This window comes from Limnothrix redekei LRLZ20PSL1 (genome assembly GCF_043235035.1).
Classification (GTDB): Bacteria; Cyanobacteriota; Cyanobacteriia; order CACIAM-69d; family CACIAM-69d; genus CACIAM-69d.
Genome location: NZ_JAZAQF010000028.1, coordinates 115344 through 173014, shown reverse-complemented (window position 1 = coordinate 173014; position 57671 = coordinate 115344). Strand labels below are relative to the sequence as shown.

Annotated in this window: 40 protein-coding genes, 1 tRNA gene and 1 riboswitch (2 of these 42 cut by a window edge); of the genes, 22 read left to right on the top strand and 19 right to left on the bottom strand. The window is 55.1% G+C overall.

The features are described from left to right. A protein-coding gene (locus VPK24_RS05255; RefSeq protein WP_393011047.1) for a homocysteine biosynthesis protein crosses the window boundary here: on the top strand, nt 1-424 show its final stretch. Its footprint begins 773 nt before the window's first position; only the last 424 of its 1197 coding nucleotides appear in the window; its start codon lies beyond the left edge, outside the window; the stop codon is at nt 422-424. Between the two features lie 36 nt (nt 425-460). Here the strand turns inward: VPK24_RS05255 and VPK24_RS05250 are convergent, their stop codons facing one another. Beyond that, nucleotides 461-877 carry a response regulator gene (locus tag VPK24_RS05250; protein ID WP_242026467.1) on the bottom strand — a complete coding sequence of 139 codons (417 nt, stop codon included), beginning with the start codon at nt 875-877 and terminating at the stop codon, nt 461-463. Nucleotides 878-1406: 529 nt separating this feature from the next. Between VPK24_RS05250 and VPK24_RS05245 the strand changes: the two genes are divergently transcribed. The 6 genes from VPK24_RS05245 (at nt 1407) to VPK24_RS05220 (ending at nt 12285) form a co-directional block, all read left to right on the top strand. Further along, nucleotides 1407-1589: a hypothetical protein gene (locus VPK24_RS05245; RefSeq protein WP_393011045.1), complete on the top strand. Its 183-nt coding sequence runs from the start codon at nt 1407-1409 to the stop codon at nt 1587-1589. An 800-nt stretch (nt 1590-2389) separates the two neighbouring features. After that, entirely contained in the window at nt 2390-4633 is a 2244-nt protein-coding gene (locus VPK24_RS05240; protein WP_393011043.1) for an ATP-binding protein, read from the top strand. Nucleotides 4634-4704: 71 nt separating this feature from the next. Beyond that, nucleotides 4705-6402: a CheR family methyltransferase gene (locus tag VPK24_RS05235; RefSeq protein WP_393011042.1), complete on the top strand. Its 1698-nt coding sequence runs from the start codon at nt 4705-4707 to the stop codon at nt 6400-6402. Between the two features lie 709 nt (nt 6403-7111). After that, nucleotides 7112-8176: a chemotaxis protein CheW gene (locus tag VPK24_RS05230; RefSeq protein WP_393011040.1), complete on the top strand. Its 1065-nt coding sequence runs from the start codon at nt 7112-7114 to the stop codon at nt 8174-8176. A 74-nt stretch (nt 8177-8250) separates the two neighbouring features. Further along, entirely contained in the window at nt 8251-9717 is a 1467-nt protein-coding gene (locus VPK24_RS05225; RefSeq protein WP_393011039.1) for a HAMP domain-containing methyl-accepting chemotaxis protein, read from the top strand. A gap of 21 nt (nt 9718-9738) precedes the next feature. Beyond that, nucleotides 9739-12285 (top strand): response regulator, encoded by a 2547-nt coding sequence (locus VPK24_RS05220; RefSeq protein ID WP_393011037.1) that lies wholly within the window; start codon nt 9739-9741, stop codon nt 12283-12285. Nucleotides 12286-12823: 538 nt separating this feature from the next. On the opposite strand, the gene remA is transcribed toward VPK24_RS05220, so the two are convergent. Together remA and VPK24_RS05210 are read right to left on the bottom strand one after the other, a co-directional pair. Next, a complete protein-coding gene (remA, locus tag VPK24_RS05215; RefSeq protein ID WP_099532739.1) occupies nt 12824-13084 on the bottom strand; it encodes an extracellular matrix/biofilm regulator RemA in 261 nt (86 codons plus the stop codon). A gap of 469 nt (nt 13085-13553) precedes the next feature. Next, a complete protein-coding gene (locus VPK24_RS05210) occupies nt 13554-14291 on the bottom strand; it encodes a histidine phosphatase family protein (RefSeq protein ID WP_393011036.1) in 738 nt (245 codons plus the stop codon). A 152-nt stretch (nt 14292-14443) separates the two neighbouring features. On the opposite strand from VPK24_RS05210, the gene ndhM reads away from it, so the two are divergent. After that, nucleotides 14444-14776 (top strand): NAD(P)H-quinone oxidoreductase subunit M, encoded by a 333-nt coding sequence (ndhM, locus tag VPK24_RS05205; protein ID WP_190356055.1) that lies wholly within the window; start codon nt 14444-14446, stop codon nt 14774-14776. A 340-nt stretch (nt 14777-15116) separates the two neighbouring features. Here ndhM and menD read toward each other — a convergent pair whose 3' ends face one another. Both menD and VPK24_RS05195 read right to left on the bottom strand, forming a co-directional pair. Further along, complete coding sequence (gene menD, locus VPK24_RS05200) at nt 15117-16853, bottom strand: 2-succinyl-5-enolpyruvyl-6-hydroxy-3-cyclohexene-1-carboxylic-acid synthase (protein ID WP_393011035.1); 1737 nt, start codon at nt 16851-16853, stop codon at nt 15117-15119. 81 nt (nt 16854-16934) lie between these two features. Continuing rightward, nucleotides 16935-18125 carry an RNA-guided endonuclease InsQ/TnpB family protein gene (locus VPK24_RS05195; protein WP_393011034.1) on the bottom strand — a complete coding sequence of 397 codons (1191 nt, stop codon included), beginning with the start codon at nt 18123-18125 and terminating at the stop codon, nt 16935-16937. A 274-nt stretch (nt 18126-18399) separates the two neighbouring features. On the opposite strand from VPK24_RS05195, the gene VPK24_RS05190 reads away from it, so the two are divergent. Beyond that, complete coding sequence (locus VPK24_RS05190; RefSeq protein WP_099532700.1) at nt 18400-18930, top strand: DUF4330 domain-containing protein; 531 nt, start codon at nt 18400-18402, stop codon at nt 18928-18930. 229 nt (nt 18931-19159) lie between these two features. Next, nucleotides 19160-20788 (top strand): alpha-D-glucose phosphate-specific phosphoglucomutase, encoded by a 1629-nt coding sequence (locus VPK24_RS05185; RefSeq protein ID WP_393011033.1) that lies wholly within the window; start codon nt 19160-19162, stop codon nt 20786-20788. Nucleotides 20789-21108: 320 nt separating this feature from the next. On the opposite strand, the gene VPK24_RS05180 is transcribed toward VPK24_RS05185, so the two are convergent. After that, nucleotides 21109-22608, bottom strand: a complete 1500-nt coding sequence (locus VPK24_RS05180) for a hypothetical protein (RefSeq protein WP_393011031.1) — start codon at nt 22606-22608, stop codon at nt 21109-21111. A 283-nt stretch (nt 22609-22891) separates the two neighbouring features. On the opposite strand from VPK24_RS05180, the gene VPK24_RS05175 reads away from it, so the two are divergent. Then, nucleotides 22892-24538, top strand: coding sequence for an ArnT family glycosyltransferase (locus VPK24_RS05175; RefSeq protein ID WP_393011029.1), 1647 nt, complete (start codon nt 22892-22894; stop codon nt 24536-24538). A gap of 109 nt (nt 24539-24647) precedes the next feature. On the opposite strand, the gene VPK24_RS05170 is transcribed toward VPK24_RS05175, so the two are convergent. Then, on the bottom strand, nt 24648-25595 hold the full coding sequence (locus VPK24_RS05170) for an ion channel (protein WP_393011027.1): 948 nt from the start codon (nt 25593-25595) through the stop codon (nt 24648-24650). Between the two features lie 562 nt (nt 25596-26157). Then, nucleotides 26158-26625, bottom strand: coding sequence for a DUF4278 domain-containing protein (locus VPK24_RS05165; RefSeq protein WP_393011026.1), 468 nt, complete (start codon nt 26623-26625; stop codon nt 26158-26160). 39 nt (nt 26626-26664) lie between these two features. Beyond that, nucleotides 26665-26820: riboswitch (Glutamine riboswitch) on the bottom strand. Nucleotides 26821-27361: 541 nt separating this feature from the next. Here VPK24_RS05165 and smpB point away from each other — a divergent pair. Together smpB and VPK24_RS05155 are read left to right on the top strand one after the other, a co-directional pair. Continuing rightward, entirely contained in the window at nt 27362-27826 is a 465-nt protein-coding gene (gene smpB / locus VPK24_RS05160) for an SsrA-binding protein SmpB (RefSeq protein WP_099532473.1), read from the top strand. Between the two features lie 378 nt (nt 27827-28204). Beyond that, complete coding sequence (locus tag VPK24_RS05155; protein WP_393011024.1) at nt 28205-31108, top strand: two-partner secretion domain-containing protein; 2904 nt, start codon at nt 28205-28207, stop codon at nt 31106-31108. 61 nt (nt 31109-31169) lie between these two features. On the opposite strand, the gene VPK24_RS05150 is transcribed toward VPK24_RS05155, so the two are convergent. Then, nucleotides 31170-31976 (bottom strand): nuclear transport factor 2 family protein, encoded by an 807-nt coding sequence (locus VPK24_RS05150; RefSeq protein ID WP_393011023.1) that lies wholly within the window; start codon nt 31974-31976, stop codon nt 31170-31172. Nucleotides 31977-32108: 132 nt separating this feature from the next. Here VPK24_RS05150 and murG point away from each other — a divergent pair, with 132 nt between their 5' ends. The 3 genes from murG (at nt 32109) to VPK24_RS05135 (ending at nt 36890) form a co-directional block, all read left to right on the top strand. Beyond that, nucleotides 32109-33200, top strand: coding sequence for an undecaprenyldiphospho-muramoylpentapeptide beta-N-acetylglucosaminyltransferase (gene murG / locus VPK24_RS05145; protein WP_393011022.1), 1092 nt, complete (start codon nt 32109-32111; stop codon nt 33198-33200). Further along, the gene (locus VPK24_RS05140; protein ID WP_393011021.1) at nt 33197-35128 is read left to right on the top strand and encodes a hypothetical protein; all 1932 of its coding nucleotides are present in this window, start codon (nt 33197-33199) and stop codon (nt 35126-35128) included. The genes murG and VPK24_RS05140 overlap by 4 nt, the downstream gene beginning before the upstream one ends. An 85-nt stretch (nt 35129-35213) precedes the next feature. Further along, complete coding sequence (locus VPK24_RS05135) at nt 35214-36890, top strand: glycosyltransferase family 39 protein (RefSeq protein ID WP_393011020.1); 1677 nt, start codon at nt 35214-35216, stop codon at nt 36888-36890. A 41-nt stretch (nt 36891-36931) separates the two neighbouring features. Here VPK24_RS05135 and VPK24_RS05130 read toward each other — a convergent pair. The 7 genes from VPK24_RS05130 to VPK24_RS05100 form a co-directional block, all read right to left on the bottom strand. After that, nucleotides 36932-37004: transfer RNA gene (locus VPK24_RS05130), tRNA-Thr, on the bottom strand. Between the two features lie 178 nt (nt 37005-37182). Next, on the bottom strand, nt 37183-38154 hold the full coding sequence (locus VPK24_RS05125; RefSeq protein WP_393011019.1) for a hypothetical protein: 972 nt from the start codon (nt 38152-38154) through the stop codon (nt 37183-37185). Next, nucleotides 38151-39614: an AAA family ATPase gene (locus VPK24_RS05120; protein ID WP_393011018.1), complete on the bottom strand. Its 1464-nt coding sequence runs from the start codon at nt 39612-39614 to the stop codon at nt 38151-38153. The genes VPK24_RS05125 and VPK24_RS05120 overlap by 4 nt, the downstream gene beginning before the upstream one ends. A 313-nt stretch (nt 39615-39927) precedes the next feature. Further along, the gene (locus VPK24_RS05115) at nt 39928-40803 is read right to left on the bottom strand and encodes an aldose epimerase family protein (RefSeq protein ID WP_393011017.1); all 876 of its coding nucleotides are present in this window, start codon (nt 40801-40803) and stop codon (nt 39928-39930) included. A gap of 174 nt (nt 40804-40977) precedes the next feature. Beyond that, nucleotides 40978-42306 carry a CAP domain-containing protein gene (locus VPK24_RS05110; protein ID WP_393011016.1) on the bottom strand — a complete coding sequence of 443 codons (1329 nt, stop codon included), beginning with the start codon at nt 42304-42306 and terminating at the stop codon, nt 40978-40980. A gap of 86 nt (nt 42307-42392) precedes the next feature. Continuing rightward, nucleotides 42393-43865 carry a DUF4335 domain-containing protein gene (locus tag VPK24_RS05105; protein WP_393011015.1) on the bottom strand — a complete coding sequence of 491 codons (1473 nt, stop codon included), beginning with the start codon at nt 43863-43865 and terminating at the stop codon, nt 42393-42395. After that, nucleotides 43862-44497 carry a DUF3038 domain-containing protein gene (locus VPK24_RS05100; protein ID WP_393011014.1) on the bottom strand — a complete coding sequence of 212 codons (636 nt, stop codon included), beginning with the start codon at nt 44495-44497 and terminating at the stop codon, nt 43862-43864. The genes VPK24_RS05105 and VPK24_RS05100 overlap by 4 nt, the downstream gene beginning before the upstream one ends. Before the next feature lie 373 nt (nt 44498-44870). Between VPK24_RS05100 and VPK24_RS05095 the strand changes: the two genes are divergently transcribed. Both VPK24_RS05095 and VPK24_RS05090 read left to right on the top strand, forming a co-directional pair. Further along, entirely contained in the window at nt 44871-45407 is a 537-nt protein-coding gene (locus VPK24_RS05095) for an adenine phosphoribosyltransferase (RefSeq protein ID WP_393011013.1), read from the top strand. A 635-nt stretch (nt 45408-46042) separates the two neighbouring features. Beyond that, nucleotides 46043-46963, top strand: a complete 921-nt coding sequence (locus tag VPK24_RS05090) for an NF038130 family PEP-CTERM protein (protein ID WP_393011012.1) — start codon at nt 46043-46045, stop codon at nt 46961-46963. A 273-nt stretch (nt 46964-47236) separates the two neighbouring features. Here the strand turns inward: VPK24_RS05090 and VPK24_RS05085 are convergent, their stop codons facing one another. Next, entirely contained in the window at nt 47237-47914 is a 678-nt protein-coding gene (locus tag VPK24_RS05085; RefSeq protein WP_393011011.1) for a vWA domain-containing protein, read from the bottom strand. 291 nt (nt 47915-48205) lie between these two features. Here VPK24_RS05085 and VPK24_RS05080 point away from each other — a divergent pair, with 291 nt between their 5' ends. From VPK24_RS05080 to VPK24_RS05070, 3 genes are all read left to right on the top strand, one after another. After that, the gene (locus tag VPK24_RS05080) at nt 48206-48412 is read left to right on the top strand and encodes a hypothetical protein (protein WP_393011010.1); all 207 of its coding nucleotides are present in this window, start codon (nt 48206-48208) and stop codon (nt 48410-48412) included. A 236-nt stretch (nt 48413-48648) separates the two neighbouring features. Further along, nucleotides 48649-51237, top strand: a complete 2589-nt coding sequence (locus tag VPK24_RS05075; RefSeq protein ID WP_393011203.1) for a glycogen/starch/alpha-glucan phosphorylase — start codon at nt 48649-48651, stop codon at nt 51235-51237. A 432-nt stretch (nt 51238-51669) separates the two neighbouring features. Then, the gene (locus tag VPK24_RS05070; protein ID WP_393011009.1) at nt 51670-53109 is read left to right on the top strand and encodes a sensor histidine kinase; all 1440 of its coding nucleotides are present in this window, start codon (nt 51670-51672) and stop codon (nt 53107-53109) included. 15 nt (nt 53110-53124) lie between these two features. Here VPK24_RS05070 and VPK24_RS05065 read toward each other — a convergent pair whose 3' ends face one another. Together VPK24_RS05065 and VPK24_RS05060 are read right to left on the bottom strand one after the other, a co-directional pair. Next, nucleotides 53125-55089, bottom strand: coding sequence for an FAD-dependent oxidoreductase (locus VPK24_RS05065; protein WP_393011008.1), 1965 nt, complete (start codon nt 55087-55089; stop codon nt 53125-53127). Between the two features lie 117 nt (nt 55090-55206). Next, a complete protein-coding gene (locus tag VPK24_RS05060) occupies nt 55207-56748 on the bottom strand; it encodes a DUF2079 domain-containing protein (protein WP_393011007.1) in 1542 nt (513 codons plus the stop codon). Nucleotides 56749-56904: 156 nt separating this feature from the next. Between VPK24_RS05060 and VPK24_RS05055 the strand changes: the two genes are divergently transcribed. Further along, a protein-coding gene (locus VPK24_RS05055) for a DUF262 domain-containing protein (protein ID WP_393011006.1) crosses the window boundary here: on the top strand, nt 56905-57671 show its 5' portion. Its footprint extends 304 nt past the window's final position; the window shows 767 of its 1071 coding nt (coding positions 1-767); it begins with the start codon at nt 56905-56907; its stop codon lies beyond the right edge, outside the window.

Genomic DNA, 57671 nt, shown 5'->3' with positions numbered 1-57671 from the left:
CAAACAAATGCAGGCCCAATGGGTGCGCGGTTGCTATTTCAAAGGCTATGGGCCGTCCCTGATGTTGGGGGTGGGTGTGCCGTTGCCGGTGGTGGACGAAGCGGTGGTGGCCCGTTGCGCCGTCAAAGATGAAGAGATTGTGGCCCCGATCGTGGATTTTTCGATTCCCCGACGAGTGCGGCCCACCTTTGGCCTGGTGAACTATGCCCAACTGAAGTCCGGTCGCATTGAAATTGATGGAAAACTCGTGCGCACAGCACCGCTCACTAGCTTGGCCCTGTCGCGCCAGGTATCCGAGGCGCTGAAATTGGAAATTCAACAGGGGCGGTTTTTGCTGTCGGAGGCCGTGGCCCCGTTGCCGAGCGATCGCACCTTTATTCCGCAGGATCGCTGGGGACAAATTGGGATGGAATCGGAACCTTAGGGCGCAGGGGTCGCGATCGCCCAAGGCATCGCTCACCTAGGCGCGATCGAGCGTGTGGTGAGCCACCAAGGAGCGCAAAGCATCTTGATCGAACGGTTTGGTGATGTATTCCGTGGCTCCCGCCAGTTGCCCTTGAATGCGATCGAACGGGCGATCGTGGGAAGTCAACATAATCACCGGTAGCGCAGCAAACTGGGGCAAGCTGCGCAAAATCCGGCACAGCTCCAGCCCATTCAGATTCGGCATCGACACATCCAACAGCAGCAGATCGATCCGCTGGTGGTAGATCATCGACAGCGCCTCCACCGGATCCGCCGTCGTCACCACGTTGTACAAATCCTCTAACGTGCGGCGCACCAAGGTATGCACAATCAAGCTGTCGTCCACCGCCAGCACCGTGGGCTTTGTCATGCTCGATCGAGCCACAGAAACGACATCAGAGGAGCTGTTCATGACTGACCCCAGGATTGAGATGATCGATGCGGCAATTGATGGGGCAAATTCCCAAACGCCTTGTGCCTCACCCCTCGCAGGTTGGTTTCAGGTCGCTGGTTGAATCAGCCTGCCCAATCCTGCAAGAAATAGCACTCTCGTTTGATTAATCCATCAATTGCTACCTTAGCTGCCTTATTAGATGATTATTCCTAGATTCCTGATTTCTTTCACCCATGTGGCTAATCTCCCAAGGAGAAAGACAAGGACTTTCAAGACAATTTCAAGGCGATCGAGGGACTGAGACTAAAGCAGGGAACTAATTAAATTTTGGCATTTTCCGTTGCGCCCTGGTCAAAATTCTGTCCATAGGCATCAATTTTTGATGATTTGTCAAAGTTGATGATTGGCGCGCGGATTGCGACCCAGGCGCGATCGGTGCTGATCTTGCCCGCTGCGTCTCTCAGACCTCGACCCACGGCAACAGTAGCGCAATTTGAAAATAAGGAGTCTGGGTCTCTTACGCTTGTTGGCGGAGAGGGCAGCGGCAATGATTTGGCCCTTGTCAAAGGTCTTGCAGGGGAAATGGCGTGGTTTTGGGCTGGTTGGGGCGGAATGGGTAGCTCAGGGATTTTTTGAAGAAAAGATCAAAAAACATGAAGGGAATTTGAATATTGTCTCTATTAATAACTGTAATTTATCCAAAATTCATTCAAAATTCATTCAAGATTGATCTGATATTTGTCCAGTATTTGTCCAGCATCTATCCAGCGTTTATTGAGTGCTCCTCTGGTGTTCATAAACCATTGCTCGACTGCTGATTGATGACTCATTAACGGTTTGTCAACTATTCGTCAATTATTCGTTATTAATCCAGTAGCGATGAATGGGCGATCGGGGCGTTGGGGCATTGTTGATGGGCCATGTTGATGAGCCATTGGTGATGGAGTAGGGCCTCGATCGTTCATGGGGCATCATCAGTTTATGGGGCATCAGCAAGGCCCTATCAAGATTGAAAGTCATCAAGGCTAACGTTGGAATTTTGCGAGCACTGATGATGCCAAAGGCCAATTTGCATCCTCTCAGGATTCTCTGAGGGGATGCAAAAGCAATTGGAGTGGTCAATTGCGATCGGGAAACAATTGCCGTGGAATCAGGTTTTTGAACAATTATGAAGATCAAAAACTTAACCTGATCGGCCGAAGGAGTAATTGAGACCAGTAATGAGAATAGATTCAATTTCTGAAAGCTCTAATGGGCGATCGCCCGTGAAATCAAGACTTAGTGTCAAAATCAGCAAATTATCTAACGAGAATCAAGGGGAAGCGTGTTTATTTAAGGGTTGGAGAGTATTTACATAAATTTATGATCAAGGGTTTGCGTCCAATCCTTCGTAGATTTATCAATAAAACGCCACATTCGCAGATCTAGTGAAAGATCCTGGGCTAAAATTGATAGCAAATACAGATTTTTTTAACAGTTTTGGGGAGAGATGCCGCAACTATCCTCCAGCAGCCAATTTTGGAAATTGTAATGGTTACTCAACTACCGTCCTACGCCATGCGGCGATCGCCTCATCGATCCCAAGCTGGGCCGTTGTTAGTTCATTCCCTCGGAACCTCAGCGGCACGTCTCAGAAATAGCTCCTCTTGGTCTGACGGTGCGATCGAGTCAACGAATCATTCAGCGAATCAACCAGTGGCCAATTCGGCTTCCCTGAATCAAGAGTTGGCCTTCAGCGCGGATCCAGATTCAACGGCTCATTGGCTAGATAGCAGTTCCGAGGCGGACTGTCGATCGCTGCTGACGATGCTGAATGGGGTGGGGGCCATTTTGACCGGCACGGGGCCCCTGGAACGGCGACTGCAACGAACATTACGTTACTTAGCCCGTTACCTGGATCTAAAGGAAGCGGAACTGTGGTCTTACGATCGGGTGCAACATCGGTTCAAGTTGGCGGCCCTGTTTGTGCGGGGACAGGGGCGAAATTTGGCGGTGCATTTTGATCGCTCCGTGTCGGAAGCGGAGGTGCGCAAGTTGGGGCGGCGGGGCAGTCGCTCCATGGGCAAGCTGGAACTGTCGCAGCTTGCACCCCAAGGGTTGGAGACCGGTTCCGAGGGGGCGGCATCCTCTGCCCAGGCTTTTTACTGGGGGGCTTATCCCCTGCGCATGGAGCGGCATCCCCTGGGGATGTTGTTGCTGTGGCGCGATCGCCCCTGGTCGTTGGCCATGCAAGAGGCGGTGGAACAGGTGGCGCGGTTGGTGGCGCTGGCGCTGGGCCATGACTTGGCTAAACAGGGCGATCGACAAAAGCCAGAGGTGCGGCTGCGACCTTGGCTCGAAAAAATCCGCTCATCCCTCGATTTGGATGCGATTTTGGCGGCGGCGGTGCGAGAGTTGCGCCTGGTGTTGCGGGTCGATCGCTGTGCGTATTTGTGGGCCTTGCGGGGCCCCAACGGAGCCATGCAGCTCACCGTTAGCCACCAAGACAGCCGCCAACCGGCCTTGGACGGGGCTTTCACCCGGGCAATCGCCCAAGGCCTGCCCTCCCTGTTGATGCCAGCGGCGCTCGATCGGGCAGATTCAAGCACCACTTCCACCCTGCCCTGGACACAACTCACCCACCTGCTGCACCACCCCGATCCCCAAGTGGCCCACTGGGCCGAGTCCGCCGGGATCAATGCCCTGTTGATTGTGCCTGTGCAGACGGCTTCTGGCCATGCCGGGGCGATCGCCTGCACCACCACTAGCCAACGTCGTCAATGGTCTAGCGACGACTGCGAGGCCCTGCGCTGGGCGGCCGATCGCCTGGCCGTCGCCATCAGCCAAGCAGAACTGTACGATCGCTCCCAGGCCGCCGTGCGCGCCACCGAAACCCAATTTCACGAGCTAGAACGTACCCTTGAGGATTTGAAAAAAGCCCAAGCCCAACTGGTTCACTCCGAAAAAATGTCTAGCCTTGGCCAGTTGGCGGCCGGCATTGCCCACGAAATTAACAACCCCGTCAACTTCATCAGCGGCAACCTGGATTGGGCCAGCGATGCCCTCACGGAATTGATCGAACTGGTGCGCCTGTACCAACGCCACACCCATGACCATGATCCCGAAATCATGGCCCAGGCCGAGCAGATGGACTTGGAATTCGTGCTAGAAGATTTGCCAAAGGTCTTGCATTCCATGCGCCAAGGCACAGAACGGATTCAAGGCATTGTGGCTTCCATGCGCAATTTCTCGCGGCTCGATCGCGCGGAAGTCTCCTCCGTGGATTTGCATGAAGGCATCGACAGTACCTTGCTCATTTTGCATAGCCGCCTGGAGCGTAAAGGCCGGCAAAATCGAATTGAAGTGGTGCGTGATTATGGCGAGTTGCCCTTTGTGGAATGCCACAGCGGCCAACTCAATCAAGTGTTTATGAACCTATTAAGCAATGCGATCGATGCGCTCGAAGACCGAGAAACCGATCCGCGCATTGTAATTCGCACTCGATTAATGGCAGAAAATTCTGCGGTGAATGAGTTTGGTCAACCCTCAAAGCCAGGCGTTGAAATCACCATTCAAGACAACGGCAACGGAATTCCCCCAGAGGTCACTTCTCGAATTTTTGATCCCTTTTTCACCACCAAACCCGTTGGCAAAGGCACTGGGTTGGGTCTATCCATCAGTTACCAAATTGTGGTCGATCGGCATGGGGGCAAAATTGCCTGCGAATCCCAACCCCAAAAGGGCACAACCTTCCACCTGTGGCTCCCCCTAGCAGTGACCGATCGTAACCACTAAACTCAAGACAGCTCGTTGCATGAGTTACTCGTGAAGACAAGGGCTATTCCCTGTCTCTTTCTGTCAAGGTTATGCCCCCAGAGGTTATTGCGCTGCTCCATGAACTGGTTCCTGTCATCTACGATCGCTATGGCCTACGACTACGGGCTAGCGATCTCGAAGATCTGACTCAGTTTTTGCATAATCGTTGGCGAGTGGGCAGCCCCCAAACCTGGGCTACCTATCGTCAACTACTGTTGGATCAAAGTCCCTATGGTCACCAGGCTTGGCAACCTTTAATTAATGTCATCACTAATACGGAAAGTTATTTTTTCCGCGATCGGGGACAGTTTGCGCTCTTGCAACGGCAGATTTTGCCAGAGCTAATTTTGAGTCGGAGAGGAAGTCGGCGGCTTTGTTTATGGAGTGCGGCCTGTGCTGGGGGCGAAGAACCCTATTCCTTGGCGATTGCTTTGCAGGGCATGTTGCCGGCCCATGAAAATTGGCAAGTTCGCATCTTTGCCACAGATATTAATGAAGAAGCGCTCGATCGGGCCCGATCGGGTCGTTTTCGATCGTGGTCATTCCGAGCGATTGATTCCACCGTTTGGCAAACCTATTTCCGACCTCTGGCGGATGGTTGGCAAATTGACCCGGCGATTCAGCGATTGGTGACCTTTCAAAATTTCAACTTGGTGAATGATAAATTGCCCTTAACTGATGTTGGCAAGTTTGATTTAATTCTTTGTCGAAATGTTTTTATCTACTTTGCCACGGAGTCGATTACACAGGCCGTTGACTTGTTTGCCAAGGCTCTCGCACCTGGGGGATACTTGCTCACGGGTCATGCGGAACTATGCCATCAACCGCTGCAGTCCTTTGCAACTCAAATTTATCCAGAATCGGTCATCTATCGTCGCCGATCGGGACAAGCAACCGCACCGTCTTTGCCACCAATCAATGGCTTAAGCCAACCCTATGCCGCTGCCAGTAATTTAGAAAATCCATTGGAAAATCTCTTGGAAAATACGGTGAGGCTGAAAAATGGGGTGGAAACGCTTCATTCGGCTCCGTTGATCAATGCTGATGCTCAAGTGATTGCGATTGAAACGGCAATCGCCAATCATCAGGAACGGCTGAATTATTCGCGATCGGATCATTTGAATGATCTAGCTGATTCTAGCCATCTAAATAATTCCCGATCGAGCAATCCCCGGCCCACCGATGCGTCCCCCCATTCCCTTCAGCCGTCGTCCCCTAAAGTGCCGGTGGTTAAGCCCCTTTCCAAGCCCTATGCTGCCCCAAAAAATCAAACAGAGCAGTTGCACAATCGACTCAAGCAAAAATTGTTGCAACTGCTAAAACACTATCCCAACAGTAGCGCCACACTTTATGCACTCGCTTGCCTTCATGCCAATTGGGGAGCCAGCCAAGAAGCCAACCAATATTGTCAGCAAGCCTTGGAAATTGAGCCAGAGTCCACAGAAATTTGCTGTCTGTTGGCGCGTATTTGGGAGGAACAAAACCAGCTCGATCAAGCCAAACAATTTTTGCGACGGGCGGTATATTTGGATCGCCACGCGCTGCCTCCCCGACTGGAATTAGCCAGCTTATATGAGCGAATTGGGGATGCTACGGCGGCGCGTCGTCTTTATGCTTCGGCGTTGGAACTGTTGCAGGATTTTGCTCCCCATTGGCCGGTGTTTGACCATCACCATTTAACGGCGGGGGAGTTGAGCGATCGCCTCAAGGAGCATCTGGCCACAATCGGTGCTGCCCGAAATCATTAGTGCTTCTTGTAGGATTTCCTAGATTTTTATTGATTTTCCATCCACAGGCAATTCGTTGATTGGCGAGTAGTTTGTCAATGAATAGTTGTCAATTCGTAGTCTGTTAATTGTCAATTAGTTATCCATTGGCGATTAATTATGCAAAAAAATAGAGATTTCACAAAAAACATAAAGAAAACGCCAAAAATCCCAAAGGTTGGAAAAATCGAAAGTAAACTCAAGTTAGTTTATCAGGACAACGATCGAACAAAAAGCCATGGCAGAGTCTCCGTGATTCAGGAATCAAAGGTAAACAGCGAAAGGTAAAAGCGAAAAAGGTTTTTGTCAAATCTGTGTGATCCCCACAGACAAGGGGTTGTAACAGATTTCTAAGAGGTTGTTTGAAAAGCCAAAATTGCCACTCTGCACGCCTCAGTGATCGATGTAGACAAGGGGCTTAAGCCCTTTGACCCCACGATTATTGGTGCTTGACCTGTGCCAAAAAATACTTTTCAAACATCCTCTAAAAGAGAAATATGGCAAAAAGACGCATATTTTGCCCGGTAACTTTGAGCGTTCGAGACTTCAAACTCACCCTAGCATTGTGACGAGTCTGAGGTCGATTCCTGGCGCGATCTCTTTGGGGCGATCGCTAGCGTGATGGTCGGGGCGATCGAGCGGGGCTGGCTGGTTCAGCAACATGGGCGGTGAAGGGGGCGGTGAAGGGTTTGTGGCGACTGAACAAAGCTATTTGATTGTGGATGTGATGCGAACCCTGTGCGGTTTGGAGGCCCAGTGGGTGGAGGAAACTTTGCCCTTGGTGGAGTTGAAGCCGATCGCGGGGTTGGGAGCCGGCTATTTGGGAGCGATCGACCGGCGGGGAAAACTATTGCCGGTGGTGGATTTGGCAGATTGCTTGGGCCTGGCTCGATCGCCCTATGGCCTCTCCGATGCGATTGTAGTGTTGCGATCGCCCCAGGGGGTGAGCTTGGGGCTGATTGTGAATGAGGCGGTGGATCTGCAAGGGGTGATGCTGGATCCAGACCCCAGCCTGTTGGTGGCAGAACTGTCAGCCCAGGCCCGCGAGATTGTGCGGGATGTGGTGCTTTTGGCCGGTCAGCCCATCGCCCTGATCAACAGTGAAAATCTGTTCACGGTGTTGCAACGGCCCGAGTGGCACCAATCATCCCTTGATTCCGCCACCGATCGATGGCAAACCCTCTCAGCGATGGATCAGGCCCTGTTGCGGGCGCGGGCGGTGGAACTGGCTGAGGCCGATCGCACCAACAGTGACCAAGAGGGGCAACCTTGGATCGTGGTGGAAATTGGTGGCGAACGCTTTGGCATTGACGCAGCGGCCGTGCGGGAGTTGGCGGAGTTGCCGGTGATTGTGCCTCTGCCTTGCTGTCCCAGCCACGTGCTGGGAAATGCCAATCTGCGGGGCGAGATTGTGACGGCCATTGACATCAGCCCCTGGTTAGGCCAAGAGCGCCGGCCCGCCGTTACCCGATCGCTGGTGGCGATCGTGCAGGTGGAGGACTTAACGGTGGGCTTAGCGATCGATCGGGCGATCGAAACCCAATGGGTCAGTGCCCAGCGCTTAGCTCCCGTTCCTTTTAATGCCAGCACCGCTGAGCAACTGGCTCCCGTCAACGGCTCCCTAGATTCAGCAATCGTCAACCGAGACAACACCTACATTCGGGGCATCCATGTAAACGGAGGCCAGGCCACCAGTTGGCTGGATGTGGCCACCCTGTTGCGCGATCCGAGCTTGGTGGTCAACGAAAGTCTCTAGGTCAGTCTTGAAGCCCACGGGGCGATCGCCCCCCCAAGCTTCCGAATTTCCCCCCAACTTTGCAGGACAAAACCATGAATTCCCCCCTCAAAGACAATCGCCACTGGCGGCTGCGGTATCAAATTTCCCTGGGATATGCGATGCCGATCGCCCTGTCAATCATTGCCACCACCGTGGTTTTGAACAATGTGCAATCCGTGCGAGAGCAACAGGCAACTTTTAACCGAGTTACGCAAGTGGAAGAAAAAATCGGTCTGTTGGGGTTTAATGCCCAAACGATTTCCCGCGCCACCCGAGGATACTTGCTCGATCAAAATCCTGTTTCCATTACTTCCTTTGATCAGGCGCGTCGGAACGCTGACAAGGCTATGACCGACTTGGAAGCGATCGTTGTGGATGCTCGGCAGCGGGAAACTCTGGGCGAACTGAAGCGAGATTTGGCGCAATTAATTTCCATCAACGAAAAACTATTGACCATTGCTCGCCAAAAGCCGGCCGAGGCGATTGTGGAATGGAAGCGGGATGGGGGTCGCCAAGCCATTCAAAGTGTTGAACGGTTGGTGGAAATTCTGCGCAGTCGGCAATCGGAATTGGTGGACAAAACCCTGAAGGATCAAAACGATGCCCTGACGGCCCTGTCGAATATTTCCCTGTTGACCACCGGGCTGGCGGTTTTGGGATCCACGGTGTTGGGGATTTGGATCGTGGTGGCGGTGAGTCGGCAAATGTTTGAAGTTAGCAGCAGCCTGGCAGCTTCATCCAGTGAAATTGCGGCCACGGTGGAACAGCAGGAACGCACTTCCAGCGCCCAAGCCGCTTCGGTGAATGAAACCACGGCCACAATGGATGAGCTGAGTGCTTCATCTCGGCAGTCGGCGGAACAGGCGGAGTCGGCGGCGGCGGCTTCCCAGCGGGTTTTGCATTTGGTGGAGGATGGCAACCGCACGGTGGGCCAAACCCTGGAGAGCATGACGGAAATGCGAATGCAGATGAATGCGATCGCCCAACAAATTTCCCAACTGAGCAGCCAGGCGGCCCAAATTGGCAGCATTACGCAGTTGGTGACGGATGTAGCCAATCAAACCAATATGTTGGCCCTGAATGCGGCGGTGGAGGCCGTGCGGGCGGGGGAACATGGCAAGGGTTTTTCGGTGGTGGCAGCGGAAATTCGCAAGCTGGCCGATCGCAGCAAGGAATCGGCCCAAAAGATTGATGGGTTGGTGACGGAAATTCAAGGGGCGATCGACACCACAGTTATGGCCACGGAAGAGGGTAGCAAGCGCGTGGAAGTGGGCTTAACGGCCAGCCAGCAAACGGCGGGGGCCTTTGACGAGGTGGCGCGGGCGATCGATATGGTGGTGGTGAGTAACCAACAAATTTCGCTGAATATTCGCCAGCAGGCGATCGCCGTTGATCAAGTGGTGCAGGCCATGAACGCCCTGAACCAAGGGGCCAAGCAAACCGCCGAAGGCATTGCCCAAACCCGCATCGGCACTCGACGCTTGGAAGAGGCGGCCCGCGACCTGCAAGAGATGGTTTAGATTCCGGATGGGGAACGGCTGATGGCAATCATTGACGATCGGGATCTGCGGGAACTCTATCGCTTGTCCAGTGGCGAGCACCTGCAAACCCTGGAAACAGGACTGCTGCGGTTTGAACAAAATTCCAGCGATCGCGATGACTTTGCGGAACTGTTGCGGGCGGCCCACACCCTGAAGGGAGACTCGCGAATGCTGGGGGTGAACCATGTGGAAAAACTGGTTCATCAGGTGGAGCATGTGCTGAAGCAGTTGCAGAGTCAGGAACTCAGCCTCACGCCGCTGCTGGCGGAAACGCTCTATAACACTCTGGATGCGGTCAAGCAGTTGGTACAGGAGGCCACGGAGGAGCTGCCGAGTGAACTGCCTTCTGCGATCGATCCGGTGCGGGTGTTGGCTCGGCTAATGCAGGCCAGCAGTGGGGTGGCTGAGTTGGAGTTGATGCCGCTGGAACCCAGTCCGCTCCCGATCGCCCAAACGCCCCCAGCGAGTTTTGAAGGAAACTCAGAGCTAATTCCAGAGCCAATTCCAGAGCCCCAATTAATTCCAGAGCTAATTCCAGAGCCAATTCCAGAGCCCCAATTAATTTCAGACTTAATTTCAGAACAGCCCAGCGAACCGGAAGTAACCCCCTCGACAACACCGCCAGCAGTTTCTAATTCGGTTCCAGCGCTTGGAGCCGATCGCCCCGCTTCTTCAGTCCCCACTTCCCCAGCCACCACATCGCCCCCACCGGCTCGATCGCCCGATCGCCCAACCAGTCCAGTTAATTCAATCCATTCAGTTAATCCCATCACGCCCACCAGCGCCGAGCCATACCACATCGACACGATCCGCGTTGCCACCCGCCATTTAGATGGACTGGTCGATCGGGTGGGTGAGTTGGCGGCCATTGAGCGACGACTCTCCCACCAGGCGGCCTTGCTCGATGGGTTGGTGCGGCTGTGGGAAGAATTGCGCTTGCTCGATCGGGGACAGCAACGGATTAGTGATCACACCCTAGCCATCGATCATCGTCGTAGCGATCAGCAACGGCATCAACTGCACGAAGAATTTCAACAGGCCCTCTATGGCTTGCGGGAACGAGTCCAAAACGCCAACCACCGCCTGGAGGCAATTACCGATGACCTGAAAGATCGCACCCGTTCCCTGCGGCTGTTGCCCTTAGCCACGGTGTTTCAACATTTTCCGCGCATGGTACGTGACTTGGCCCAGCAGCAGGACAAGGCCGTCACCCTAGTGGTGGAAGGGGGCGAAACCACCGCCGACAAACAGGTGATTGAAGCGCTACGAGATCCTTTGCTACACCTGGTGCGCAACGCGATCGACCACGGCATTGAGTCAGCGGCTGAACGTCAGGCGGCCGGCAAACCCGCTTGTGCCACCTTGCGGTTGTGGGGTGCTCAACAGGGCGATCGGGTCTTGATTTCCCTCAGCGACGACGGCCGCGGCTTGGATCGTCAGGCAATTATCGCCACCGCCGTTCGCCAGCAGCTTTACAGTGCCGAAGAACTCGCCCATTGGCAGGATGAACAGATTTTTGAGCTGATTTTGTTGCCAGGATTTTCCACCCGCCTGGAAGCCACCGAGCTATCGGGACGAGGGGTTGGCCTTGATGCGGTGCGGGTTTGTGCGGAACGACTGAAGGGTCGGGTGATGGTGCAGTCCAAGCCGGGTCAGGGTTGCACCATCACCCTCACGGTGGGGACAACCCTGGCGGCCACCCAAGCCCTGTTGGTGATGACGCGCGATCGCACCTTGGCCATTCCTTTGGAATATGTTCACGAAACGCGCCTTGTGCCGGTCAGTCAAATCACTGCCTTGGAAGGTCGCCCCGTCATTTTGCTGGAAGGGGAACCGGTTTCCGCCACCGACCTGGGGGATTTGCTGGAGTTGCCGGGATTGCCGCCGGGGCCCGCGCCCGATCGGGTCGATGTCATTCCCCATCCCTGTGTGGTGTTGGTGATGGGGCGCGATCGCCTGGCCGTATTTGTCGATCGGCTGATTGATGTGCAAGAAATTATGCTCAAGCCCCAGAGCAAACTGCTGGTGCGCGTGCGGAATGTGTCTGGGGTGACGATTTTGGGCAATGGAGATGTGTGCCCCGTGCTGCACCCGCCGGACTTGTTTGCCACCTTGGGCGGCCGCACCAGCCGCAACAGCAGCCTGAGCACGGCCGACTCCCTGAGTATGGCCCGGCCGCCAGCGATTTTGTTGGTGGAAGACTCGATCGCCACCCGTACCCAAGAAAAGCGAATTTTGGAAACCGCTGGCTACGACGTGGTGACCGCCACCGACGGGATGGATGCACTGCACAAGCTGCGATCGCGCACCTTTGACGCGATCGTCTCCGATATTCAAATGCCTCGTTTGGACGGGTTGGGGCTAACGGCGCGAATTCGTCAAATGCCCGAGTACGACGACCTCCCGATCGTCCTCGTATCCTCCCTGAATTCCGACGCAGACAAACGACGGGGCGCGGAAGCCGGAGCCAATGCCTACCTAACCAAGGATGCATTTAACCAAGCGGCGCTGCTGGGAATTTTGCGCGAACTGGCTCGATCGCCCTAGTTACTAATTACTAGTTACTGGTTACTAGTTATTAGTTATTAGCCCCAGCGTTCCCAGAAATCAGCAGACTGGACGCGATCGGGGTCAGTAAACCCAAGCTCAAAAACCCAAACTCGAAAACCCAAACCTAATCAACAACCCCGAGGCATCAACGGCTAGACATAATCGGTGAAAGATTTAATGGCGTTCTAGCTCGTGACCAGCAACGGTTGACCCATGCCAACCCAGAAACTCAACAGCTTCCTCAGTTATCCAATCGATCTAGCGATCACGAGCTAGAACGTCCCCCCCTTAATCGATCAACAACTCCTCATGAACCAATCATGAATGAATTGTGATGTCTGTTTGCTCTGAAGCTACTTGAGCAAGATTTTTCGAGCAAGATTTCTTGAGCAAACACACAATGAAATTAAGCTAAAAAGCTGAGAGCGAAAGCGATTCAGAATTTCCCAAAGACCTGACAGATTCCTAGAGCCGTTAACCAATTCTCATGGGATTATCCATGCGATCGGGCGGATACTGGCGGCGATCGGGAAGATTAGTCCCCTTTGGGCTCCTTACCAACCACCAAGCGATTGGCAACGGTTTCGGGCTGAATAGCAGACAACACCACATGACCCGAATCCGAAATAATCACAGCTCTGGTCCGGCGACCATAGGTGGCATCAATGAGCTGGCCACGATCTTTTGCATCAGTAACTAGGCGACGAATCGGAGCCGAGTCGGGGCTGACAATAGCAATGATTCGGTTGGCCGCCACAATATTACCGAAACCAACATTAATTAGTTGAATGTCCATCGACAAATTCCTCAAAGAGAAAACCCGTGAAGGTTGATTGAGCGGTTGGTAGGTAATGATTAGTCACTCCGCGACAGAATCGATCCCAGCCTAATTAGGCAGGTGATGGCCTGGTTGATCGACATTGTTGAGCACAGCAGGGCTATCTCAGGCAGCAACCACATGAGCGGTTATACCTACTGAGCGCTCTCTCTAATGAACCAACCCAGAATGAGTGGGTCTAAATCTCCTATTAGGAGGATTAGCCCCAGTTAATCAGGGTAGGAGATCGATCGGGAGTCGATATCCCAATGGGAAATTCAGTGTGCATCAGGACGATCTAGCACGAATGAACCAGGATAGATCGTCATGATGTATCACAACATCGATCAGACGGGACGGATTTGCGCGGACTGACTAACACACATGGAAAATTTAGCTCGAAAAATGAACATTCAGTCTATTTTCACAAAATTTCCCAGTAAGTTGATCAATCTCTGTTCTCCAATAGTTGATTAAAGCGGTGAATTTGCCAAAAAACATGGTTCAACCGCTGTTGATCGTCTAAACCCATGGCGAGTTCTTGGGTAGTTTGCCAGCGGGTTTGATCGAGCCATAGCTCAAAAACTGCTCCGTGGGGGATGGAAATTTGCCATGTTCTTGGGGAGCCGAGGATCTCTGAGATTAGGTGTTGCAAGATCCAGTGATGGGTGACGATCCAAAGGCAGGGATCGGGATTTTGTGGCCCTGTTTCGTTGGGTTTTGTGTCAATAAATTGGCTAATTAGACCTTGTAAAAAGATCTGTGCGCGAGATCGACCGGCTTCTAGGGTTTCTGATTGCGGAATTGGGATCCATTCCAAGGAATTTTCCAGTTTTTGGCAAAGTTCGGGATATTGCTGCCTGGCTTCATTCCAGGTCAGCCCCTGAAAAATTCCGTTGTCAAATTCGCAAAGGTGGGTGTCGGTGATGATCGGCGGCAGGGGCCGATCACCCGTGGCCGGGTGGGCCATGGCGGCCGATCGCGCCAGTTGGGCGGTTTCTTGGGCCCGTTGTTGGGGGCTGCTGTAAATGGTGTGGGGATGGGCCCCCTGTTGGGCCAGGGCCCGACCAAGCGATCGCGCTTGGGTTTGGCCCCGATCGGTCAAGGGGTCGTCGGCTCGCCCCATCATCCGCCCCGCTGCATTCCCGATCGACTCCGTATGACGGATAAAAAAGAGTTTCAGCATCAATTAGAATTCGTGGCCCTTAGGAAGGGGTAGAACGCATTGGGCAAGCTCCTACAATAATTGGGGAGTTTGGAATTGGGGAGTCTGGCGATCGGGCCTTGGCTGTCCATGCCCAGATCCCTTCTCAACCGCCGCGTTCAAAACCAGAGCCGATGCTACTAAAGTCCACCACCCGCCATATCCGCATCTTCGCCGCCGAGTTGGTCAATGATGACATTGTGCCCAGCGAAACGAAGCTCACGATTGATATTGATCCTGATAATGAGTTTTTGTGGAGTCCGGAGGCGCTCCAGCAGGTCTACCGCAAGTTTGAAGAGTTGGTGGCCCAGTCGGCGGGTCAAGATTTGACGGAATATACCCTGCGGCGGATTGGGTCAGATTTGGAGCATTTTGTGCGATCGCTGTTGCAAAATGGCACGATCGCCTACAACTTGGAAACCCGCGCGGTGAATTACAGCATGGGCTTGCCGCAGGTTTCGCCCTAGGGGTTGTGCTCAGTCAAGGGGCTTTGGGCAGGTCGTCAGTTCCATCGCCGTAGGGGTTGGGTCTCCCAACCCTAACCTGAGCGATCGCCACAACCCTGTCCACCCCTGGGAATGCCCAAGGATCACGAGAACTGGGCGGAGAACTGGGTGGGGAACTGGGTGGGGAACTGGGCAGGGAGACCCATGGGCTTTAACCTCAGACCGAGAAAATCCGGGTAGGGGCGTACACGGCCGTACGCCCCTACAGGGTTGACGAGTTTCGATCAACGTTGGTTGGGATAATTTTGAACAAGCTAACCGTTCAGTTGAAGCACATGGGGAAGACCCCGCCCCCACGGCCCTAAACAGCCAACTGCCGGAAAAAAGATTGCCGCCACTGAGCATCCCGCTTGCGATCGCACAAAAATTCCAGCACGCGAATGCCTTGGGCGGGCAGTTGGCTCAAGGAGTCGCAAAACTGCTGCCATTGGGTAATTTGCCGGTACTCAATGCCATAGCTCTCGCAGAGGCTGGCAAAGTTGACCGATTGTGGCGTGGCAAAAAACTCCTCGAAAGGGGGTTCAAACTGCGAAACGGGCAGCATTTCAAAGATGCCGCCGCCGTTATTGTTAATCAGCAAAATGGTGAGGCTGCCTTGGAAGTGGCGACGGGCTAAGAAGCCGTTGGTGTCGTGCAACAGGGCCAAATCTCCGGTGAGCATCACGGCCGGTTGATGGTGTTGGGCAAGGCCGATCGCGGTGGAAAGGCTGCCATCGATGCCGTTGGCTCCCCGATTAAAAAAGGGCTGAATTTCCCGGTTGTTAATGCCCCAAAAATATTCCACATCCCGCACGGGCATACTGTTGCAAATGAAGATGGGGGTGCGATCGGGCAGTGTTTGCGGCAACAACCAGGCGATTTTGCTCTCCAGACGTTGGGGCTGTTCCGCCAGGGCTTGTTTCACGGTGACTTCCATGGCTTGATCGCCCGCTAGCCAAGTTTGCAAATAATCGGAGGGGGGCAAGTCCGGTTCCGGGGTTTCCCAGAGTTCGATCGCCCCCTGGATTGATCGTGTGCGGCCATGGAGGGGATCCAGGTTGCGATCGCCCGGATCTAGAACCCATTGGGGCGCATCGGTTTCCATTAACCACAGGCGCAGGGTCTTGCTGATTGGTAAGCCCCCCAGCCGCAGCACCATAGTGGGTCGCAGTTGTTCCCGCTGGTGGGGATTGCGCAACATCAAGTCGTAGTGGGCCACCAAATGTTGATTCAGGGCCCCAAAATTCCGCAACGGCGAGAGGCCCTCCGCCAACACGGGCCAACCGAGCGATCGCGCCAATCGGCCCACCGCTGCACAATAGGCCGCCGGATCCGCCGGTTGGGCCGGCCCCGCCACAATCAGCCCCCGTTCCGTTTGGCGGGCCCCTTGCCAAAACTCCTGCCAGGGCAACCGGGAGAAGGTAATCGGTCGGCGCACCGGCTGCAAGTGCCCAAAGAATTCCTGATCATGCCAATTGGCCTGTAACTGGGCCAGGGCATCGGCCACGGCCGGTTCCGGCAAAGGGGGCAACGGATCCCGCAAGGGAACATTCAGATGCACGGGGCCCGGGGCGGCGATCGCCCGTTGGGCCGCCTGGGCCAGGGTTTGGCGCAAATAGGCCAACAGGTCTAACCGAGGTTCCGGCAGGGCCAACTCTGCCTGCCAAACGGGATAAATCCCAAAGAGCTTGAGCTGATCGATCGCCTGGCCCGCCGCGCAGTCGCGCAACTCTGGCGGGCGATCGGCCGTGAGCAACAACAGGGGCACACCACTTTCGCGAGCCTCAATCACCGCCGGGAAAAAGTTGGCTCCCGCCGTGCCCGATGTGCAAACCACCGCCACCGGCCGGTGCGATCGCCGGGCCGCCCCCAGGGCCCAAAACGCCCCCGATCGCTCATCCAAAATCGGAATCGCCGTCATTCGCGGATGGCTGGCCAGGGCGATCGTTAACGGGGTCGATCGGGAGCCTGGGCAAATCACCACCTCCGTCACCCCCACCCGCACCAGCGTTTCCGCCAACACCGAAGCCCACAACGTATTGCGATTCGTGAAATCCATCCCCAAGATCAAACCCCTATCCAACCGCGCATGACCCGCGTGTTGACACTCCCCGCCCTAAAGAGACAGGGATTCTTGATTCTACGAGGTTGCTTGCCTTGACAGGGTTTCCCCAACCAAAGTAGAGGCATCCTCTCCCCAAGCGTTGCACGGTTCAAGACCGTAGCTTCCGGTATGCCCTACCGTAGCCAATCCCCGACTGAGGATATTTCTAGCTGCATTGTGGTCACGATTGAGGACAGCTCCGCACCGACAAATATGCGTCCTTGTTGACAGCCCTTTCTTGACAATCGCGCCACAGCTAGAGCATTCCTGGCTTGTGTAGTGAGGCGGGACGGCAACAGTAATTTTGCCAAACACTTTGCCAAAGTATTCCAGCCACACTCTGAACTGATACCAGGATGCATCGTTAATCGACTTGGCAAGGCAGTGATTCTGCACCATGTTTTTGATTCTCAAATCTTCGTAGACGATCAAGTCGTTAGACTGAACTACGCACCGTGCCAATTTCACAGCATGGTCTTTACGCTGCCTACTTATCTTGAGATGGCGCTTGCCTAAAATCACCCTTGCCTTGCGACGATTGCTTGACCCTTTAACCTTTCTGCTAACCCTCCTTTGAGCCTGCTTGATCCGTTGCTCTCCCCTGCGAAGAAAGCGCGGATTTTCTGCTCTGTAGTCATCCTGAGTGACGTAGAAATCGTTGAGTCCTACATCTAACCCAACCGCCTTACCAGAAGGCTGGACTACTTCAAAGCGTTCAACAGATACGGCAAATTGAACATAGTACCCATCTGCACGTTTTACCAGTCTGACCCGCTTGATTTGGTTAGGTTGGTAAAAATGCAAATCACGAGTTCCCTTCAGTTTCAATCTGCCAATCTGCTTACCATCAGTGAACGTGATTGATTTACGATCCTCCGCTAGTTTCCACCCAGTCGTTTTGTATTCCACTGAGCGAACGTCTTTCTTAAATTGCGGAAAACCTTTCTTGCCTGGGATCTGCTTTTTGCAGTTCTCATAAAATCGCGAGATCGCAGACCAAGTGCGTTCTGCCGATGCTTGGCGAGCCATTGAGTTGAGTTCATTGGCAAACGGAAATTCTTTTGCCAGCACCGCACAATACTTGTTGAGGTCGTATTTAGACAAGCCTTTATTGTCCATCCAATAGCGTAAGCACTTGTTTTGGATGAACTTGGCAGTCCTCAACGCCTCATCAATAGCGCTGAATTGAGCAGGCTTTCCGTAGACTTTGAACTCAAGAATTAGCATATTTGCATTATAGTTTATGCTGACCTACTTAGCATAAGAATGACGGGCACTAAAGTACCCCTGTCGCCTTTTATCCTTGCTCTAAAGAGACAAGGTTTTCATGCTCCCGTGCGACCTGATAACCTTACTGCTGTCTAGGCTTTCTAGGTTATCTAGACCGCGCAGGTTCTTGGATCTCATTTCCCCTTGGATCTTGGATTTTGAATCTGGGATCCGGGGGGTGGTCTTGGGCCGCACAACCCTCGCCCCTTTCGTACACCTTCGGCATACCGCCATGAAACTGCTCGACTCACAGGGTCGCCTCCTTGGCAAACTCAGCATTTTAGACCTCGGTGCAGGCCTGGTTATCCTGCTTGTGCTGGTTGGGATCTTCTTGGTGCCCGGAACCGGCGGCTCCGTGGCCCAAGTGGGCGCAGTAAAACAAATGGTTGAAATTGACGCGGTGGCTCGGGGTCTTTCCATTCGGGATCCGCAAACCGTGATCCAAGAAATGACCAGTTCCGGCAAAACCAACGTGATTATTCGGAACCAACCCTACGGCAGCATCACTGTGAAATCGGTGCAAACCCTCACCCGCACCACCCTGGTTCCTCAACCCGATGGCACGGTGAAAGCCCTGCCGGATCCCCGCCCTGATTTATATAACAGTGACCTGTATTTGACCCTCAGCGGCGAGGCCACCATGACGGAAAATGGGCCCGTTCTGGGGAATAACAAGCTCAAAATTGGCATTCCCGTGGAATTAGAAGGAAAGGCCTATAACTTCAATGCCAGCGTGATTGATGTGCGGTTGCTGAAGAAATAGGACTGGTCTTTGGGTTTCTGCTAGTGCGGGTTCCCAGCACATGTCTTTTGGGCAGATTTTTACTTCTGCGTGATTGATTTCTGTGTGATTGATTTCTGCGTGATTGCTCGCTGTTTGTTTGCATGATCGACTGTTGAATTATCGATCGAACCGATCCCGGCAATCAGCGCGATCGAGGCGATCGAGGCGATCGCCCCCATAACCCCATAAAATTTCGCCCTATTACCCTATGAATATTCACCACGTCGCCAGTCAGCCTTTTTTAGATCAAAAACCCGGCACTTCCGGCCTGCGAAAGCGCGTGCCCGTTTTTCAGCAGCGGCATTATTTAGAAAATTTTGTTCAATCCATCTTTGACAGCCTCGAAGATTTTGCCGGTCAAACCCTAGTCCTGGGCGGCGATGGGCGCTACTACAACCGCACCGCGATCCAAACAATCCTGAAAATGGCGGCGGCCAATGGGGTTGGGCGCGTGTTGGTGGGTCAGGGGGGAATTTTGTCCACTCCGGCGGCCTCCTGTGTGATCCGCAAAAACGAAGCCTTTGGCGGCATCATTCTTTCGGCTAGCCACAACCCCGGCGGCCCCGATGCGGACTTTGGCATTAAGTTCAACACGGCCAACGGCGGCCCGGCTCCCGAAAAGGTGACGGATGCGATTTATCACCGCACCAAAACCCTGGATGGCTATCGAATTCTGGAGGCGACGGATTTGGATCTCGATCGCCCTGGCACGAGCCAACTGGGCGACATGACCGTTGAGGTGATCGATTCCGTCAGCGACTACGCGGCTCTGATGCAGTCGTTATTTGACTTCGATCGCCTGCGGGATTGGTTCAAAACCGGCCGCGCCTGTGTGGATTCCATGCACGCCGTGACCGGCCCCTATGCCCAAGCAATTTTGCAAGGGCTGTTGGGTGCGCCGGCCGGCACGGTGATGAACGGTGTGCCCCTGGAGGACTTTGGCGGAGGGCATCCGGATCCCAACCTGGTTTATGCCCATGACTTGGTGGAAATTCTGTTTGGCGACGGTGCGCCGGACTTTGGGGCCGCTTCCGATGGGGATGGCGATCGCAACATGATTTTGGGGCGTAACTTCTTCGTCACTCCCAGCGACAGCTTGGCCGTCTTGGCCGCCAACGCTACCCTCATTCCGGGCTATCGCGAGGGCTTGGCCGGTGTGGCGCGATCGATGCCCACCAGCGCCGCAGTCGATCGGGTGGCGGCCAAATTGGGCATTGATTGCTATGAAACCCCCACCGGCTGGAAATTCTTCGGTAATTTGCTGGATGCGGGCAAGGCCACCCTCTGCGGCGAAGAAAGCTTCGGCACGGGGTCGAACCATGTGCGCGAAAAAGACGGCCTTTGGGCAGTGCTGTTTTGGCTGAACTTGTTGGCGGTGCGGGGTCAGTCTGTGGAGGCGATCGTGCGGGAACATTGGCAAATCTACGGCCGCAACTATTATTCCCGCCATGACTATGAAGAGGTGGAGAGCGATCGGGCTAATACCCTGGTCGATAACCTGCGGGTCAAGCTGGGCGACCTGAAGGGCCAGAAATTCGGCTCCTACGAAGTGGACTACGCCGATGATTTTGCCTACACCGACCCCGTGGACGGCAGCCTCAGCCAAAAACAAGGGATTCGGATTGGGTTCACGGATGGCTCCCGAATTGTGTTCCGCCTGTCGGGTACGGGAACCCAAGGAGCTACGCTGCGGTTGTATTTGGAAAGCTATGAACCCGATTCCGCCAAGCATGATCAAGACACCCAAGTGGCCCTCGGGGATTTGATCGCGATCGCGGAGGAAGTGGCCCAAATCAAGTCCCTGACCGGGCGCGATCGGCCCACGGTGATCACCTAATGTCACCTAATGATCGGTGCGATCGATGGCTGCGATCGATGGCTGATTGATTCGTGGATTGCCTTGATAGGCAATTAAACCTCTTGCGCGAATCAGTTAGCAGACCTCATCTCCTGACTCTCAAGGCGGGCGGGGAAGCCAGAAAGGTTGGCTGACAGCGATCTCGTTGCGGGTTGTCAAGTCCCTCTCCCGGCTTGGGAGAGGGATTTGGGCGAAGATCTGGATGGGTGCAAAAAATCCAATACCCATAAAAAACAAAGACAAGGAACCTTCGCTCCTTGCCTCCAGAAATTGGCAAATTTGTTGGCAAATTTGGAAATTTAGGATGCTTCTGATTTGCCGGTGTTTTTGACCCGCATGATTTTGCTGAGCAGGTCAAACCAAAAGGGCGCACCCATCGCGATCGCCAAGCCCGTGACCAGCCAGCCCAAAGCCGTGCGAATTAAGACCCAAATCACTTCTCCTTGGTTTTTGGGTTTGCGATTGTCGTAGCGCAATTGCTCATTTAATTTGTTGGAATCCCAGCCGATCGGGAGGGTAGTTTCATCCAAAGCTGCCTGCATGTCCTGGCTCACTTCCGACCACTTGGGCAGCATAGGCCGCGAAGGAACTCCGGGAGCGCTGCCCGTTTGGACGACTCGATCAGCGTAGGCGTTTACCGCTTGCCGCAAGGCCGTATCCCGAGACAGCTTGCTCACAATGTTGAAGGTATCGGCGTTGCTGGCCACCGCCAGGACAATGCCCAAAAGGATCGAAACCCCGCGTGCATTGCGGCGATAGACCCCCGATGCCCGATCGCGCGCTCGATCGTACCAACCTTCCACTTCCTTTTGGAATTCCTGGAAATCCTCTTGCACGGAGGTCGCCCGCGATCGGGCCCGCTTTGCCAGCAGCAACAGGTTGTCTTGCACAGGCTCGGGCAACAGGTTCAGGGCCTCTTCCAAGCCTTTGCGAGTTGGGTCATTGGCATCGCGCAATTCAGCAATCACCGCTTGCACTTCCTGGTAGATGGCGCGTTTGTGGCGCAATCCATCCAGCACTTCTTCGGTGGAGGGCAACAGGGCCGCCAGCAAAATCGTGTGGCCCTCGCGGTCTTCAAAGGTGTCGTCCCGCAGGATCACCAGTCGATCGACCTCAGGCACGTGGGCCGCTTGCAGAATGCTAATGAGTCGATCGACGGAGTTCAACACTCGGGTGAGGCTGATTTTGAGGTCAAATTTACCCGATCGATAGTCAGTGGTGATGTCTCGCAGGCGTTGTTCAAAGCGATCAAGCAGTTGGGTCAATCGCGAATCGCTCAGTTGCGGTTGCAACAGTTGGCGGGTTTGTCGCCCCAAATCTTGGGTAAATTGCTCAAACCGCCGCAGGCTGACGGTACGAATCAGATCGGGAATTTTGGCCGAAGACAGCAACGCATCGGCAAAGGAACTGGGCGGGATATGGGAAGGGGCGCTGGTATGTTGCCCAAAGATCGGATTGCTGAGGCCAATCAGGTTACAGAGAACCCGAAAGCCCTTGCGAAAACCAGTGGCTAACAACCCCCGAGCCTCTTGGTTCAGGCTGTTGATGGTGGGGGAATCGTAGAGGCGTTCGGTCAGTTGTTCGGCGCGGTTGCTGTCGCCGGGACGCTGGGGGGCGCGGCCGCTGACGGTGGATTGGCTGCCGCCGCCCAGTAATTGGGCGATCGACTGTTTCAGATGAGCAGCTCGCCATTGCAACAGGGTGGCAATCAGTTCTTGAATTTCCGAAGCCAACAGACTGAGGGTTAAGTAAACGAATAGGAGGCCGATAACGATATCGACGATGGGTGAAAGCTGCATCTTAAATGGTTAGGTTGAATGGCTAGGTTGAATGGTTCGGTTGATTTAGCTGGAAATTTTTGAAGACGCTATGGGGCCCACGATGCCAGCCAGTATAAGCCGGCCGATCGGGGTCAGGTGTGCGGTCTGGGCCCCACGAATGGCACCGTTGCCAACGACCATTTCAACGGCCATGTCAGCCTTCAAAACGGATTGATTCTGGGTTTTCGGGCCCCTTAATTCGCTAGATTGGGCATTGATTTCAACCTCGCGATCGATTTCTCAATCCCTTTTCCCCATCCCTATGGCCCCTAATCCTGACCCGGCTGGTTCTTCGGCCTCGGTGCGATCGTCCCGCATGGGGGCCATCGCTCGGCAACTGTGGCGCAGGGACGATCGGGCGGTGGATTGGGCCTGGGCGATCGGGCTGGGATGGTTGGCCCTGGTGTTGTATGGCATCAATTTGGGTGGGTTGCCCCTGCGCGATTGGGATGAGGGCACGGTGGCCCAAGTGGCCCGGGAACTGTCCCGCGTCCCGATCGGCTCCGAGGCTTGGTGGTTTCCCACCCTGCACGATCGCCCCTATTTCAACAAGCCGCCCCTGCTCCATTGGGCGATCGCCCTGTTGTTTCGGATTTTTGGCGAAAGTGAATGGGCCGCGCGACTGCCCGGAGCCTTGCTGGGTGCGGCGGCCGTACCACTGGTTTTTGCGGTGGGGCGGTTAATTTTCACCCACCGGGCCGCCGCCATCTTCAGCGCCTTGGTATATCTCACCTGGTTGCCCGTGGTGCGCCATGGGCGGTTAGCCATGCTGGATGCGGCAATTGTGGCCTTTGGGTTGCTGACCTGGTGCTGTCTGTTGCGGGCCCGGCGGGATTTGCGGTGGACGCTGGGAATTGGGTTTGCCCTCGGCGCGATCGCCCTGTTGAAGGGACTGGTGGCCCTGCTGTTTGGGGGGCTAATTTTCGGCTTTTTAGTCTGGGATACGCCTCGGCTGTTGCGATCGCCCTATCTCTGGCTCGGGGGGCTTTTGGGCTTGGCCCCAGCCCTGGCCTGGTATGGGGCCCAATGGCAACACTACGGCCCCACCTTTTTTGAGACTAATTTGCTGAATCAGTCCCTGCGGCGGGTTTGGGATTCCGTGAGTGATCGGGGCGGCCCGCCTTGGTTTTATCTGCAAGAGCTGTTGGAATTGGCTTGGCCTTGGCTGTTTTTGTTGCCAGCGGGCTTCCAAGCGGCCTGGCGCGATCGGGATTGGCCTTGGGGCAAGTTGGTGCTGGTTTGGAGCTTGGGCTATCTGCTGCCCATTTCCGTGATGGAAACCAAACTGCCCTGGTATGGCCTGCCGCTCTATCCCCCCTTGGCCTTGGCGATCGGGCCCTTGCTGGGGTCTTTGTGGGAAGAACCGCCGGCCCGGTTTGGGCGATCGTGGCAGGTGGTTTTTGGTTTGCTGGCCTTGGGTGGCGGGGCTGGAGCCGTTTACTTCAGCCTCTTGGCCACACCGTTGGAGCCGATGCTCGCCCTGGCGCTGGCGGCCTTGGGGCTAACGGGGGGAGCCGTGGTCTTGTTGGCCCAGCAGGGCGATCGACAACTGATCCCCGTGGCTTTTTGGGGCATGTTTGTGGGGTTAACGCTGTTTTTTTCGTCGGGCAGTTGGCTCTGGGAACTGAATGAACAATATCCCGTGCGGCCGGTGGCCAATCTGCTGCGATCGGTCGCCCATTCTGGCGCAAAGGTTTACACGAGCGATCGCACCCAACGCCCTTCCCTAGATTTCTATTGCCATTGTGAAGTGATTCCCGTGCCTCAACCGGAACAGGCCAAACATTGGGCCGATCGCCGCGTGGCCCTGTGGGTGATTCGGCCCCAAGATCGCGATCGCCCTCCGTTTAAGGCAGGAATTTTAGTTGGCAAAGCGGGCGATCGGTTGGTAATTCGTCGGGGTGAATGATCGCCCTCAAACTTCCAGTGCTGCGGCTTGTGATCCTAAAGCTTTGATTGCTGAAATCAGCATCAACAGGCTGTGAGCAAAATTTTCCCGAAACCTACTTTCAATTGCTTTAATTGGGAGTGATCTTAGGTGTAATTTTAGGTGTGAATTGAGTCACCGGTTCCACCTGATCAAAAAATCGGTAATCGATACAAATGACCCCATTGGGCTGATGGGTCAGCATATCCACAAATCGGTGATTTTCTAAAACATCAGGAATTGCATAAATATGGCGAGCATGAACCGTTTGGCTCAATTCATCATCAATTCCGGTCAAGGACACCACAAAGGTAGCATTGCTATTAAACAAAGACTCGATCGAGCGGCCAAGCAAGGGACTTTGTTGATCAATTCGATGTATCACCAACCACGACAGGGCAAACATTGGTGAAGTCGATCGCACCAACGATAAGTCCTGAATTTTGCGTAAATATTCCCCTTCCTGAGTGACCGTATCCTCAATGAAAACTAAACTCACCTGGGCTTCAATAATCTGATTCTGCCGCTGATTAGCCATCCGAAACAGCAACGCAGGTTGACCTTCATGGGTTGTTTTCAGGAGCGATTGACTAAAGCGCACCTGCGCAGTGGGCCGCGAAAATCGGGCAAACATTAACCCCGTCGCTCCCGAAAATCCCATCAGACCCACCAAGGCTTCAACGGCCGTTAGTATCTGCGTCCAAGGCTTAGCCGGATACATTGCGCCATAGCCGATCGTTGCCATGGTTTGCACACTAAAAAAGAACGCATCCATGAAAGATTGCGGTTTGGCATTAGCAATTCCTTCGGGTTCCAAAAGATATAACCCGGCAAAGAGGAAATTGGCCAGCCCATAGCCCACAATAATCGCTAGCCAAAACTTCGGCCAGCTCAGGGTTAGTAATAAATGGTAAGCATCTTCCCAGGGGTGGAAGCGATGTCCCATGCGCACGATGCGTAACCGTTTGCGATCGGGAGTCACTTGACTATGGGGTTCTTTGGAAGCACGAGCTTGACCCGATCGCTTGAAATTCAACATAGATAGACCCAGAGAAGATAGACCTAGACCCAGAAAAATAGACTCCCCAAGGATAAATAAATATTTAAAATCTAAAAATAAAATATTTAAAATCTAAAAATAGATGCCTAAAAATAGATTTTCAGAAATTTTCCAAAAATCAATCTTCAAAAAGAGATTCCGAAAGAAATCCCGAAAGATAGGGACAGAAAAAGCCCCAACGGGCGATCGCCCCATTCCCACCCGCATCTTAGCAAGGGTCTTCCGTCACCGAAAAACCCAAAAAATACCCCCAGCCTGCTCAAGGAGCACTGGGGGTATGGGGCTAACGCTCACTGAAATATGCGGGTTTTGCAAAATATCAGCCAGAACGAATTCAGGAAAGAGTCCAAGGTAGCCAGCCCGTAAGCCAACCACCTTGGATCAGAACCTTTCATTCAACCGATACCCTGCTCTACCGAACAGCATTCGAGAAAGAGTTCACAACAAACAGGTTTGAGACAAGTTCGAGACAATTCAGCTTAGGAACCACTCAACGAAACCCAGATGACTTCCGGGTGGCCCAAAACCCAACAAGGGGTGCTTAGCTCATTGCGACGGAGCTGGGTTCGCAAGAAATGGCGATGTCGTGCTGCATTTTGCCTTGGATGCGGCTGAAAGTAGACGACAGGTGACCCAGGCCCAATTCGGCTGCTGCGCGATCGAGTGCCAGTTGTTCACGAGCAGCGGCTTGATGATGACGGGACATCATTTGGACACGAGCACGAGCGGAGATCGATTGGGTAGACATAGCAGAACCTGCGGTAAGGGGTTGGCTGATCGGCGAAGTGACGGGGCGGCTAGCGGGGACGCTGCTGGGCGCGAAGGCCTCAGCGCCCGTGCGATAGGCGACACCCCGATAGGTCAGATCATTGACTGGTTGCGGCGGAATGCTTTCGGCATGGCGAAAATGCACTTCCAAACCGCGATATCGACCAGTGCGGCCCGTTTCTACCGTGGGCAGAGGGGTTTCTGTGCTGTCGTACCGGACACCGCGATAAATGAGTTTCATGAGGATCGCCTCCAGGAGATGCGTTCAGGATCTGACTGAGGCGCGTTCCTTCGGGATTTGCGGGCTGTGGATCGGTGGTTAGGACTTAACCCAAAATCGACATTGACCTAGAATCCCTACTTCCGTCTTTCTTTCTAACTAACGGCTGCAAGGGTGACCTGTGAGCTGTGGTGTTAGCGGGGAAAGATGAACGATTGGTTTCTGTATCTAAAGATACGATTTAAGCCCAAAATAGTCAAGGGGTACTTAATATTTTGTGAAGCAAAGATCGCTGGGGCTGATGAATGGGCGGAGATCGAACCGTTGGCCCTCGCCCAAAACCCTTGCATGGAAACTGCTGAGGGCGATCGGGAGCCTTGGAAACTGCATCATGGATCGATCGCAAGTTGAGGATTCGATCGCGATGATCTAGCAAAAAGTTTGCTGAAGGGTCGATCGGTTCCCGCCTTGCTTACTTTCTTGTCTAAATTGCTTGTCTAATTTCTTGTCCAATTGCTTGCCTAGTTTTTGGGCAATCCCACTTATCACCACCATGGATCGTCACTGATCCCTACCGATCACCACTAATCACCACCGCCATCGGCTCGCAAATCTTGCAAAATCCCTGTACTGCGCCGCTTGAGATGAATCAGCGGTTAGAATAGACCTCCTATCGATCCCGGTCAGGCTTGAGTCCAGTGACCAACCTGCAAATTTCCGATTGGGTTCAGAGCGCGACGGAGGGTTAATCAACAGCGTGGCCGACAAGCAAAGTGGGTACAAAATTGTCGCTGACAACCGCCAAGCCCGCTACGAGTACGAAATTTTGGCAACCTACGAGGCGGGGGTTGAACTCAAGGGCACTGAGGTGAAGTCCATTCGGGCTGGCAAGGTGAACCTCAGGGATGGTTTTGCCCTCATCCGCAATGGCGAAGCGTTGCTGCTGAATGTGCATATTTCGCCCCACGACACCACGGGCAGCTACTTTAACCACGACCCTCGCCGCACGCGCAAGCTGCTGTTGCACAAGGAAGAAATCCGCAAACTGGTAGGACAGGTGGATCAAAAGGGGCTGACCCTGGTTCCCTTGCGCATGTATTTGAAGGGAGGATGGGTCAAGGTGGCGATCGGGCTGGCCCGAGGCAAGAAACTGCACGACAAGCGGGAAGACCTCAAGCGCAAGCAGGATCAGCGCGATATGGAACGGGCCCTCAAGCGGTAGCTCGGTTAATCGGTTAGTTTGATGGTTGATTGGCCATGAATTGCGATCATGAATTTCAATCATGGATTTCGAGCATGAATTTCAATCATGAATCTTCGAGCATGAATTTTCATGATTTGTTTTCATGATTTGATCGTTACTTGCTCGTTTGAAGTGGGTTGATTTTGCGGGTGTGTCTCGGGCCGTTGGTATAACACAGCAAGGCGGACTCCTTGCTTGACCGCCCATGAGGCGTTTTGGATGCGTTGTTTCGTAACTGGCGATCGGGTGAACACAGCAAACGCGGGGAACCTCAGCACCCGGTGGCCGTTTGCTATCTTCCTGGGGAGGGGCCTTGGCCAAACGGGTCAAATAGGCCCAAAACCAATCCAAAGGACGATGGGAAATTTGCGGCGGAGATGGCTGGCGGCGGGCTGTTGTGTTTGGCTGTGGGGAGGCGCTGCCGGGGCCCAAGTGGGGCCGATCGCTCCTGATGGCACATTGCCGGAACCATCGCGCATCCAAACCACGGGCGACACCATCCAAATCGACGGGGGCACTCGATCGGGTGGAAATCTGTTCCACAGCTTTGAGCGCTTTTCGGTTCCTGAGGGCATAACCGCTTGGTTCAACACGGGCGCAGAGGTGCAAAACGCCATCACTCGGGTGACCGGTAGCCAAGGGTCGGAGATTTTGGGCACGCTTCGGGCCAATGGCTCCACCAATCTTTTTTTGCTGAATCCCAACGGGATTCTGTTTGGGCCCAATGCCCAGTTGCAACTGGGGGGCGCATTTTGGGCCAGCACAGCCGAAGGGTTGGTGTTTGGTGATGGGGTGACCTTCGATGCGGGGCGATCGGGTGGGCCCCCACTGCTGTCTTCCCAGGTTCCTTTGGGGTTGCAGTTAGGACAACAACCGGCTCCGATTCGGCTGTTGGGGAGCTTGGTGGTGGCTCCGACCCAGCGGTTGTCGTTGGTGGGCGGGGCGATCGACCTGGCAGGCGGGCGGGCCGTGGCTCCCCAAGGGCAAATTGATCTGATCAGTGCGGCCGGTGGCACAGTGCGCTGGCAAACCAACGGGCCGATCGGCCCGGGCACGGCCCAACGCAGCGGCGTGATTAATTTGGATCAGCAAGCCGCGATCGATGCCAGCGGCCCCGGCGGTGGCCTGCTGAATCTTCAGGCGGGTCAAGTGGCGATTCTCAACGGCTCCACGGTCACAGCCCTCACGCAAGGGGACATGAACGGCCGAGGAATCGCGATCGGGGCTAATCAAGTGGTGGTGGCGGGCATTGATCCCACCGGCCAACAGCCCAGCGCGATCGTGACCGACACCAGCGGCTCCGGCCGAGGTGGCTCGATCGTCATTGAAGCCAACCGCTTCAACACCCAAGGGCCCGCCCTCCTCTCCGCCAGCACCTTTGCCTCCGGCCAGGGCGGCGACATTGATATTCGTGCCACCGATGCCATCACCCTCAGCGGCCTGGGATTGCAGTTTGTGAACGAGGTAATTGTTGGTGGCAGCTTGGTGGGGGAAATTACCCCCGAAGTTCGCATCGCTGGCCTGTACATCAACACCGCCGGCCTGGGGAATGGGGGTTCCATTCGGCTCAATACCAGCAATCTCACAGTTGCCGATGGGGCGGTTGTGTTTGCGCCCACCTTTGGCGCAGCCCGAGGCGGCAACATTATCATCGATGCCGAGCAAATGAACGCCGCCGGCTCCCTGATTAGCACTGGCAATGCTATCGAGTCCACGGGCGAAGGGGGCACCCTCACCATTCGTGCTGGATCCTTGCTGGTGCAGGGGGGAGCGCTGCTGGTAACGGTGAATTTAGGCAACGGCCCCGGTGGTGCTTTGACGGTGCAAGCCCGAGACAGCATCGAAATTAAAGATGCCGTGCCCGCAGCTTCCGTGGCCAGTGGGATTTTCACAAACACCATCACTGGCAATGGTCGAGGCGGAGCCATGCTCATTGAAACCAATACCCTCACAGTACGTGATGGGGCATTTATTGGGGGTCAAAGCGGGGCCAACATTCGGATCGGGGTGTTCGAGATGGGAGGGATACCCGGTGAAATCACGATTCGGGCCGCCCGCCAAATTGACCTGATTGGTAGTTCCGGCGATCGCTTGTTCTCCAGTGGGATTGCCACCGATACCTTCACGGAATATCCGGCCGGCAACGTGTTAATTGAAACGCCATTTTTGCGGGTTTTGGGCGGCGCAACCCTCTCTAGCTCTTCGCTGGGATTGGGACAAGGGGGAGACATCACCATCAAGGCCGATCGCATGGAGATTAGTGGGCAATCGGCCGATGGTTTCCGCAGCGGGCTGTTGGCGGTTTCCGGGCGGGCAGATTTGCCCCAAATTACCGCCACGGGCAACAGCGGCAGCTTGAACCTGCAAGTGGGCGATTTGGTGATTCGCAACCAAGGAGAAATTGCCGTCAACAGCAGCCTGACGGGGGATGCGGGCAGCCTCAGCATCACGGGCGATCGCCTACGCCTGGAAAGCGGCAATATCACCGCCAACACCGCCTCCGGCCGTGGGGGCAACATTGATGTGCAAGTGAACACACTGCAAATGTTGGCCGGCAGCTCGATCGCCACCAATGCTGTGCGCAGTGACGGTGGCAACATCCGGTTTCAGCTTTCTTCCCTGGCAGCCCTACAAAACAGCGATATCACGGCCAATGCTCAGGCGGGGCGGGGCGGGCGCGTTGAAATTCAGGCGGATACGGTTGTGGGAACGGCCTTTCGACAGCAGCTCACCCCCCAAAGCGACATCACAGCCACTTCGGGGCTGGGAGCGAATTTCAGCGGTGCAGTGCAGATCAACACCCAAAACTTCAATGATGAGTCGGGGTTCATTGATTTACCAGAAGACACCTTGGATCCAACGGCAGCGATTATTATCGGTTGCGCAGCGGACGAGGGTAACCGATTTGTGGTGACGGGGCGAGGGGGGTTACCGGCGGAACCCGATCAGCCAGCCAGCAGTGCGGGGGCCTATTGGGATGATGTGCGGTGGTTGGGCGGTAATCTGACGGGGGAGGCGACGGGTACTCCTGATCGGGCGATCGCCCCGAATTTGCCCGATCGCCCAGTGCCTGCCGCAGCGCTTTCTGAGTCAGCATCTGAGTCAATTTCTGAGTCAGCATCTGAGCCAGTTTCTGAGCCAATTATTGAAGCCCAAGGTTGGGTAACTCGGGCCAACGGTTCGATCGCCCTTGTGGCCAATCCGGCAACGCCCCAGTTGGGTTTCCCGTTGAGCTGTCGCCAACTCCGCCAGTCCCACTAATCCAACCCAAGCCCCATCAGGCTAGTTGCCCAATACCTACAAATTCCTAGCGCACTTCTACCTAGCGCACTTCCAATCGTTCCGTAATCCAAGTCATGCCCTCGGGACCCACCAAAACAGCGGAAATCCAGCGAGACCCTGGGCTGTTGGGCGCGCGCCCCACCTTGAACAGCCCTCCAGCAGAAATGGGTTCTAGGGCTGCATTTTGGGGAATGGCATACAGTTCCGGGCGCACAGGCGTATCGATCGCACTGCCAGCCAACAGGGTGTCGCCCAACGGATCTTGAACGATCGCATCGAAGGTGTAAGTATCCCCCGGGCGCACTCGCTCTGGCAGCCGCACCCTCACGCGGGGTGGTTTGCTGCCCCATTGGGTGGTGGTGCGCTCATCAAGCAGTTCTTGACGGATCACCAGGCCGTTTTGAATGGTTTGGCGGGCCCGCACTTCCGTGACCAACTTAGCGGGCCCGAGGGTGGTGTTGGCTTTGGTGGCCGTGATGTCGGTGCGGGTTTCGAGAATCCAGGTGTCCCGATCGCGATCGGCCTTTTCAACGGTGGTGCTGTAGGTCACCTGATCAAAGGATTGCCAAAACTGACTAAGGGAGCGGCCCAACTCGTCGCGGCTGAGGCCATCGGCGCTGCGGAAGTTGGGGGCGAACCGTTGCAGCAAACCGGCATCTTTGGCGCTGGCGGCGCGATCGATGTCGCTCAACAGGGCTTGCACGCTGGGATCGATCGTCACAGCAGCGGCGGGGTTGACGGCAGTGCCCATGGCCATCAGCAGGCCGGCTCCTAGGGCAAGTCCCCACCGGCTAGCCCGCTGGATCGGTTGTTGATTTCCCAAGACGTAACAAGCGCGAAGAAGCATGGAATGATAATTTAGGAAGTCGGGAAGTGGCCGGATTGATGACTCAAGGGGGGCGATCGGCCGGATCGCGTCGCTTTGGGATCAATTCCCACCTTGCCTGTCCGATTGTAGCGGTTGAAAGAGAGAAACGGTTTGGCAGCAACCGCCCCACAGCGATTGTTAGTGGCCGCCAGTGGCACGGGGGGGCATCTGTTCCCGGCGCTGGCGGCGGCCCAAGAGTTGACCGATCGATGGACGATCGAGTGGCTTGGTGTGCCCGATCGCCTGGAAACAAAGCTTGTGCCCGATTGCTTCCCATTGCACACCATTCCGGTGACCGGTTTTCAGGAGCGATTGGGCTGGAAAACCCTGTCCACGGCCTATGGCTTGGTGAAGTCTGTCTTTGCGGTGCGTCGGCTGTTGCAGCGAGGGCAGTTTGCTGGCGTGCTGACCACCGGCGGTTATATTGCCGGGCCGGCCATTGTGGCCGCTCGATCGCTCGGGTTGCCCGTGGTGTTACACGAGTCCAACGCCATTCCTGGCCGGGTCACGCGCTGGTTTGGCCCCTGGTGCGACACGGTGGCCGTGGGATTTGAGGCGGCGGCCCAGCGGTTACGCCAACGAAAAATTGCGGCCCTCTGTACCGGCACACCGGCCCGCGATCGATTCTGGAAGCCGGAACCGCTGGCCTTGCCCGTGCCGGAGGACGCGCCGTTGATTGTGGTGGCCGGCGGCAGCCAAGGGGCCGTGGCCCTGAATCGGTTGGTGCGGGAAGTGGCGGCGGCTTGGTTTGCGATGGGGGCTTGGGTGGTGCATTTAACGGGCGATCGGGATCCGGATGCGGCCAGCTTGGAACATCCCCAATACATTGCCCTTCCTTTCTATGACGATATGGCCAGCCTGCTGGGGCGGGCCAATTTGGCCGTTAGTCGATCGGGTGCAGGCACGCTAACGGAATTGGCCGCCACCGCTACCCCTTCGATTTTGGTGCCCTATCCCTTTGCAGCGGATGATCACCAAACGTTTAATGCACAGGTCTTTGTGGAAGCGGGGGCAGCACAGGTGTTTCCTCAGGGGCAACTGTCTCCCGATCGCCTACGGGATTTGGTTTTGGAGCTGTTGGCAGATCGATCGCGCCTGGACACCATGGCCCAGCGGGCCCGTGCCCTGGCTGTACCCGACAGTGCCACCCAGTTAGCCCAATTAATGACGGCGGCGATCGACCGCGCAGCCCGCCGCCCATGACGGCCCCACGGTTCACCCCTTGGAGCGATCGGCTCCGGTGCTGGCTGTTTCCGGCCCAGCCCCAACGGCGCGATTGGTGGGGCTGGCTGTTGGCCAGCGGGGCGATCGCCCTGGCCATTGGCTGGGCCGGCTATCGCCAGGCTACAGGCGGCCCCTACATTGTCCAAGACGATGCTCGCCAGCATGTGTTTTGGATGCAGCGCTGGCTAGACCCCACCCTCTTTCCTCAGGATTGGATTGCGGACTATTTCCAATCCGTGGCCCCGGAAGGTTATCGCACCCTCTACCGGTTGCTGGCTTGGGCGGGGTTGAATCCGCTGGCGGTGAGCAAAATTCTGCCGATCGGGCTGGGGTTGGTGGTGGCGGGGTTGGCCTTTGGTTTAACCACGGCCCTGTTGCCGATTCCGGTGGCCGGATTTTTGGGATCGGTGCTCACCAGTCAAGTGCTGGCCATGACTGATGACTTGGCTTCCGCCACCCCCCGATCGTTCCTCTACCCGCTGTTTTTAGCCTTTGCTTGGGGTTGGGTACGATCCAGCCTGGGTTGGGTTTTGGGCACGATCGGGCTGCTGGGCCTGTTCTATCCCCAATACGTCCTGGTAGCCTTGGGCATCTTGGCGATCGACTGGTGTTGGCGCTGGCGCTGGCAGTGGCCGGCCGGATTGCGATCGCTAATTGCCAGCCCTTGGGGCCCCGCCGCCACCCTGACTCAGCGGCGCGATCGCTTGGCCCTGGGCGGTGGGATTGCGGGGATCGCTGTTCTGGGTCTCTATGCCCTGCAAGCTTCGGACTATGGCCCCGTGGTGACCGTCAGCCAAGCGCGATCACTCCCGGAATTTTTCTCCAGCGGCCGGGCCAACTTTTTTGATGACAACTGGTTTGACTTTTGGATTTTGGGGCAACGCAGCAGCCTGTTGCCCAAGGATCCATTCACACCGGCCACCTTGGTTTTGGGGTTGCTGTTGCCGGTGGCCTGGTGGCAGCGCGATCGCTGGCGTTTGGGTCAACAACTGAGCGATCGCCTGGCTCTGTTGCCCATTTGGCTCGCCTCTGGCATCGGTTGCTATACCTTGGCCCATTTGCTGTTGTTTCGGCTCCATTTGCCCGGTCGCTACACCCAACACAGCATTCGGATGATGTTGCCGATCGCGGCGGCCTTGGTGTTGACGCTGCTGCTGGATCAGCTCTTGGGCGCTGGGCGATCGCGTCCTGGCTTAACCGATCCAGTGATCAGCGCCAAATTCACCAACCCCGAAGCCCACGCCCCATTCCCTAGCTCAGACTCAACCCCAACCATGCCCCCAGCCTCAGGCTTTGGCCGAGGGTTCAAACGCTTTTTGGCGGTGCTCTTGGCGATCGGGCTATTCAGCGGTGCAGTGCTCTATCCCCTCAGCCTGAAACGCTTTCCCAAGGCCAACTACGTGGCGGGAGAATCGCCGGGCCTGTACCAATTTTTTGCGACCCAGCCGGTGGATCTGCGGGTTGCGTCCTTGGCCAAAGAGGCCGATAATCTGCCCACCTTTGCCGGGCGATCGGTTCTGGTGGCCCGTGAATATGCCATTCCTTACCACTGGGGCTATTACCGCTTGTTTCGGCAACGGATGATGGATCTGCTGCAAGCGCTCTATAGCCCAAATCTGGCAGCGGTGTTGGCCTTCAATCAGCAATACAGTATTGATTTTTGGCTGCTCGATCGCGATACCTTCACGATCGATTACCTGAGCGCAAAGGAGCGGCGGGCCAACCGCTGGTTACGCCAATTTCAGCCGGTGCAACAGGAGGCGCTCGATCACCTCAATCGCGGCGAAAAGCCAGCCCTGAGCAGCTTTTTAGCCCCCGATCACCCCTGCCAGGCCTATCAACAACCGGATTTGGTGGTTCTCGATGCGAAATGCCTAGCCAAGGTGGCCACCGAGGCCAGCCGTTGATTAGCCCTCGGCCACCCGCCTGATTTCGCTGAGCACCGCTAGACATGAGCGATTTTGCCCCTTTGCCGTTGCCCCTAACCTTGCCATGTATGCCCTAAGACGATCGAGCTGGCTGCTGTCCCTGGTTTTGGTTCTGGCGATCGGGCTGGGCCTGGGTTTGCGGGTCACCAACTTGCCCCAGAAATTTCACTGGATTGATGAAATCCATAGCGCCATGCGGGTGGCCGGCGTGGGCAAGGAAACCGCCGTGGCTTGGGCCACCCGGGCCGCCAGCGATCGCCAGCCGGTGACCATGGCCGACCTGATGCAGTTCCAAACCCTGCCCGCCAATCAAAATCTGCTGGAGGGCTTGCGAGCCACCACCGTGGCCCTGGCCACGGACAATCCCCAACATCCACCCCTGTTCTATGGATTTGCCAGGGTGTTGGCTGGGTTTGGCGGCCGGGCGATCGATCAAATTCGCCTCACTGCTGCCCTGATCAGTTGGCTCACTTTTCCGGCCATGGTTTGGTTGGCCTGGGAACTCTTCCGCTCTTGGGCCGTGGCGTTGTTGTCGGTTTTGCTGCTGAGTCTGTCACCGCTGCACTTGGTCTATGCCCAAGAGGCCCGGGAATATAGCCTAGTGGTGTTGTTGGTGTTGGTGTCCGGGGCCCTGTTGGTGCGGGTGCAGCGGGCCTGGCATGAGTCCCGCGCCTTTGACCCGGCGGGCCGACTGCGACGGGTGCAACGGGGATGGCTGGCCTATGGCGGGGCGATCGCCCTGGGTTTGTATGCTCACCCCACCTTTGCGCTCACGATTTTTGGCCATGGGCTGTGGATGACTTGGCTGGAACGGTTTCGTTGGAATCGTCAAATGCGCGCCTGGGCGATCGCGGCGGCGCTGGGTAGTGCGGCCTTTTTGCCTTGGTTGGTGGTTTATTTGATCCACTTTGACGGCATGGCTTGGGTGGGGCGCGATGTGGGTTGGCTGACGATCGGCCGGCGCTGGTTGATTGGCTTGGTGGGTTTGTTTGCGGATGTGCAGGGTCTGACGAGCGATCGGCTGGTGAATGTGGAAACGGGCCAGGACGAAGCCCAGTTGGCAAGCTGGGTTTGGTGGGGCGTGCTGTTGCCAGTGGGCGGCTTGGTGGTTTGGAGTTTCCGAATTCTCTGCCAATTTGCCAATGAAGCGGCGAAATGTTTGGTGCTTTGTGGGTTGGCTGTGCCCTTTTTGGCCCTGGCAATTCCCGACTTGATTGATGGGGGACAGCGATCGACCGTGCCGCGTTTTTTGCTGGGCCCCTCGATCGGGGTGATTTTGGCAGTGGCCTACAGTTTGGCGGAATTTTGGGTCACGCCACGCGCTTCCCGTTCCCTGGCGGGGCAATATGGCCGACGATTGGGCCAGATCGTTACTGTGCTGTTGGTGTCGGTTAGCCTTGCTTCCAGCATCGCCATAGTGCGAGCGGATACTTGGTGGAACAAATACAGCAGTTTTTACGATGGTCAGGTGGCCGCCGCCCTGGCCAACCGCCCTAACCAATGGGTGCTGACGGGGCCGGAAAAGGTGGGCCGGGCGATCGGCCTGGGCTATCGCACCGATCCCGCCGTGCAGTTTCTATTTTTGCGATCGCCTGCTGATTTGGCAGGCCGGCCCTTGGGCGATCGGGTTTGGCTTTATCGCCCCTCCCGCGAAATCCTGGAATCCTTACAGAGTCGGGGTTGGCAAATTACCCCCACCGTTGAGCGAGGACAACTGCTAGAAGCCACCAAGGACTCTTAGACCGGCCCGATCATGGAGCTGCCTGATTAACCCGATTTAGAAGCTGGCAAGGGGACTTGAACCCCTGACCTACTGATTACAAGTCAGTTGCTCTACCAACTGAGCTACGCCAGCGATTGGCCATTCTGGGGATGACGTTTGATACTTTAACCCACAACCGATCACGCTTCAAGGGTGGCGATGAAGTTTGATGAAGTTTGCGGAAACTGCCCCGATCGATCTTGCCAAGTCTTGTGCGCCAAGTGTTACCCGTCCTCACTCAGCACTAGCCCAAGGCTAGATGTAATTGAGCCTAGGGCGCGGCCGATGGGCGATGGGATTCAATCAGGGCCTCAATAATTTCCTCAGCCTTCGCCTTGCTGCTGACCGCAATCCCCTTATCTCTGGCGAGGATTTTGAGCTTGGTCAACGCAACCGCACTGTAAATTTTCCGCAGTTCGGCTTCTTGGGGATCAAGAACTTGGGCTGGCGACTTGGCCGGCGGCTCGATCGTCAGGGTGATTTTTGATCCTTCGGTCACCACTTCGCAAAGGCGATGGATCGATCGCTCCAAAGAGGCAACTATTTCCTGTGCGGCGCTGCTGGAGCTGGTTTCGCTCGTGGGGCCGGGTGGCTGTGGCTGCGCGATCGGGTTCCCAGTCTGGCTAAGGTTTGCCAACTGTTGGCTGAGATCGGTCATTTGGCTTTCTAGCTTGGCCAATGTTTGCGCTGAGTTGGCATCCCCCAAAGCCTGGCGATCGGCAACGGTCACTCCCGCAAGAGACTGGGTTAGTTTTTGATCAAGGAGTTGCTCCAACCGTTGGGTTAATTGTTCTTCCAGGCGCTGGCTAAAGGTTGGATCGATGCCTGGTTCCACAACTGCCTGAGGGTCGGGGTCGGGGTTGGCAATCGAGGCCGGAGGGGGATCGCCCCCTAACAAAACCGCCAGCTCTTCTTGGGCTAATGCCGCTTCCGCATCACTCAGGTCAAAAACCCAAGCCCAAAGCATCCCAATGTCTAAATCATTGGCCACCACCACCCAATCAGCCCCATGGATCACCTCATATTCCACTTCATCCCCAAGCTGATCGGTGCGGCGAACCAAAATCGGGATCAAATTGCTGTTGTGATTCTGCAAACTCCACCGCAGTTCCTCATAGCGATCGGGTGAAATTTCCGGCTGCGATCGCATTCCCACCAAACAGGTATGAACCTGACCATGGTTAACGGGTTGAATCTTCAAATTTTCGCGAATCAGGCGGCGACGTTCTTGATAATCGCTCATGGGTTAGGTTCAACGTCAACACTAACTTTTTGAATCAATTCTTTGGCCAAATTCTCAAAGGCTGCCAGGGCATTTTCAACGGAATTGCGATCCTGAGATCCCAGATCCTCGTCAAAATCAGCCGCGCAAAGAGGATAGCCTTTCGACTGGGATTTGGACAAAACATTTAACCGAGGAACCCAAGTTTTCTCGCGGAAGAGCGCCGTGCGATCGCCCCCCGGGAGCCGATCAAGCTTGGCGTTTAAATCATCTACCATCGCTTGATTAAAGGTCTTGGACTGGCGATCATACATACTGACGGCAATGCCCACAATCGGCAGAGGTGTTTCTCGGAATTGCCCCACCTCTTCCACTTGGCTGAACACATATTCCAAGGCACGAATGGGATAGGGGGAAAGCTGCGTGGGAACCAGAACTCCCGCCGAAGCCATCAGGGAAATTCGGTTAACTTTCCCAAAGGAGGGCGGTGGGTCAACGAATACAAAATCATAGTCATGGTTTTTGAGTTTTTTGGCCAGGATTCGATCGCTATCCACTAACTGAATGAGCTGATTCTCCATATTGCTGAGCCGAATATGGGAAGGAATCACATCCAAAGTCACATTGCCCCAACGTTTGCTGATGGTGACGGAGGCGGCCGTGGTTTTGGGTTCCGTCAGCAGGTGGGTAATATCCTTGCGTCCCGCTTTTTCAATATCTTCAAGGGGGTCAATTCCGAGACCGGTGGTTAAATTCGCCTGAGCATCAATATCAATCAGCAAAACTCGCTTGCCCATTTGGCTTAAGGCAGCGGCTAAGTTGATGGTGAGTGTCGTTTTACCGACTCCACCCTTGTTGTTAAAAACCGTGATAATCATAGACTCTCGCCGTTGAGGTTCTGGGTCTGAGGTTTGACGATCGTGAATCGCCGAAAGGTTCATCATTTTGGGATCGTGAGAAAGCCGCGCGATCGCCCGAATGAATTGGTGATGAACCTTTCGATGGCTATCGGCAAAGGCGGCCATGACCCGATCGCAATTGCGCTGCCACAGCAACGATCCCAGCAGCCGATAGTTATTGTAAAGATCGGCTCGCTCAAACTCCCACAGAATGTGAATTGCCCTGCCATCGTTATAGAGCAACTTGAACTGATTGCCATTGGTTAATAGGCCCAACAAACTGCCCGATTCACGGAGATATTCCCGCAGTTGCCAGCTATTGTGGGCGATCGATTTGTGGGGCGCTTTTGCCTCAATGACCAAATAGTGGCTAGAGGGAGCCGCTTGCTGGGCCTTGACTAAAAAATCAACTCGTTTACGCCCAAAGAGAACCTGTTGGGCCACATCGGCTTTGTCATAGCCGAGCAGCATCAGCAGCGGGGTCAAAACTCGATCTTCTAGGGCTTTTTCCGTGGTGCAGGTTTCCACCCGATCGAGCAGGGCTGTCCATTGTTGCTGAAACTCCTCGGGCGTTAGCATCATGGGAGGTCAAGGAAAAAGCATTGGGGCAAATCACAGCCTGTGGCAATTGTGACATGTCTTGAACGATTGTTTGCGCCAAGCCCCTTGGGTTAACCCTTCTTAAAATTAACCCTTTCGAAACCTTATCCTATTGACCCTTCCGATTATGAATTGGCAATGGTCACAAATCTTGCTGATGCCTTACCACCGCCTTATCGGCCCATTGCCGGTGAATGGCCCGTGAATGCTCGCGATCAATGTGTTTTGATCGCAAATCAATCAAGAACTTATCGGGAAGTGACCATATCAAGGACAGCCATTGAGAGGCTATGTTTTAGCCGTTATGTTGCAGTTGCAAGCGCACCTGATTGGTGTGGGTCGCACCGGGATCAAGCCACAGCAGTTGTTCGCCTGTGTTTAAGGCGTTGCGCGGCCCGGTCCAAGGTTCCAAGCAATAGAAAGGTTTATCCTTCAAAGTCCAGAACACCAGAGTGCGGTAACTGGCATCAAACTTCAGGCTGAGGGTTTGTTGTTGCTGACAATCTGTGACCGTGGCCGACAGACGATCGACCACAGGAAATCGCAGATCTAATTCATCTTGCTCAAAATCCAAAGTGCCATCAAACGCCCCAGTTGATTGGCGCTTTTGATCGAAATATTCAGTAACAGGAAGATCGATCGCTAGGGCTGATTTATTAGTCACGTTGAAATAGGGATGCAACCCAGAAGAAAAGGGCATGGGTCGATCGCCCAAGTTGTGATGATTTTGAATAATTTCTAACTGATTGCCCTGCAATCGATAGGTGAAGTCCAATCGAAACTGAAAGGGATAAATGGCTAGGGTTGTGGGTGTAGCATCGAGGGTAAGGGTAATGCTCGCTGCGTCGCGCAAGTCGGAGCCAGTGACCATCCAAGGCAAATCTCGCGCAAAACCATGCTGCTTGAGAATGCCTGCTTCCCCGGTGGGTAGCTGATAGCGATTGTCCGGCAAGTTCCCACAAATGGGAAACAGAATAGGGATCCCGCCACGAATGCTGAGGTTGGGATCTTGATAGCGATCACGATCGAGATAGAGCAACTCTTGGCCCTGAATTGCCCAGCGGGTGATGATGCCGCCGCGATCGGGAACCACTTCCAAAACGGACTGGGCAGCCCCATCGGTCAAGCGAAAGACCGGCCACCGTTCAGCTAATTCTTCAACTTGAAACATGAGGTTCTGAATCCTGAATGAATGGCAGATTCTAGAGCGGAGCTGCCCTAGTTCATAGGGTCAAGGTTGCGGGGTCAGTCGTCATCACAAGGGGCTTAAGCTCCTTGCTGCCTAACAGTTTGGCGGCGGCAACAGCCATTGGGCTTGACCGATCAAAATCAGCTTGCCTTGCTACTAGAACGGGGCTTGGCCGGTGAAATTCCCCGGCGGCGAATAGCGGCAAACCAAGGTATCGTTACCACCGCCCGAGGCCAAACCGCAGCCCACTTGCGTTGTGTTGCGCCAAACGATTTGGGTGTAGTGTCCCACATCGGCCCAATTGCCGGTGGTGCTGACATTGGGGAAAATTCCCTGCTTGAAGAACTGCTTTTCGGCTCCCCACAAATCCACCAGCGCTTTGGTGGAATAGGCTCCACTGGTTCCTCGGGCTAAATTTTCGCCCTGGCCGGTGTTTTGGGCATGGTTAAAGGCTCCGGTGGATGCCAATTGGTTCGCCCAGGCCTGGGCATCCTTGGCCAGGGAGTCTGACCAAGTGAGAGGGGCAACGCCCACCGCCGATCGGTAGCTGTTGTGGGTGGTGAGGATGTCGTTAATGAAGGTGCTGGTTCCGCCACCGCTGGTTCCGCCACCGTTGTTGGTGTTGCCCCCGGCCGCGCGGGCCACAGCATCGGGGGCAGCCCCCAAAAAGAAGGCAATTTCTTGACCGGCCGCATTGGTCACTAGCGTGCCGGTAATGGAGCCGTCGCCGTCGGGATCAATGTCCACGCCCACGGTGCTCTGGATCGTTTGGCGAATGGTGGCGGCGGTGGCATTGGCCGGCAGGGTTAAACCCGGAGGCAAGCTGCCGCTGCTGCCTTGCAGGAGGGTGACCAAGAGGCTGAGGGAATAGCTGGTGGCTTGGAAGCGCATATCGCTGGCATTCAGATTGTTGAGTTGCAGGCGATCGATCGTGGGATCAAAATCCAACACCACATCCACATCGCTGAGGCCGGTGGCATCACCCCGCAGGCTGAAGGTATCGGTTCCTGCGCTACCGATCAGCACATCGCTGCCCAAATCGCCGCTCAGGAAATCATCACCTGCCCCGCCCAGGAGCAGATCGGAATCGCGCCCTCCCACTAGCGTATCGTTGCCGTCGCCACCCACAACCCAATCGTTACCCAAGTTCCCAGCCACGAGGTCATCCCCCAGTCCGCCATCGAGGTCGTCTTGGTCGCGACCGCCCAACAGGCTGTCGTTTCCACCGTTGCCCCGCAGCCGATCGTTGCCCAAGTTGCCATAGATAAAATCACCCCCTTCGGAACCTTGAACGCTGTCTGCGCCTTCCAGGGCCCGCAATCCTTGGGGGGCAGTGGCAAGCAGGTTGGCCGGAACGGTGTAGTTATCGTTACCGGTACTCAGATCAAAAAATCCTTCGGGAGAAAGACCAGCCATAGCTAGGAACACCAGGGGAATGGAGGATTGGGATTGGGTCGATCGAGTCGGTGTGGGTGCTTGAGCCAAATCAACTCAGCCATTAACCCAGTGATCGACCCAGCGATCGACCTAACCCCAAGGCCAACATACCCAAGAAATTCCCAGGAATCAGGTTAGGAACGCACATCGATCGACCCGTCGGGCCAAAAAACCACTCGAAACTGAGCCAAGGGAGCCAGTTGCACCTTGCCGTTGTCGCCTTTGATGGCGCTGGCGGCCGGGTTCAGCAATGGGCCCAGGGGGAAGGGTTTTTGGGCCGCATTGCGATTGGCGGGATCCGCGTCTACGGCGATGCCAACAGCGTTGGTGCGCACGTCATACATCAGGGGCATACTGGGCGCAGATTTGCCCTGCCAGGCGGTTCGCAAGCTCTTTTCGAGCTGGGCGCGGGCAGTTTCACGGGCGATCGCGTCGCTGAGGCTGGGATTCTGAATTCGGTTGACAGCGGCATTACTGGCATTCACCGATTCCATGGGAATCACTTGCACCCCCTGGGCAGCGCTGAAGGAGACCTGGAAGGTGGCTAGGGGTTCCCCGGTATTAGCCCGATCGAGGGGCTTAAACAGCAATTTGGGCAACGGCGTGCGGGCGATCGCCTCTTGGGCCATGGCGTTTTCTGGCAAATAGCCCACGATCGAGCCATCCTCGCCCACGCTCACCCGGTAGTTCAGGGTCAGGGCCAAATTCTGGCGATCGGTCCAAGCCTGATCCAACTGGCCGAGGAGATATCGCTCCAAGGCCGCCAACTGTTTGGGATCCGTCACCGGCTTGGCGGGAGTCAACAGCGTATCGGCTCCTTCTCCGGCCAAGGGCGAGGGCACTGAAACCGATGAGGGGGGAATGGCTGCACTCGTGCTGGTTGGGGATGCCGCCGGGAGCGATCGGGTTTGGGGCTGGGGTTTGGCGGGGTTGGGTGCGGTGGCCGGCGAGGGCAAGGCCGACTGATTTTGAGGCGTGGGTGTGGGCGTGGGCCGCAACACATCCTTGGGCTGTTGCACCTTGGGCACGGGCAGCATAAACAACAATCCCGCCGCCACGGCCAGCCCGGACGCGCCCAAGGCCACGGGAGCCGCCCGTTGCACCAGCGGTTCCGCCTGCACCAGGTCATGACGAGACACCGGTGAAAACACCTGCTGGATGTCGGGCAAGGTTTTGGGATCGCCATAGAACTGGTCGATCGTTTCCACCAAATCAAACAGTTGCAGCGGGGTCAGCAATAGCTCGATCGGCTGCGGCGGGCCATCGCCGGGCCCCTCCGGATTCGGCGGTGGCATCACTGACAGCCGATGTTTGCCCCCATCAGCCGGCACAACCGCCACATTAGGCTGACTGGGATCGATCGCTGTGGGTAACTGGGGCGATTGAATGCCGCTGAAGCAACCCTGGGCGTATTGACTCACCACCTGGGCAAACCGCTCAAAAAAGCTGCGATCGCACAAAAATCCCTGGCCATGGGCAGGAAACTGACAATTCACCGTCAACAGCACCGATAAAGTCGGCCTTGCTTCCCCCACCTCCGCCAATGAATCCATGCCCTCCAGGGTCAGGACACAATTGGGCAAGCTGTACTGTCGTTGAATTGTCACGCCACTTCTCCGTCAAACAAACTGATCCAAAAGCGTTCCAGCCCCGCCGTTGACGAGCAGTACAGTAACTGTTCCAGCAAGCGGAGGGCCAGGGTATTCAGGGCCTCGTCGGTGTTGTAAACCGTCACGGCCGATCGGCGCGGATTCATCCGGGCCCGGAAGTGGGCCCGAAACCGCTCCAGATAATCCGCCAGCCGAAAATGGTGCTCGAAGGATAGATCCTGCTCCTCCAGCCGCTCGCAAGCCAGAAGTAATTGCCGAATCAGCACCGTCAGCCGCTTGGCCAAATAAACCACAATCGTGGTCAGAGCCTTAGCCTCATTCAAGCTGAGGGGCCGCCGTTGCACCGCCCGCCGCAAAGGATTCGTGGCTCGCAGTCGCCACAGGTTAACCTTTGTGCCAATCACGCTCGTGATTCCCAGCTCTTGGGCACAGTAAAGAATGGCCTCAGACCCGCTGAGATCGAGGGCTTCGATCGCCAGGAGCATCAAGTCCAGTTGTTGGCGGGCCCGCCGGGGACATTCGCCATCTTTCACGGGCGGGTTGGGCAACCGCTCTAAAATCGGCGGGATCTCCGGTGAATCTGCGGAAACAGGCGATCGATCGGCAAACATTGCACTCGAAGAAGTCATCAGCACAGAATCACATCAGCAATTCAATGAAACCATTGATTAGAAAATCATTTCGATCCATCGGTCAATCCGTCCAATTGTCCGTGCGGGGGATGGGGGCAATCCCGCCCAGGCAAAGACCCTAGGGCCCTGGGGCGATCGGGGAGGATCGGAAAGCCTATGCCACTTGGGTGATCGTACCCTTAACGATCCTGCAATCATCCCGTAATCACCACCCACCGGACGATCGGCTGCAAAATTCAGCCCTGCAATTCAGCGATACTGATTTCGCACTAAACTTCGCACGGAACTTCGCACGGAATTCCGCACTGATTCCGCCGAATGATCCCCACCAGTTTAAGCAGTTTTAGGCAATTTCCTGGAGAAAACTCAGATGACCACGCCCCAATCCCAGCCGACGGATTTGCATCGTCTGGTTCGTGCTATTCCTGATTTTCCGCAGCCCGGAATTGTTTTCCGTGATATTACAACCCTCCTGCGCGATCGGGATGGTCTGCAACAGGCCGTGGATGACCTACACGATCGCTGCCATGACCTGCGCCCGGACTTTGTGGCCGGCATCGAAGCGCGCGGATTTCTGTTCGGCCCAGCCTTGGCGTTGGCCTTGGGGGTGGGCTTTGTGCCCCTGCGCAAACCGGGCAAACTCCCCGCCGCCACCCATGGTGTGGAATATGACTTGGAATATGGGCGCGATCGCCTGGAAATTCACCAAGATGCGATCAGCCCCGGTTCACGGGTGTTGGTGGTGGATGACGTAATTGCCACCGGGGGCACTGCTGCCGCCGCTGGGCAACTGATCCAGCAAATTGAAGCAACCCTGGTGGGCTATGGCTTTTTGATTGAACTACAAGACCTGAAGGGGCGCGATCGCCTGCCCGACGTGCCGGTTCGATCGGTGCTGGTTTATTAATCAGTGCATGGATCAGCGCTATCGATCGGTGCATTGATCAGCCGGTTGCTCAATTGGGTTCCTCAGCCCCGTGACTAGCCCCTGAATCCGTAATGGTTAGTTGAGCGGGAGATTGGTAACTAAAGATCGGTTCCTTGAGCAAAGATGTTGATTTGCTGTGACCAATTGGGATGAACTCCGATTGGTGACTCTTAATCATTCCTGGTGACTTGATTGAGATGCGTATTAGCAGCTTTATTTTCCCAATTTGCCTTGGAGCAATTCATTTAGCGCTGCTTTTTCCGCAAACTCATTTTGCTCGATCAATTCGAGCATCTGATGTGTGATCGAGATCAACGATTCAAGAGATCAATCTCAGAGGCTCATCCAAAGGCATAATCAAGATCAATCATCGAAGCTTTCAGCAGAACTTCATCAACTCCTTAAGAACCATTTGCGCAACTTTATCCAGTCTTTACCTAATCGTCCTTATCCTTCCCATAGGATTACATCAGTAGCAGGTTAAGTCAGCCCAGTGCGCTCAAAGCCCTGATGACTGACCAGCGCCAAGCCAAGCGCGTCCTAGCTGGGTGCTCCTTGAAAACAAGCCCAAAATTTTTAGCCCAAGTTAGCTCAAGACTGTTGGAGTCGAAAACATGGTTGGACTTTTCCCCAAACTGGTTGTAAGCGCCTCAATGGCTGCTAGCGTGGGGTTGTTTGCCGGAGCACCAGCCCTCGCCGCCAGCCTCCAGGGTGCTAGCACCACCGGCAATATCCTGGTGTATTGCTCGAACGGCACCAACACCTTTCTGTGCGATAACAGCAACCTCGGTACTGCCCTACAAGGGGATTCGACCGCGCCGGGTGGCAACGTTGAGCTATTCGCAGACAGCGAAACTGCGCCCGGTCTAGCCAAGTTCCTGAGCGGTACCTACAGCACCCTCACTGGCACTCTGAACGGTCAAGCCATTGAGTTCCGCAGCCTGGTCAAATCCGACTGGACAGCCCAATTCACCCAAGCTTGGCTGACGGATGTGGCTGCCCAAAACGGCATTAGCAGCATTTTGACCGGTGGCTTGCTGTCAGAAGCGGTTGGTTATTTCACCTCGAACACGACGGAAGCCAACGCCGCTTTGGCCAGGCTGAGTGACCCAAACATCGCCTTTGTTAACCAAAATCTGGTAAGCGGGATGATTTCGGTGGGTCTAGCGGGTCATATGGATGTGACCAATATTGTGTCGGGGCTGATTGCTACCAGCAAAACTCTGACGAACATCCAAAAAGTTCAGTACGGCAACGCCATCAAGGCCCTGGAAACCCAAGGGGTGAAGCTGCAAGCCAGCGAGCTGGTCAAGGTGCTTTACGATGGCCAAGAAGCTGTCCGTTACGGTGGTCAGGGGATCGCTTCTGGACAGGTGGAAGCGGGTGATGGTAAGTCCCACAATGGGACTTATCTGGTGCAGTTCCAAGGCAAGTTGCCGGAACCGCCGGCCGCCACACCGGAGCCGTCTTTGATGGTTGGTTTGGCTGCGGTGGGTAGCTGGGTGGCGCTGAAGCGTCGCCAGAACCGCGCCTAATTCGCCTCAGAAAGTCGCTCTTGAAAATTGAGCTGAAAAATGGGGGGTGATGCCATGAATTGGGTATCGCCCCCCATTCGCTGTGAGACTTGTTTTGAGTCTGGTTTTGATTCTCGGGGATCAGCGATCGGGTCTGGGATCGCTGATTTTGACTGTGGTTGGCAATCTGAATTGAGTATTGACATCCTCCCCAGCCTAAAGAGGATTGAACAGTCAGTACTGACCAATATTGACCAGTACTGACTGATATTGAATTTGCCCAGTTGACGATCGCTAAACTTCGCTCCAACCCGTGGGGGAAGGGAGGGGAACCTGTTCACCGGGGCGCGATCGAGACACTTGCTGCATACTGGCCGAAAGCCACAGAAACAGCTCTTGGAAACTGAGACCTTTGAGCTTCAGGGGCGATCGCACCGTGAGGGATCCCAGTCGCTCCATGTCTGCACCTTCGACACCCACGGCAAAAAAGGCGAGTGCTTTGCGGGCTTCTTCGTCACGAATTCGGGTGGCAGCGGATCCGAGTACTTCCGCATCATCACTGGGCGCACCGTCAGTAATTAAGAAAATCCAAGGACGGTAGTAAGCCACGCCATTGCTGCGATACTGGGCTTTACGATCGCGCAGCAAATCCAAGGCCGCATGGATTGCAGCCCCCATGTAGGTCATGCCGCCGGCTCGGAGCCGAGGCGCTTCAAAACTATCGGCCGTCACAAAGTCTTGAAGCACTTCCACCCGATCGGCAAAGGTTGCGATCGCCACTTCCACCCGTTTAGCTGCTAGGGAGTCGCCGTTGAGATCAGCCTGGAAAGCTTGCAAGCCAGCTTCCAGAGCGGTTAAAGGCGCGCCCTGCATGGAGGTTGAGACATCCAGCAGCAGCACGCAAGGGCAGCGCGGCTCTGGGTTTTCTGCGAAGGCGATCGCCTCTTCAAAGTCAAAATTTCCAGACACCATTAAAACTTCTAGACACGACGGAAGCGACGAAAATGACTCGGCTAGACTAGGACTCAACCTGAGGATGATCAACCGCTGACTCCCTGCGGACTGCCAGAGCTGACCACAGCTCTAGTTTTCCAAGCAAGACGAGGTTAGAGTGCATCCCAAGGCCTGATCCGCATCATTTGTTTGAGGAGTGGGGTCATAACCCAAGCCAATAACTTCAGTTATCAACTGCTCCCCATGCGCCATTGGGTTTCCCCGACCCGGCTTTTGGGTGTTATTTTTCCCTAGACCCGGTTTGGGGTGATGGGTTCCACTGGCCACAATCAACTAACTCAATTAGACAACATCAATCCAGTTAGAAAACAGTCAGCCAGCGCCAGTGACTCCTCCGACCCGATCGCTCTGTTCGATCGCCCTGTTCGATCGCCCTGGTTAATCCAGGCCTCGATCGGGAACCCCGATCACCACACCCGATCACCACACCCGATCACCACGATTGAGATTTCCTAAGATTGAGATTTCCGAAGGTTGATACCCCAAAGGTTTGATTCACTGCACTGGTTGATTGAGTTGATAGGCAGTTTGGATATCCGGTGGGGATCGCTACGATCGGGATCAAGCACATTTTCCCTTGAACCTTGGACAGTGCCAGGGCCCGTTCCGGCTCCCTGCCCATGCCCGATCGTCCCCTTGGCCCCCACAACCATTCGGCCTCTCACCTGATTTCTTTACCCACCGCCGCCCCTATGACCTCTACCGGACAACCGCTCTCGAATTACACGGAATCATTTGACATTCAGGGAAACTACTGCCCGATTACCGTTCACGTGGAGGACGATCGCACCGGGATGGCCCCTGACACGTTGCGGCGCGCCTTTGCCGACAACCTGTACTACATCCAAGGCAAAAACGAACTCACCGCCACGCCCTTTGACTACTACATGGCGCTGGCCTACACGGTGCGCGATCGACTGTTACACCGCTGGATCGCCAGCAACACCGCCTACATGCAACAGGACGTGAAGACGGTCTGTTACCTGTCAGCAGAATTTTTGCTGGGGCGACAGTTGGGCAAAACCATGCTCAATCTGGGGATGTACGAAAAAGCCAAGCAGGTGGTTACGGAAGCGGGCTTAGACTTTAATCACTTGTTGGAATTGGAGCCAGAACCGGGGCTGGGCAACGGCGGTTTGGGTCGGCTGGCGGCTTGCTTTTTGGATTCACTAGCCACCTTAGAGATCCCGGCGATCGGCTACGGTATCCGCTACGAATTTGGCATCTTTGATCAGCGGATCGAAGATGGGGCCCAGGTGGAGCGGCCCGATAAATGGCTGCGGTTCGGGAATCCCTGGGAAATTCGTCACCCGGAATTAACCGTGGAAGTGGGCTTTGGAGGACACACGGAACAGTATGTGGACGAGCATGGCCATGGTCGTTGTCGCTGGGTTCCGGCCCGACGCATTTTGGGCACGCCCCACGATGTGCCGATCGCGGGGTACAACAACAACACCGTCAGCACCCTGCGCCTGTGGAAAGCCAGCGCCAGTGAAGAGTTTAATTTCCAAGTGTTCGATCGGGGTGACTACACCGGAGCCGTGGCCGACCAAATCTTGTCGGAAAACATCTCCAAGGTGCTTTACCCCAACGACAACACGGCCCAAGGGAAGCAACTGCGCTTTGAGCAGCAATACTTCTTCGTGAGCTGCTCCCTGCAAGACGCAATCAACCGCTACCGGCGCGATCAGCGGCGGGGTCTGGAATACCTGCACGAAAGCATTGCCATTCAGCTCAACGACACCCACCCCGCGATCGCCGTGGCCGAACTGATGCGGTTACTGATCGATCGCTACGATCTGGGTTGGAACCGCGCTTGGCACGTCACCCGCCAATGTTTGGCCTACACCAATCACACCCTGTTGATGGAAGCCCTGGAGCGTTGGCCCGTCAACCTGTTTGAGCGGCTCTTGCCCCGCCACTTGGAAATCATCTACGAAATCAACCAGCGATTCTTAGACGAAGTGCGGCTGCAATATCCCCACGACGAAGCCCGCGCCGGTCGGATGTCTTTGATTCAAGAAAATCCAGAGCGGATGGTGCGGATGGCCCATCTGGCCTGCGTTGGCAGCCATGCGATCAACGGGGTTGCAGCCCTACACACGGACTTGCTGCAAAAGCATGTCCTCAACGACTTCTACACCTTCTGGCCCGAAAAGTTCCAGAACAAGACCAATGGCGTAACGCCCCGCCGTTGGCTGCTGTTGGCCAATCCTCGGCTGTCCAAGCTGTTTACGGAAAAAATTGGGGACGATCGCTGGGTCAAGGATCTGGAGTTGTTGCAATCTCTGGAGCCGTTGGCGGATGATCTCGAATTCCAACACCGCTGGGCCGAAATCAAACAGGCCAACAAGCGGGAACTGGCGGACTATCTGTTGCTGTACAACGATTTGGAAGTGGATCCCCGAGCCATTTTCGACACCCAGGTGAAGCGAATTCACGAATACAAGCGGCAACTGCTAGATATCTTGTACGTGATCTCGCTCTACCAACAGATCAAGCAAAATCCCAGCATGGATTTGCATCCTCGGGTGTTTATCTTTGCGGGCAAGGCGGCTCCTGGCTATTACCTGGCCAAGCTGATCATCCGATTGATCAACGGTGTAGCAGAGGTGGTGAACAACGACACCTCGATCGCCCGGCGGTTGCAGGTGGCCTTTGTGGCCAACTATTCCGTATCCTTGGGCCAGCGCATCTATCCGGCGGCGGATTTGTCGGAGCAAATTTCCACGGCGGGCAAGGAAGCATCTGGCACGGGAAATATGAAGTTTGCGCTCAACGGGGCCCTGACGATCGGGACATTGGATGGGGCAAACATCGAAATTCGCGAAGCCGTGGGGCCCGAAAACTTCTTCCTGTTTGGACTCACGGAAGCGGAAGTGGTGGCCCTCAAGGCCGAAGGCTACGATCCCATGGGCTACTACTACGGTGATCCGGAAATTCAAGGGGTCTTGAATGCGATCGCCGAGGGACAATTCAGCCGGGGCGATCGGGAGCTGTTCCGCCCCCTGCTTGATGCCCTGCTCTATCGGGATGAGTACATGGTCTTGGCGGACTACCGTGCCTATGCTGAAGCCCAAAGCAAGGTGGATCAGGCCTATCGCGATCGGGACTGGTGGACAAAGGCCTCAATTCTCAATTCCGTGCGGATGGGTCGCTTCTCCAGCGATCGCACCATTCGGGAATATTGCCGCGATATTTGGCATGTGTCGCCCGTGCCCGTGTCCCTGGAAACCTATTCCCAATCCAATGCCGGGCTGAAGGTCAGCAACAACACCTAGCTTAGCCCACTGATCTCCTCAAGATCTTCCCTACCCAAACACCGCCCGATCGCAAGATTTGGCGGTGTTTTGTCGTTTTATGCCTATGGGAATAGAATCCAAATTTGAAACCAAAGATTTAAACAAAGTTCAAATAGAACAAGAAATATTCATAGAGAAAATCAGTATGATCTCCTAATGATCTCCTATTAATTGTTCATTAAAATAATCGACATTCATAGTTTTCATCAAATACAGTCAGTTCAAGCCCTTTCAGCACATCGATCCAATTCTATCCATATCTGACTTGTAGCGTTAATTACATCGTCCGAACATTATCAAGACCTGCCTTGTAGCATTAATTACACTGCTCGTCACCTATTCTGCACTCTCTTTCCTAAAAACGAGGCTCGGTCATTGGATATTAATTCGCACTGTTCTCAGGAATCAGTCATGATTACTAATAATAATGCTGCCAATAATGCTACTGCGTTTAATATCAACGCAAATGCATTTCATGACCTCCAAAATACTAATAGTCTGGGTGGAAAAGCAGAAGGGGATGATAAAACCTTTGACGCTTGGTTGGGCGATTGGGAATATGCGATCGATCGGACAGCGATCGTGGCCATTACCGATCACAAGGGTCAGATCATTTATGCCAATGATTATTTTTGCAAGCTTTCAAAATATGAACTCTCGGAACTGATGGGGCAGAATCATCGAATTCTGAACTCTGGCCATCACTCTGCGGAATTTTTCACGGAACTGTGGCAAACCATTTCGCGGGGAAAAATCTGGCGCGGTGAAATTAAAAATCGCGCCAAGGATGGATCTGAATATTGGGTTTACACCATCATTGTGCCAATTGTGAGTCAGCGCGGAAAACCCGTGCGCTATTTGTCAGTGCGCACGGACATTACCGATCGCAAGCGCATTGAAGAGGCCCTGCAAGCGTCAGAACTGGCCCTGCGGCAACGGAACGAGGAGCTACAAAAAGCCCTGGCGGATTTGAAGGCGGCCCAGGCGCAAATTGTGCAACAGGAAAAAATGTCGAGCCTGGGGCAAATGGTGGCGGGCGTTGCCCACGAAATTAATAACCCCTTGAATTTCATTGCGGCGAATATCAGTCCTGCCCAAACCTACACGAAAGAACTGGTGCAGTTGGTGGAGCTATATCGCAAAAGCTATCCCCAGCCAACGCCAGAAATTGCCACCAAAATTGAAGAAATTGATTTGGACTTCATGAAGTCCGACCTCTTGGATATTTTGAATTCCATGAAGTTGGGTACTCACCGGATTTGTGGAATCGTGAAATCATTGCGCACGTTTTCACGCTTGGATGAAGCAGAGTTGAAATTAGCCAATCTGCATGATGGCTTAGACAGTGCGCTGACCATTTTGGGTCATCGTTTGAAAGCCCACGACGATCGCCCTGAAATTCAAGTCTTGCGGCAATATGGTTCGCTGCCCAATGTAATGTGCTATTCGGGCAATATGAACCAGGTGTTTATGAATATTTTGGTGAATGCGGTTGATGCGATCGAGGACTATCACCAGCAGCTCAAGCGGGGATTGATGCACCCTCGTTCCGGCGATGCAATTCCCTACAGTATTCAGGTCAGCACGCGCCTATGCGATCAAAATTGGGTTGAGGTGCAAATCACGGACAGTGGTTTGGGCATGAATTCCAAAACGATGGAGCATATTTTTGATCCCTTTTTCACCACCAAGCCGATCGGGAAAGGCACGGGTTTAGGCCTTTCCGTCAGCTATCAAATCATTGTCGATCGCCATCAGGGCGAACTAATTTGCACCTCTGAACCCGGCGAGGGCAGCACTTTCCTCATTCGCATTCCCGTAACACCGCCCCCAGGTTCATTCACGTCCTAAGGCGCTGTTTTGTGCTTACCACCACCAGCGCAATCCTTGGGCTTTCATATGTTCACGCACCAAGGAAAACCGATTTTGGGGCACAATTTCAGCCGCAATTAAACTCTTGGGTTGCCGGTGCAACCAACCGGCGATCGAACCAGCAGCGGCCCCCGAACTCCATTCGCTGTAGTGAATGCGGGTGACCCCGTTCACAATGTGGGAAACGGCGATCGCCTTGCCACCAATCAACAGATTATCCACGCCCCGAGGAATAAGCGCCTCGATCGGGACAGCCACCGGGCGCACATGGGCAATATCCGCACTGGCGTTGGTGGCCTCGCCGGGGTCTTCCCAGTTGCGATAGGCACAGCCCTGGATATCAATGTCGTAATGCACCATGGCGATCGAGGTGGCGGAAAAGTCGCGCATATTCTCAATACCCCGATGCACGTCGTTTTCCCGAATCATGAAGGCATTTTGGCGATAGGCACTGCGGCCCAAAATGCGTCGCCCCTCGCGGATATAGGGCATCAGGCTCAAGCCCGATCGCGTCCCCATCGGCGTGTTGGGCCCCGCCAAATGCATCAGGGGAAATTCTTTTGTGGCCAGGGTTTTCAGCACCCATTCTGAAAAAATGAGCGCCCGCTCCTCGCCATGGTGCAAGGCTTCCGTGGAAACGCCGCCCATCCAGTTGCGGTACTGATCCGTATCCATCAGCCGATCGCCCGTCAGGATCAAAGGCGGGTTCATCAGATTCCAGTTATTGCCATAGCCCCAATTGATCATGGCCATGTCCCCAGGGCTGGGCTTACCGGTAATTCGGTTATCCAGCCGCATACTCACGATCCGCCGATATTTGAAAAAGCTGCGATCGAGAAAGGGTGGAAAGCCCCAGAGGGAAAAGGTGCGTTGGTGCTCGTGCTTGGGGAAGGTAGGTTGCAGTTGACCCAGTTGCTTCAGGCTGCGGCCCTCATCATTGGCGATCGCCACCACAAAGGGGAAGGTGAAAGCCTGAGTACATTGGGGGTTATCCCAGTTGGCCGCATTCGGCTCACCCAGGGTGCGGCGCGATTCGGATCCCAACCGGTGTGGCACACGGGCCCAGGCCACCAGCTCGCCGGTATCCGTGGCATCAATCACCGTGAATCGCTTGCCCGGCACTGGTTCTAGGCGAATGGGTGTTTTCCGAAACGTGTCGTCACTGTTCCAGGAATACCAAGCCGGCAGTTCCTGAGACAAGCGCCCCGAGGGCACATAGTCCGCCCGAGGCGTGCGCCGCACTGCGTAGATGGCCGTAATATTGCGGCCTGTTGCATCAAAAGCCGCGCCCTTGAAGGCCGTGGCACTGCTCCAGCGGCTGCCAGGAGCCAATTGGGCAGCCGCGGCCAACGCCTCGCGCGCGGCCACATCGCCGGCCGAAGCAGGAAAGCATAGGGAACCAACCCAGCAGCTATCCACCTCGCGCACGGTTTTGATCGGTTGATTGCGATCGGCCCAGCGTGGAATCTTGACCGGTTGGCGATAGATGCGGGATTTAAAGGCTTTCCAGCTTTCCGAAAGGTTCCCGGCCAAAATCATGTCCGCCGATTCATCGATCGCGGACACGCCTTGGGTGCTAATTTGCCCTCCAATCCAGGGCGACACCTCAATCACGCAGGTTCGTGCGCCCGATTGCATGGCATGGACGGCGGCCCCCACGCCCCCCAAGGATCCGCCCACCACCACCACTTCACATTGCCAAACCTCTTGGGCCTGGGGCAGGGGCGACAACGAGGGCCGACCATTGCTGCCAAAAGAAGCCGTGATCCGTAATTCGTTGGCCAAGTCCTTGGCGGGGCCAGGGGTGACGCTGAGGGGTTGCAGATCGTCCGGCGGTGGCAACTGTGAGTTGATGGCATCGGGGCGATCGAATGCGGCCAGGATTACACCCGCAGCGACGACCCCTAGTCCCAGGGTCACTTGTCCAAACCGTTGCCACAACCCAATCAGTCGCTGCATGTTGCCGTCTTATCCTTGGTTGCCAAAAGGCGAGGGGGATGGAAAAGGGTGCGATCGCCCGCGAAAATCACAGAAATTACAGAAACTAATGCTGACTTGCGATGCGCTCGTACTAGGCTAGCGCTGAAAGAGGACGATCCCACCGCGATCGAAAGCGATTTTGTAGGCCGGATTCGATCGCAATTCCCGATCCAATGATTGAGCAAACTCATGGGTACTGCCCCAACCCGGATGTTTCAGGTTCAGCAACACCCAATCGTATTCGGCCCAGTTGGGCGGCGGTGCGGTGGCGATCGTTTGGCGCAACACTTTCCGGTGGCTGAGGTGGGGCCCCAGATCGGCGGTGGTGAGAATGCCGCCTCGTTGATTGGCGGGGATCAATCGTTCCTGGGTTTGGATCAAGGTGATCGCCGCGCGACTGTCCGACCAAGTGTCCAGTTCCGCCAAATAAATGGAGCCAAAATAGCCGAATTTAGCCAGGGCTAAAAAGCCAATCAGTGACCAAACCCAAATGGCCCGTCCGCTGGCGATCCAACTCCGTAGCCGATCGCCCATTGATCCCAGGCGATCGAGCCAATCCCAGCGTCCCTGCGCCAAGCTATCGATCGCCGCCACCAGCAAAAACGGCAAAATTGGCAGGGAATATTGATGCACCAAATCCCGCTGCTCGGCCACCGTGGATAGGGCATTCAGCCCGATCGCCGGAGCCGCCGCTGCCCAAGCCCGCAGCCGGCCACCCCCGAACCAAGGCAGCAACGGCCCCAAGATCAGCAGCAAATAGATCAGCGTTTCCCCTGAGAACAGTTTCCCCAGCACCAGTTGTGGCTTCAGGAACAGATTCAACGCCGCTTCCGAAACACTGGAACCCAAGTAAGCATATCGCCCGATCGCATCGTGGCTCAGGCCATGATTAAAAGCGGGGATCACGGCCTGGTTCACTACCACAAACCAACCGACCCCCATCCCCAGCGCCACCAGCCCGGGCCACCGCTTGCGATCGAGCAGCAACAACCAAGCGCCCATGGCCGCCACCGTAATCGACAGCACCGCCTTGCAGCCCATCACCCAGACCAACACCAACGCCAGGGCGATCGGCCGGTTGGCTCGCCCCAGCCAAATCGCCCCCAGCAACCCTGCGATCCCCATCACCTCCGGGTGGAAGTCAAACAAATTGACATTGAACACCACGGGATAGAGCAAATAGGCCCAGGCGATCGCCAGGGATTGGCCCGGATTCAGCCCCGCCTGTTTGGCCAGGGCCCAAGCGGGGATCGCCCCCGCCGCCAGCCCGATCGCCTGCACCAAAAACAGCCAGTAAATGTTGGGAAAAATGGCGTAGAGCAGCCCCACCCCAAAGAAGCTGTAGGCCGCATGGTTACCCATGTGGTGCATGTCCGACACGGTGGAAAACGGCATTTCGCCGCGCCCCATCAGGTAGGCCACTTGGTCATAAATTGCCAAATCAAAGGCCGTGGATTGCAGCAGTTCATGGCGCACCACGCTGCAAACCAACAGCACGATCGCCCAAATGCCCACCGACCACCAGAGCGATCGGGGGATCGATCGAAACCAACCGGTAATCTCTGTGGTGGCGATCCAGTTAGAGATCCAGGTTATAGGTGTCCAGCGGGGCGATCGCATCTCGGGTTCCTGCGGCACAAATCGCCAACAGCCTACCACCGCCCGGACACAGTAACGGTATCAGACACCTTACCGGGATCAGTCATGAGGTCAGCTCTGCAGTTTCTAGCCTTGGAAAATCGCTATATTTTTGCGATACTATTCAAAGCTGCCAAGGTAAAGTACAGAAAATAAATGTCCAATTTTCGTCACGTACAGAAAACAGTATTTACGGTTGGAGACTTCTATGGCTGGGGGCGCGATGGAAGCTTAATTTTAAGTCCCAATTTTCAGAGGCGCTCTGTCTGGAACCCTAGCGAGAAGTCCTTTCTCATTGACACAGTTGTTCGGAATTTACCTATTCCAGTGATTCTGATCAGAACAAGAACTAATATCAAAAATCTCAAAGTAGAGCGCGAAGTTGTAGATGGTCAACAGCGATTACGAGCAGTTTTATCTTTTGTAGATCCATCACTCCCCATGCTGGACTCAAAAAAAGATGGTTTTCTGGTCAAGAAAATACACAATGACCAGATTGCCGGGAAGCTTTTTTCTGAGCTTCCTAATTCAATTAAACAATCTATTCTTGACTATCAATTTAGCGTTGACATCTTACCCAGTGATACAGAGGATAGCGAGGTTTTAAGAATCTTTGCAAGAATGAACTCGACAGGCGTTTCGCTAAATTCTCAGGAGCTAAGAAATGCTCAGTATCATGGTGCTTTTAAACAATCTGTCTATCAATTAGCATATGAGCAGCTCAATCGATGGAGAAAATGGGGACTATTTTCAGAGTCTGAAATTGCTCGAATGAGAGAAGTTGAAGAGGTTAGTGATATTTTGCAGAGTATTATCTTGGGAAAGATTACTCGAAAGGATCAAAAATCACTCAATCAAACTTATGAAGATTATGATGAAATCTTCCCACATCAAGACTTATTTGAAAATCGTTTTCGCTTGAT

Excerpts from the sequence above, each read along its gene's own strand:
- VPK24_RS05250 (WP_242026467.1), bottom strand. The coding sequence starts at position 877 with ATGAACAGCTCCTCTGATGTCGTTTCTGTGGCTCGATCGAGCATGACA.
- VPK24_RS05245 (WP_393011045.1), top strand. The coding sequence starts at position 1,407 with ATGATTTGGCCCTTGTCAAAGGTCTTGCAGGGGAAATGGCGTGGTTTT.
- VPK24_RS05240 (WP_393011043.1), top strand. The coding sequence starts at position 2,390 with ATGGTTACTCAACTACCGTCCTACGCCATGCGGCGATCGCCTCATCGA.
- VPK24_RS05235 (WP_393011042.1), top strand. The coding sequence starts at position 4,705 with ATGCCCCCAGAGGTTATTGCGCTGCTCCATGAACTGGTTCCTGTCATC.
- VPK24_RS05225 (WP_393011039.1), top strand. The coding sequence starts at position 8,251 with ATGAATTCCCCCCTCAAAGACAATCGCCACTGGCGGCTGCGGTATCAA.
- VPK24_RS05220 (WP_393011037.1), top strand. The coding sequence starts at position 9,739 with ATGGCAATCATTGACGATCGGGATCTGCGGGAACTCTATCGCTTGTCC.
- remA (WP_099532739.1), bottom strand. The coding sequence starts at position 13,084 with ATGGACATTCAACTAATTAATGTTGGTTTCGGTAATATTGTGGCGGCC.
- VPK24_RS05210 (WP_393011036.1), bottom strand. The coding sequence starts at position 14,291 with ATGCTGAAACTCTTTTTTATCCGTCATACGGAGTCGATCGGGAATGCA.
- ndhM (WP_190356055.1), top strand. The coding sequence starts at position 14,444 with ATGCTACTAAAGTCCACCACCCGCCATATCCGCATCTTCGCCGCCGAG.
- menD (WP_393011035.1), bottom strand. The coding sequence starts at position 16,853 with ATGGATTTCACGAATCGCAATACGTTGTGGGCTTCGGTGTTGGCGGAA.
- VPK24_RS05195 (WP_393011034.1), bottom strand. The coding sequence starts at position 18,125 with ATGCTAATTCTTGAGTTCAAAGTCTACGGAAAGCCTGCTCAATTCAGC.
- VPK24_RS05190 (WP_099532700.1), top strand. The coding sequence starts at position 18,400 with ATGAAACTGCTCGACTCACAGGGTCGCCTCCTTGGCAAACTCAGCATT.
- VPK24_RS05185 (WP_393011033.1), top strand. The coding sequence starts at position 19,160 with ATGAATATTCACCACGTCGCCAGTCAGCCTTTTTTAGATCAAAAACCC.
- VPK24_RS05180 (WP_393011031.1), bottom strand. The coding sequence starts at position 22,608 with ATGCAGCTTTCACCCATCGTCGATATCGTTATCGGCCTCCTATTCGTT.
- VPK24_RS05175 (WP_393011029.1), top strand. The coding sequence starts at position 22,892 with ATGGCCCCTAATCCTGACCCGGCTGGTTCTTCGGCCTCGGTGCGATCG.
- VPK24_RS05170 (WP_393011027.1), bottom strand. The coding sequence starts at position 25,595 with ATGTTGAATTTCAAGCGATCGGGTCAAGCTCGTGCTTCCAAAGAACCC.
- VPK24_RS05165 (WP_393011026.1), bottom strand. The coding sequence starts at position 26,625 with ATGAAACTCATTTATCGCGGTGTCCGGTACGACAGCACAGAAACCCCT.
- VPK24_RS05155 (WP_393011024.1), top strand. The coding sequence starts at position 28,205 with ATGGGAAATTTGCGGCGGAGATGGCTGGCGGCGGGCTGTTGTGTTTGG.
- VPK24_RS05150 (WP_393011023.1), bottom strand. The coding sequence starts at position 31,976 with ATGCTTCTTCGCGCTTGTTACGTCTTGGGAAATCAACAACCGATCCAG.
- VPK24_RS05140 (WP_393011021.1), top strand. The coding sequence starts at position 33,197 with ATGACGGCCCCACGGTTCACCCCTTGGAGCGATCGGCTCCGGTGCTGG.
- VPK24_RS05135 (WP_393011020.1), top strand. The coding sequence starts at position 35,214 with ATGTATGCCCTAAGACGATCGAGCTGGCTGCTGTCCCTGGTTTTGGTT.
- VPK24_RS05125 (WP_393011019.1), bottom strand. The coding sequence starts at position 38,154 with ATGAGCGATTATCAAGAACGTCGCCGCCTGATTCGCGAAAATTTGAAG.
- VPK24_RS05120 (WP_393011018.1), bottom strand. The coding sequence starts at position 39,614 with ATGATGCTAACGCCCGAGGAGTTTCAGCAACAATGGACAGCCCTGCTC.
- VPK24_RS05115 (WP_393011017.1), bottom strand. The coding sequence starts at position 40,803 with ATGTTTCAAGTTGAAGAATTAGCTGAACGGTGGCCGGTCTTTCGCTTG.
- VPK24_RS05100 (WP_393011014.1), bottom strand. The coding sequence starts at position 44,497 with ATGACTTCTTCGAGTGCAATGTTTGCCGATCGATCGCCTGTTTCCGCA.
- VPK24_RS05095 (WP_393011013.1), top strand. The coding sequence starts at position 44,871 with ATGACCACGCCCCAATCCCAGCCGACGGATTTGCATCGTCTGGTTCGT.
- VPK24_RS05090 (WP_393011012.1), top strand. The coding sequence starts at position 46,043 with ATGGTTGGACTTTTCCCCAAACTGGTTGTAAGCGCCTCAATGGCTGCT.
- VPK24_RS05085 (WP_393011011.1), bottom strand. The coding sequence starts at position 47,914 with ATGGTGTCTGGAAATTTTGACTTTGAAGAGGCGATCGCCTTCGCAGAA.
- VPK24_RS05080 (WP_393011010.1), top strand. The coding sequence starts at position 48,206 with ATGGGTTCCACTGGCCACAATCAACTAACTCAATTAGACAACATCAAT.
- VPK24_RS05075 (WP_393011203.1), top strand. The coding sequence starts at position 48,649 with ATGACCTCTACCGGACAACCGCTCTCGAATTACACGGAATCATTTGAC.
- VPK24_RS05070 (WP_393011009.1), top strand. The coding sequence starts at position 51,670 with ATGATTACTAATAATAATGCTGCCAATAATGCTACTGCGTTTAATATC.
- VPK24_RS05065 (WP_393011008.1), bottom strand. The coding sequence starts at position 55,089 with ATGCAGCGACTGATTGGGTTGTGGCAACGGTTTGGACAAGTGACCCTG.